Annotated in this window: 57 protein-coding genes, 1 tRNA gene and 1 pseudogene (1 of these 59 only partly in view); 16 read left to right on the top strand and 43 right to left on the bottom strand. The window is 68.9% G+C overall.

The window, feature by feature from the left end:
* Window positions 1–145 carry the final stretch of a hypothetical protein gene (locus F3H10_RS10300; RefSeq protein ID WP_149784681.1) on the top strand. It extends 323 nt beyond the left edge of the window, so 145 of the gene's 468 nt are visible here — the last part of the coding sequence; the start codon falls outside the window, past its left edge; it ends in the stop codon at window positions 143–145.
* Window positions 146–185: 40 nt separating this feature from the next.
* Here F3H10_RS10300 and F3H10_RS10295 read toward each other — a convergent pair whose 3' ends face one another.
* Entirely contained in the window at window positions 186–1,439 is a 1,254-nt protein-coding gene (locus F3H10_RS10295) for a Glu/Leu/Phe/Val family dehydrogenase (RefSeq protein ID WP_149784680.1), read from the bottom strand.
* Window positions 1,440–1,505: 66 nt separating this feature from the next.
* Window positions 1,506–2,387, bottom strand: coding sequence for an HpcH/HpaI aldolase/citrate lyase family protein (locus F3H10_RS10290; RefSeq protein WP_149784679.1), 882 nt, complete (start codon window positions 2,385–2,387; stop codon window positions 1,506–1,508).
* A 142-nt stretch (window positions 2,388–2,529) separates the two neighbouring features.
* Between F3H10_RS10290 and F3H10_RS10285 the strand changes: the two genes are divergently transcribed.
* Window positions 2,530–3,087 (top strand): MaoC family dehydratase, encoded by a 558-nt coding sequence (locus F3H10_RS10285; protein WP_149784719.1) that lies wholly within the window; start codon window positions 2,530–2,532, stop codon window positions 3,085–3,087.
* On the opposite strand, the gene cyaB is transcribed toward F3H10_RS10285, so the two are convergent.
* Window positions 3,084–3,659, bottom strand: coding sequence for a class IV adenylate cyclase (cyaB, locus tag F3H10_RS10280; protein ID WP_149784678.1), 576 nt, complete (start codon window positions 3,657–3,659; stop codon window positions 3,084–3,086). The genes F3H10_RS10285 and cyaB overlap by 4 nt on opposite strands.
* Window positions 3,660–3,749: 90 nt before the next feature.
* Between cyaB and F3H10_RS10275 the strand changes: the two genes are divergently transcribed.
* Window positions 3,750–4,709: an FKBP-type peptidyl-prolyl cis-trans isomerase gene (locus tag F3H10_RS10275; protein ID WP_149784677.1), complete on the top strand. Its 960-nt coding sequence runs from the start codon at window positions 3,750–3,752 to the stop codon at window positions 4,707–4,709.
* A 103-nt stretch (window positions 4,710–4,812) separates the two neighbouring features.
* Window positions 4,813–5,070: a hypothetical protein gene (locus F3H10_RS10270; RefSeq protein ID WP_149784676.1), complete on the top strand. Its 258-nt coding sequence runs from the start codon at window positions 4,813–4,815 to the stop codon at window positions 5,068–5,070.
* A gap of 39 nt (window positions 5,071–5,109) precedes the next feature.
* Here F3H10_RS10270 and F3H10_RS10265 read toward each other — a convergent pair whose 3' ends face one another.
* From F3H10_RS10265 to F3H10_RS10255, 3 genes are all read right to left on the bottom strand, one after another.
* Complete coding sequence (locus tag F3H10_RS10265) at window positions 5,110–5,736, bottom strand: RAD55 family ATPase (protein WP_149784675.1); 627 nt, start codon at window positions 5,734–5,736, stop codon at window positions 5,110–5,112.
* A gap of 83 nt (window positions 5,737–5,819) precedes the next feature.
* Complete coding sequence (locus tag F3H10_RS10260) at window positions 5,820–6,533, bottom strand: MinD/ParA family ATP-binding protein (RefSeq protein WP_149784674.1); 714 nt, start codon at window positions 6,531–6,533, stop codon at window positions 5,820–5,822.
* Between the two features lie 61 nt (window positions 6,534–6,594).
* Complete coding sequence (locus tag F3H10_RS10255; RefSeq protein ID WP_149784673.1) at window positions 6,595–6,969, bottom strand: YlbF family regulator; 375 nt, start codon at window positions 6,967–6,969, stop codon at window positions 6,595–6,597.
* A 114-nt stretch (window positions 6,970–7,083) separates the two neighbouring features.
* Between F3H10_RS10255 and F3H10_RS10250 the strand changes: the two genes are divergently transcribed.
* Window positions 7,084–7,899 carry an endonuclease III domain-containing protein gene (locus F3H10_RS10250; protein WP_149784672.1) on the top strand — a complete coding sequence of 272 codons (816 nt, stop codon included), beginning with the start codon at window positions 7,084–7,086 and terminating at the stop codon, window positions 7,897–7,899.
* Window positions 7,900–7,996: 97 nt separating this feature from the next.
* On the top strand, window positions 7,997–8,578 hold the full coding sequence (locus tag F3H10_RS10245; RefSeq protein ID WP_149784671.1) for a transporter: 582 nt from the start codon (window positions 7,997–7,999) through the stop codon (window positions 8,576–8,578).
* Between the two features lie 39 nt (window positions 8,579–8,617).
* On the opposite strand, the gene F3H10_RS10240 is transcribed toward F3H10_RS10245, so the two are convergent.
* Together F3H10_RS10240 and F3H10_RS10235 are read right to left on the bottom strand one after the other, a co-directional pair.
* Complete coding sequence (locus F3H10_RS10240) at window positions 8,618–9,070, bottom strand: RNA-binding domain-containing protein (protein ID WP_149784670.1); 453 nt, start codon at window positions 9,068–9,070, stop codon at window positions 8,618–8,620.
* Window positions 9,067–9,675 (bottom strand): AAA family ATPase, encoded by a 609-nt coding sequence (locus F3H10_RS10235; protein WP_149784669.1) that lies wholly within the window; start codon window positions 9,673–9,675, stop codon window positions 9,067–9,069. Before F3H10_RS10235 ends, F3H10_RS10240 begins: the two co-directional genes overlap by 4 nt.
* Before the next feature lie 111 nt (window positions 9,676–9,786).
* On the opposite strand from F3H10_RS10235, the gene F3H10_RS10230 reads away from it, so the two are divergent.
* Window positions 9,787–9,861 (top strand) — tRNA-Arg (locus F3H10_RS10230).
* Window positions 9,862–9,999: 138 nt separating this feature from the next.
* Here F3H10_RS10230 and F3H10_RS10225 read toward each other — a convergent pair.
* Window positions 10,000–11,037, bottom strand: a complete 1,038-nt coding sequence (locus tag F3H10_RS10225; RefSeq protein ID WP_149784668.1) for a hypothetical protein — start codon at window positions 11,035–11,037, stop codon at window positions 10,000–10,002.
* A 123-nt stretch (window positions 11,038–11,160) separates the two neighbouring features.
* Between F3H10_RS10225 and F3H10_RS10220 the strand changes: the two genes are divergently transcribed.
* The gene (locus tag F3H10_RS10220) at window positions 11,161–11,865 is read left to right on the top strand and encodes an SDR family oxidoreductase (protein ID WP_149784667.1); all 705 of its coding nucleotides are present in this window, start codon (window positions 11,161–11,163) and stop codon (window positions 11,863–11,865) included.
* Window positions 11,866–11,890: 25 nt separating this feature from the next.
* On the opposite strand, the gene moaA is transcribed toward F3H10_RS10220, so the two are convergent.
* From moaA to F3H10_RS10180, 8 genes are all read right to left on the bottom strand, one after another.
* Window positions 11,891–12,895, bottom strand: a complete 1,005-nt coding sequence (moaA, locus tag F3H10_RS10215; RefSeq protein ID WP_149784666.1) for a GTP 3',8-cyclase MoaA — start codon at window positions 12,893–12,895, stop codon at window positions 11,891–11,893.
* Between the two features lie 67 nt (window positions 12,896–12,962).
* A complete protein-coding gene (gene tenA / locus F3H10_RS10210; protein ID WP_149784665.1) occupies window positions 12,963–13,661 on the bottom strand; it encodes a thiaminase II in 699 nt (232 codons plus the stop codon).
* 146 nt (window positions 13,662–13,807) lie between these two features.
* Window positions 13,808–14,596 (bottom strand): MBL fold metallo-hydrolase, encoded by a 789-nt coding sequence (locus tag F3H10_RS10205; protein ID WP_149784664.1) that lies wholly within the window; start codon window positions 14,594–14,596, stop codon window positions 13,808–13,810.
* Window positions 14,597–14,645: 49 nt separating this feature from the next.
* A complete protein-coding gene (locus F3H10_RS10200; RefSeq protein WP_149784663.1) occupies window positions 14,646–15,071 on the bottom strand; it encodes a universal stress protein in 426 nt (141 codons plus the stop codon).
* Between the two features lie 68 nt (window positions 15,072–15,139).
* Window positions 15,140–15,697 (bottom strand): diadenylate cyclase, encoded by a 558-nt coding sequence (locus F3H10_RS10195; RefSeq protein WP_149784662.1) that lies wholly within the window; start codon window positions 15,695–15,697, stop codon window positions 15,140–15,142.
* A gap of 144 nt (window positions 15,698–15,841) precedes the next feature.
* Window positions 15,842–16,759: a bisanhydrobacterioruberin hydratase gene (gene cruF / locus F3H10_RS10190; RefSeq protein ID WP_149784661.1), complete on the bottom strand. Its 918-nt coding sequence runs from the start codon at window positions 16,757–16,759 to the stop codon at window positions 15,842–15,844.
* Complete coding sequence (locus tag F3H10_RS10185; RefSeq protein ID WP_149784660.1) at window positions 16,756–17,682, bottom strand: prenyltransferase; 927 nt, start codon at window positions 17,680–17,682, stop codon at window positions 16,756–16,758. Before F3H10_RS10185 ends, cruF begins: the two co-directional genes overlap by 4 nt.
* A gap of 5 nt (window positions 17,683–17,687) precedes the next feature.
* Window positions 17,688–19,187 (bottom strand): phytoene desaturase family protein, encoded by a 1,500-nt coding sequence (locus F3H10_RS10180; protein ID WP_149784659.1) that lies wholly within the window; start codon window positions 19,185–19,187, stop codon window positions 17,688–17,690.
* 88 nt (window positions 19,188–19,275) lie between these two features.
* On the opposite strand from F3H10_RS10180, the gene F3H10_RS10175 reads away from it, so the two are divergent.
* Complete coding sequence (locus tag F3H10_RS10175; RefSeq protein ID WP_149784658.1) at window positions 19,276–19,983, top strand: SDR family oxidoreductase; 708 nt, start codon at window positions 19,276–19,278, stop codon at window positions 19,981–19,983.
* A gap of 259 nt (window positions 19,984–20,242) precedes the next feature.
* Here F3H10_RS10175 and thiE read toward each other — a convergent pair whose 3' ends face one another.
* The 10 genes from thiE to F3H10_RS10125 form a co-directional block, all read right to left on the bottom strand.
* Window positions 20,243–20,878, bottom strand: a complete 636-nt coding sequence (gene thiE / locus F3H10_RS10170; RefSeq protein ID WP_149784657.1) for a thiamine phosphate synthase — start codon at window positions 20,876–20,878, stop codon at window positions 20,243–20,245.
* Window positions 20,879–20,989: 111 nt separating this feature from the next.
* On the bottom strand, window positions 20,990–21,850 hold the full coding sequence (locus F3H10_RS10165) for a mechanosensitive ion channel family protein (protein WP_149784656.1): 861 nt from the start codon (window positions 21,848–21,850) through the stop codon (window positions 20,990–20,992).
* A gap of 130 nt (window positions 21,851–21,980) precedes the next feature.
* A complete protein-coding gene (gene cofG / locus F3H10_RS10160) occupies window positions 21,981–23,153 on the bottom strand; it encodes a 7,8-didemethyl-8-hydroxy-5-deazariboflavin synthase subunit CofG (RefSeq protein ID WP_149784655.1) in 1,173 nt (390 codons plus the stop codon).
* Between the two features lie 198 nt (window positions 23,154–23,351).
* The gene (locus F3H10_RS10155; protein WP_149784654.1) at window positions 23,352–24,089 is read right to left on the bottom strand and encodes a DUF6498-containing protein; all 738 of its coding nucleotides are present in this window, start codon (window positions 24,087–24,089) and stop codon (window positions 23,352–23,354) included.
* A gap of 115 nt (window positions 24,090–24,204) precedes the next feature.
* Window positions 24,205–24,861: a 2-phospho-L-lactate guanylyltransferase gene (gene cofC, locus F3H10_RS10150; RefSeq protein WP_149784653.1), complete on the bottom strand. Its 657-nt coding sequence runs from the start codon at window positions 24,859–24,861 to the stop codon at window positions 24,205–24,207.
* An 11-nt stretch (window positions 24,862–24,872) separates the two neighbouring features.
* Entirely contained in the window at window positions 24,873–26,051 is a 1,179-nt protein-coding gene (locus F3H10_RS10145; protein ID WP_188127922.1) for a tubulin/FtsZ family protein, read from the bottom strand.
* A gap of 178 nt (window positions 26,052–26,229) precedes the next feature.
* Window positions 26,230–27,126: a complex I NDUFA9 subunit family protein gene (locus tag F3H10_RS10140; RefSeq protein WP_149784652.1), complete on the bottom strand. Its 897-nt coding sequence runs from the start codon at window positions 27,124–27,126 to the stop codon at window positions 26,230–26,232.
* Between the two features lie 105 nt (window positions 27,127–27,231).
* On the bottom strand, window positions 27,232–28,209 hold the full coding sequence (gene fen / locus F3H10_RS10135) for a flap endonuclease-1 (protein ID WP_149784651.1): 978 nt from the start codon (window positions 28,207–28,209) through the stop codon (window positions 27,232–27,234).
* 78 nt (window positions 28,210–28,287) lie between these two features.
* Window positions 28,288–29,679 (bottom strand): GTPase HflX, encoded by a 1,392-nt coding sequence (gene hflX, locus F3H10_RS10130; protein WP_223174293.1) that lies wholly within the window; start codon window positions 29,677–29,679, stop codon window positions 28,288–28,290.
* Window positions 29,676–30,026 (bottom strand): DUF2209 family protein, encoded by a 351-nt coding sequence (locus F3H10_RS10125; protein ID WP_149784717.1) that lies wholly within the window; start codon window positions 30,024–30,026, stop codon window positions 29,676–29,678. The genes hflX and F3H10_RS10125 overlap by 4 nt, the downstream gene beginning before the upstream one ends.
* A 148-nt stretch (window positions 30,027–30,174) precedes the next feature.
* Between F3H10_RS10125 and F3H10_RS10120 the strand changes: the two genes are divergently transcribed.
* A complete protein-coding gene (locus F3H10_RS10120; protein WP_149784650.1) occupies window positions 30,175–31,503 on the top strand; it encodes an MFS transporter in 1,329 nt (442 codons plus the stop codon).
* Here the strand turns inward: F3H10_RS10120 and F3H10_RS10115 are convergent.
* From F3H10_RS10115 to F3H10_RS10105, 3 genes are all read right to left on the bottom strand, one after another.
* Complete coding sequence (locus F3H10_RS10115) at window positions 31,500–32,594, bottom strand: archaeosine biosynthesis radical SAM protein RaSEA (RefSeq protein ID WP_149784649.1); 1,095 nt, start codon at window positions 32,592–32,594, stop codon at window positions 31,500–31,502. The genes F3H10_RS10120 and F3H10_RS10115 overlap by 4 nt on opposite strands.
* 93 nt (window positions 32,595–32,687) lie before the next feature.
* The gene (locus tag F3H10_RS10110) at window positions 32,688–33,146 is read right to left on the bottom strand and encodes a hypothetical protein (RefSeq protein ID WP_149784648.1); all 459 of its coding nucleotides are present in this window, start codon (window positions 33,144–33,146) and stop codon (window positions 32,688–32,690) included.
* A gap of 24 nt (window positions 33,147–33,170) precedes the next feature.
* Window positions 33,171–33,641 carry a VanZ family protein gene (locus F3H10_RS10105; RefSeq protein ID WP_188127921.1) on the bottom strand — a complete coding sequence of 157 codons (471 nt, stop codon included), beginning with the start codon at window positions 33,639–33,641 and terminating at the stop codon, window positions 33,171–33,173.
* Between the two features lie 306 nt (window positions 33,642–33,947).
* Between F3H10_RS10105 and F3H10_RS10100 the strand changes: the two genes are divergently transcribed.
* From F3H10_RS10100 to F3H10_RS10090, 3 genes are all read left to right on the top strand, one after another.
* Window positions 33,948–35,873: an aldehyde ferredoxin oxidoreductase family protein gene (locus F3H10_RS10100; protein WP_149784715.1), complete on the top strand. Its 1,926-nt coding sequence runs from the start codon at window positions 33,948–33,950 to the stop codon at window positions 35,871–35,873.
* Window positions 35,874–35,942: 69 nt separating this feature from the next.
* A complete protein-coding gene (locus F3H10_RS10095; RefSeq protein WP_149784647.1) occupies window positions 35,943–36,251 on the top strand; it encodes a CobD/CbiB family protein in 309 nt (102 codons plus the stop codon).
* Between the two features lie 50 nt (window positions 36,252–36,301).
* Window positions 36,302–36,673 carry a hypothetical protein gene (locus F3H10_RS10090; RefSeq protein WP_149784646.1) on the top strand — a complete coding sequence of 124 codons (372 nt, stop codon included), beginning with the start codon at window positions 36,302–36,304 and terminating at the stop codon, window positions 36,671–36,673.
* A gap of 33 nt (window positions 36,674–36,706) precedes the next feature.
* Here F3H10_RS10090 and F3H10_RS10085 read toward each other — a convergent pair whose 3' ends face one another.
* From F3H10_RS10085 to F3H10_RS10065, 5 genes are all read right to left on the bottom strand, one after another.
* Complete coding sequence (locus F3H10_RS10085) at window positions 36,707–37,060, bottom strand: AzlD domain-containing protein (protein WP_149784645.1); 354 nt, start codon at window positions 37,058–37,060, stop codon at window positions 36,707–36,709.
* Window positions 37,057–37,746: an AzlC family ABC transporter permease gene (locus tag F3H10_RS10080; RefSeq protein WP_149784644.1), complete on the bottom strand. Its 690-nt coding sequence runs from the start codon at window positions 37,744–37,746 to the stop codon at window positions 37,057–37,059. The genes F3H10_RS10085 and F3H10_RS10080 overlap by 4 nt, the downstream gene beginning before the upstream one ends.
* Window positions 37,747–37,751: 5 nt before the next feature.
* Complete coding sequence (locus F3H10_RS10075; RefSeq protein ID WP_149784643.1) at window positions 37,752–38,582, bottom strand: RNA methyltransferase; 831 nt, start codon at window positions 38,580–38,582, stop codon at window positions 37,752–37,754.
* Entirely contained in the window at window positions 38,579–39,172 is a 594-nt protein-coding gene (locus tag F3H10_RS10070; RefSeq protein ID WP_149784642.1) for a hypothetical protein, read from the bottom strand. The genes F3H10_RS10075 and F3H10_RS10070 overlap by 4 nt, the downstream gene beginning before the upstream one ends.
* Before the next feature lie 104 nt (window positions 39,173–39,276).
* Window positions 39,277–39,723 (bottom strand): SHOCT domain-containing protein, encoded by a 447-nt coding sequence (locus tag F3H10_RS10065; protein WP_149784641.1) that lies wholly within the window; start codon window positions 39,721–39,723, stop codon window positions 39,277–39,279.
* Window positions 39,724–40,285: 562 nt separating this feature from the next.
* On the opposite strand from F3H10_RS10065, the gene F3H10_RS10060 reads away from it, so the two are divergent.
* Together F3H10_RS10060 and F3H10_RS10055 are read left to right on the top strand one after the other, a co-directional pair.
* A complete protein-coding gene (locus F3H10_RS10060) occupies window positions 40,286–41,467 on the top strand; it encodes a dihydropteroate synthase (protein WP_149784640.1) in 1,182 nt (393 codons plus the stop codon).
* A 180-nt stretch (window positions 41,468–41,647) separates the two neighbouring features.
* Window positions 41,648–42,352 (top strand): 6-hydroxymethylpterin diphosphokinase MptE-like protein, encoded by a 705-nt coding sequence (locus F3H10_RS10055; protein WP_149784639.1) that lies wholly within the window; start codon window positions 41,648–41,650, stop codon window positions 42,350–42,352.
* A 185-nt stretch (window positions 42,353–42,537) separates the two neighbouring features.
* On the opposite strand, the gene F3H10_RS10050 is transcribed toward F3H10_RS10055, so the two are convergent.
* The 8 genes and pseudogenes from F3H10_RS10050 to F3H10_RS10015 form a co-directional block, all read right to left on the bottom strand.
* Window positions 42,538–43,614: a putative sodium/potassium/calcium exchanger gene (locus F3H10_RS10050; RefSeq protein WP_149784638.1), complete on the bottom strand. Its 1,077-nt coding sequence runs from the start codon at window positions 43,612–43,614 to the stop codon at window positions 42,538–42,540.
* Window positions 43,611–44,681 (bottom strand): signal peptidase I, encoded by a 1,071-nt coding sequence (locus F3H10_RS10045; RefSeq protein ID WP_149784637.1) that lies wholly within the window; start codon window positions 44,679–44,681, stop codon window positions 43,611–43,613. The genes F3H10_RS10050 and F3H10_RS10045 overlap by 4 nt, the downstream gene beginning before the upstream one ends.
* Window positions 44,678–46,210, bottom strand: coding sequence for a DUF7467 domain-containing protein (locus tag F3H10_RS10040; protein WP_149784636.1), 1,533 nt, complete (start codon window positions 46,208–46,210; stop codon window positions 44,678–44,680). The genes F3H10_RS10045 and F3H10_RS10040 overlap by 4 nt, the downstream gene beginning before the upstream one ends.
* A complete protein-coding gene (locus F3H10_RS10035; RefSeq protein ID WP_149784635.1) occupies window positions 46,207–47,001 on the bottom strand; it encodes a hypothetical protein in 795 nt (264 codons plus the stop codon). Before F3H10_RS10035 ends, F3H10_RS10040 begins: the two co-directional genes overlap by 4 nt.
* Before the next feature lie 302 nt (window positions 47,002–47,303).
* On the bottom strand, window positions 47,304–48,899 hold the full coding sequence (locus F3H10_RS10030) for a vWA domain-containing protein (RefSeq protein WP_149784634.1): 1,596 nt from the start codon (window positions 48,897–48,899) through the stop codon (window positions 47,304–47,306).
* A gap of 118 nt (window positions 48,900–49,017) precedes the next feature.
* Window positions 49,018–50,754 (bottom strand): vWA domain-containing protein, encoded by a 1,737-nt coding sequence (locus tag F3H10_RS16360; RefSeq protein WP_223174292.1) that lies wholly within the window; start codon window positions 50,752–50,754, stop codon window positions 49,018–49,020.
* Window positions 50,755–51,584: 830 nt separating this feature from the next.
* A pseudogene (locus F3H10_RS16580) lies at window positions 51,585–51,738 on the bottom strand (SipW-dependent-type signal peptide-containing protein); the annotation flags it as partial.
* Between the two features lie 117 nt (window positions 51,739–51,855).
* On the bottom strand, window positions 51,856–53,229 hold the full coding sequence (locus tag F3H10_RS10015) for a SipW-dependent-type signal peptide-containing protein (RefSeq protein WP_149784632.1): 1,374 nt from the start codon (window positions 53,227–53,229) through the stop codon (window positions 51,856–51,858).
* 447 nt (window positions 53,230–53,676) lie between these two features.
* Here F3H10_RS10015 and F3H10_RS10010 point away from each other — a divergent pair, with 447 nt between their 5' ends.
* Window positions 53,677–54,156 (top strand): DUF7344 domain-containing protein, encoded by a 480-nt coding sequence (locus F3H10_RS10010; protein WP_188127920.1) that lies wholly within the window; start codon window positions 53,677–53,679, stop codon window positions 54,154–54,156.
* Window positions 54,157–54,531: the final 375 nt, after the last annotated feature.

The raw sequence follows: 54,531 nt of genomic DNA, 5'->3' as shown, positions 1-54,531 counted from the left end.
CGTCGCCGAGCGCCGGACGAACGTGTTCCCGCTGGTGTACGACCTCGAGAGCGGGACGCTCCACACGCACCCGGTCCCGCGGCTCAAGGGACGGGGGATCTACCGGAGACAACGCGAGGACGCCGAACGGCTCTTCGACGTGTGAGGCTCGGAGAGGGGGCGGGTCGAGACGCGACTCCGTCCGGTCAGGGCCAGTTGCCGCCCTGTTCGTAGGCGTTCACGACCCGGCGAAGCGCGACGACGTACGCGGCGGTCCTGAGGTTCGGGAGGTCCTCGTCCTCGTAGGCCTCGACGATCCCGTCGAACGCCTCGGTGATGATGCGCTCGAGCTCCTCGTTGACGCGCGATTCGGTCCAGTGGAACCGCTGGCGGTTCTGGACCCACTCGAAGTACGACACGGTGACCCCGCCCGCGTTCGCGAACACGTCGGGGACCACCCAGACACCGCGCTCCGTGAGCACGTCGTCCGCCCCCGGCGTCAGCGGGCCGTTCGCCGCCTCGACGACCACGTCCGCCTCGAGGTCCGCCGCGAGGTCGGCGTCGACCGCGTTCTCGAGGGCGGCGGGTACGAGGAGGTCGACATCGAGCGTCAACAGCTCCTCGTTCGTGATCGACTCGGCGTCGCCGTATCCCGAGACCGCTCCCGTCTCGGTCTTGTGCTCCTTGACGTCGCGGGAGTCGAGTCCCTCGGGGTCGTGGATCCCGCCGCTCGAGTCCGAGACGGCGACGACGTCCGCGCCGAGGTCCTCGATGAGGGCGGCCGCGACCGATCCGGCGTTGCCGTACCCCTGGACGGCGACGGTCGCGTTCTCGATGTCGCGATCGAGCCAGCCGAAGGTCTCTCGGGCCGCGAGCATCGTCGACCGACCGGTGGCCTCGACGCGACCCTCGCTCCCGCCCGAATCGAGCGCCTTGCCCGTGATCACGCCGGGAGCGGTCGTGTTCTCGAGCGTCTCATAGGTGTCCTTGATCCAGTTCATCTCCCGCTGGCCGGTGTTCACGTCGGGCGCCGGAACGTCCCGGTCCTCCCCGATGAGCGGCCGGAGCTCGGTCGCGAAGCTCCGGGTGATCCGCTCCAGCTCGTCGGTCGAGTAGTCGGCCGGGTCGATGGCGATCCCGCCCTTCCCCCCGCCGTACGGAACGTCCACGACGGCGCACTTGTACACCATCCAGCCGGAGAGCGCCTTCACCTCGTCGCGGGTGACGCCGGGATGGTATCGAATGCCGCCCTTGTAGGGGCCGCGGTCCCCGTTGAACTGCGAGCGATACGCGCGAACGGTCTCCAGCGAGCCGTCGTCGCGCTCGAACGTCAGGTTCGTCTCCAACACCCGTTCCGGGTTCTTCAGTCGGGTGAGAACCCCGTCTTCGGCGTCGAGGTACGCCGCCGCGTCGTCGATCTGCTCTTTCAGGCTCTCGTAGGGGTTCGCCTCGTCGCTCATACGGGAACGTCCCCAGCCCGTGAGTTAACGGTGACGACCGCGGTCGAAATCGCGTCAGAGAACGGGTCAGCGTTCGCCGTCGTCGTCACGGAGTCCGGCTGTCTCGGCGCGCTCGAGCACGCGCTCCGCCTGCGCAACGAGCGGCGCGTCGATCATCTCGCCGTCGACCGCGAAGACGCCCCGGCCCTCCCGCTCCGCGGCGTCCCGGGCGTCGAGCACCCGCTCGGCCCACTCGACCTCGTCCGCTCCCGGCGTGAACGTCTCGTTGATCGGGTCGACCTGACTCGGGTGGATCGCCAGTTTGCCGTCGTAGCCGAACGTGGCCGCGAGCTCGGCCTCCTCGCGGAGGCCCGCCTCGTCGGTGAAGTCGGTGTGAAGGGTGTCGATCGCGTCGACGCCCGCCGCGCTGGCCGCGAGGACGACGTGCTCGCGGGCGTAGAGCACCTCGGTCCCCTCCGCGGTCCGGGTCGCGCCGAGGTCGGCGGCGAGGTCCTCCGCGCCGAAAACGAGCGCCGTCGTCGCCGTCGCGTCCGCGATCTCCCGGGCGGCGAGGACGCCCCCGGCGGTCTCGACGACCGCGAACACGACCGGATCGAGTCCGCGGTCGGCCAGGAGCTCGTCGGCTCGATCGACCGAGGCGGCCGCCTCGACCTTCGGGAGCATGACGGCGTCGAGCCGGAGGTCACCCTCCGTTTCGGACCCGTCGTCGACGAGCGCGTCGAGATCCGCCTCGGGCTCGTTCGCGGTCAGGCGCACGCACACCTCCGCGTCGGGATCGAAGGCGGGATCGGAGAGGACCGACCGCACCGCCTCGCGGGCTCGGTCCGTTCGGGCCGGCACGACCGCGTCCTCCAGGTCGAAACACAGCACGTCCGCGTTCGTTTCGGCGCCCTTTCGCATCAGTTCCGGGCGGTCGCCCGGCGAGAACAGGAGGCTCCGTCGAGGCATGTTCACGGCTCCTCGGGGCCGGGTCATAAATCGGTCGCGGGCCGTCGGACGAAGGTCGGTCGTCGCGGTCGTCGCGGCCGGCGTGATCGTCGCGGTCGTCGCGGTCGACAGCGATATGTGGACGCCCGTGGAGGGGTCCGGCATGACGGGACGCTACTACGAGGAGTTCGAGGTCGGCGAGACGATCGAACACCGACGACGACGGACGGTGAGCGAGGCCGACAACCAGCGCTTCTGTGACATGACGATGAACGGGCAGCCGCTCCACCTCGACGCGGCGTTCGCGGCCGACACGCGGTTCGGAGAACGGCTCGTCAACGGGCTCTACACCATGTCGCTCGCGGTCGGAATCTCGATCCCCGAGACGACCGACGGGACGATCGTCGCCAACCTCTCGTACGACGACGTCGAACACCCGAACCCCGTCTTTCACGGCGACACGATCCGGGCGCAGTCGACGGTGACCGAGAAACGCGAGACGAGCGACGGCGAACGCGGGATCGTCACCATGCGCGTCGAGGCCTTCAAAGTCGGAGACGGGGACGCCGACGGTGAGCCCGAAGCCGACGACGAGAGCTACGGGGAGAGAGGTGACGACGGGAGCGACGACGACGTCCTCGTCTGCTCGTTCGAGCGGACCGCCCTCTCGCTGAAGCGGCCCGAAGGGGAAGACGCCGGGGACGGCGGGTCCGGACCCTAGTCGTCCGCGAGCAACAACCCGAGGTACGACGTGCGGACCTGGTCTCCCGCGCGGAGCCCGATCGTCGCCAGCGTCTCGACCGCGGCCTCCCGGGTCGGACCGATGGCGTCCTCGGCTTCGACCTCCCGCTCGATCTCCACGAACTCGCCGACGCGGTCGACGGCGTCGAGCGCGACGGTGAACCCGTTCAGCCGCCAGTACTCGCGTCGCTTCTCGACGGTCGCGGCCGGCTCGAACCCGAGGCCGTCGAGGATCCTCGAGATCGCCTCGCCGTCGTCCACGCCCGTCTCGTGTTCCGCGCGGGTCTTCGAGTCGTCGTCCAGGAGCGGACCCTTGTAGGTGAGCCGGACCGACTCCGCATCGGTTGACGCTCCGTGGTCCGTTTCCTCCCCGCGGAGCACGGTCTCCCGTCGGACCCGGAGTGCCTCGTCGGTCTCGGCGAACTCGCGGTGGGGCGCGTCGTAGTAGACGTCGCGCTGTCGACGGGTCTCGGCGGGTTCGGCGTCGGCCTCGCGGAGCCGATCCCGGACGGCCTCGAGGTCCGCCGGGACCTTGATCTCGACCTCGTACATACGTCCGCGTCGGCGGCGGCGGTCAAAAGGGCGACGGGACGTTCCGGCCCGAACCGTGCGCCTTAAGAGTGTAACGGGTGATGTTCCGCTATGAGCGATCAGGAGCAGGCGGACGCGGCCGAGAGCGCCGAAGAGGCCGACGCCGAATCGGACGCCGAACCGGAGACCGAGGACGCCGGACTCGCCGACGGCGACTTCGTTCGACTCGCCTACACCATCCGGACGGCCGACGACGGCGACGTGATCGACACGACCGACGAGGAGGTCGCCGAGGAGGCCGAGATCGACACCGAGGAGTACGAGTTCGAGCCCCGGATCGTCGCGCTCGGTGCCGGCCACGTCTTCCCGTCCGTCGAGGAGGAGCTGATCGGGAAGTCGGTCGGCGATAAAGGTACGGTCGACGTCCCCGCCGAGGACGCCTTCGGCGAGTACGACCCCGACGAGGTCGAGACGGTCAAGGCCGACAAGATCCCCGAGGACAGCCGCTACCCCGGCGCGCAGGTCCAGATCGACAACCGGCAGGGCCACCTCGAGACGATCATCGGCGGCCGCGCCCGCGTCGACTTCAACCACCCGCTGGCCGGCGAGGACCTCGAGTACGAGTACGAGGTGCTCGAGGCCATCGAGGACCGCGAGGAGAAGGCGTCCGGCATGCTGGGAATGTACCTCCAGGACGCCCCCGAGGTCCGGATCGAGACCGTGACCGAGGAGGAGGAGACCGTCACCGAGGACGACGACGGCGAGGAAGTCGTCGAGACCGAGGAGGTCGAGAAGGACGTCCTCTACGTCACGGCCACCCAGTCGATGCAGATGAACCAGCAGTGGATGTTCCAGAAACAGCAGATCGCCCAGGACCTCATGGGCCGACTCGACCTCGACCGCGTCGTCGTCGAGGAGGTCATCGAGGGCGGCGGCATGGGCGGCCTCGGCGGCATGATGGGCGGCATGGGCGGTGCCGGTGCCGGCGACATCGAGGAGGCCCTCGAAGACATCGACGTCGACGCCGACGAGATCGCGGACGAGCTGGACGACGAGCTCGACGAGGAGTAACCGCCCGTCGTCGCCGACGACCCGGATCGTCGGGCCGTCCACAGGATCTCGAGCGTTTCTGCCGAACCGATCCTTTTGGGTACGTCCGCGTCCAGGCCCGCGTATGGAAATCGAACGCGCACGCGAGGACGTCCTCGTCGCGGCCAGTGCGGGCATTTCGACCGTCGCCGTCGCCGTCCTCTCGAGCGTCGTCCCGGGCGTCTCGGTCGGGACGCTGCCGTCGCTCGCGCCGCTCGCCGTTTACCTCGCGTACCTCTTCACGCGCAAGGGAGGACCGTACGGGTCGATCGACGCGCCGCGGAACTGGGCGACCCTCGCGGTCGTCGTCGGGGTCGTCGTGCTCGCGGCCGGGACGATCTGAGCGGTTCGGCCGTCGCGAATCGGCGACCGGCGACGCCCGTCACGCGATGTCTCGACTGGTGTCGACGGAGACGGTGTCGGTGAGTTTGAGCTTGACCGGCTCCTCGAGGGCCGCCCCGCCGCGGAACTTCGGCACCGCGAGGCGGTTCTCGATCGCGGTCCCCGTGACCACGGTTCGGAGGTCGAAGACGACGTCCGCGACCTGCTCGGTGACGAGTCGGTTTCGGGACCGCTCGTCGCCGGTCTTGAGCGCGTGGAGTATCGCCGTCGCGTCCGTCTCGTCCGTCCGAGCGACCAGGTCCGTCAGCAGGGACCGGTATCGGAGCGGATCCGCGTCCTCGAGGGGTTCCGTGGGGTCGACGATCACCGTTCCGTCGTCCGGGATCGACGGGAGCCGTTCGCGCGCGTCCTCGATCGGGTCCTCGCCGTCGACGGTCTCGACGACCGGGTCGCCGGTCTCGACGGCCGACGCGGAGAGCCCGCTTTCGACCGCCTCGACCGACCGAACGGTCGTGAGATACAGCGTTTCCCGGACGCCCGCGAAGGTGTTCAAGAAGAGTTCGGACTGGCTGGCCGGGTCGGCTTTCAACGCCACCACGCTCCCGGCGGGGAGCCCGCCGTCGAGCTCCCTGTCCAGAACCGGGATCCCGGTCGGCAGCCGCTCCATGCGCGCAACTGACTCGCGTGGACGTTTGGCTCTGTCGATGGCGGTGACGCGACGGCGACCCGACCCTCCACCCCGTCGCCGCTTCATGCGATGCGCCACCGATCGGCGCCGTACGCCTCGACGAGCGCCGTCGCCGCCCCGTCGTACGCCGCCTCGACCGCCGCGTCCGCGAGCGGCACCGGCGAACTCGGCGGGACCCGGCCGAGCACCGGACAGCCGAACAGCTCCGAAACGGCGTCCGGAACCGACCGCGAGCGCGTGACGACGACGCCGAGCGGGGGACAGCCGAGCCGTCGAGCTATCGTTGCGGTCTTGACCGCGTCGCGAAGCGCGGGACGGTGGAGCGGCGTCACCAACACGCAGCGGTCGGCCGCGCGCAGCGGGGCCGCCACGTCCGGTGAGGCGCCCGCCGGACAGTCGAGGAGGAGCGGCGTGTCCTCGGCGACGACGTCGTCGAGGTCGCTGAAGACGGTCGCCGCGTCGTGTTCTCTCGGCCGCTTCGGCGCGTCGAGCACGACCGGTGCGGAGCGGTCGACGGGGACCGTCCGCTCCCCGCGGGCGACTCGCAGGACCGTCGATCGGGCTCTCGATCCGGTCGCTTCGGGGATCGCTTCGCGGGGCGTCGCCGGCGTCGCGACCGGCTCCCCGGTCTCGTCGGCCAGCTCCACGAGGTTCGGGAGGTCCCAGTCCGCGTCCGCGGCGACGACCGGTGCGCCGCGTCGGGAGAACGCCCGCGCGAGCCCCAGGGCCGTGGTCGTCTTTCCGCTTCCACCCTTTCCGCCGGCGACGGCTATCACGCGACGGGGTGGGTCGTCATCCGGAATAAAGGAACGGTCGGGAGGGGATCGAACTCCCGGGCTAGTCGTGACAGCAGCCGCCGGCCTCGCCGCCGAAGTCGACGGCGAGCGGCTCCGATATCGCCTCGTTGACCGCCTCGAGCCGGTCGGAGAGGTCGTCCTGTGCGTCGAGGAATTCGCTCATCGCGGGCATGGAGTGAAGCTCCTCCTGGGCGTTCTGGACGCGATGGAGGTCGGATTGGGTCGCGTCGCCGGTCTGGCGCGCCTGCATGAACTCGGCGCGGATCCGCTCGAACTCGTCGATCCGTTCCTGGACGTCCTGGTCGTGCTGGACCGCCTCGCGTGCCTCCTCGAAGCGCTCGTACTCCGGCGTCGCGGCGAGCCGCTCGCCGAGTTCGCGTCCGAGCTCCTCGATGGGGGCCTGTTCGACGCTCATGGTTCCCGTTACGAGCCGATCGGTTTCAACCTGCCGGAGGGGGGTTCCCGTGCCGGTTCGGCGACGGCCGTCACGGACACGACCCTTTTGACCGATCACGCCCAACGGACGGCCATGCCCGACGAGCCGGCGGAGAACATCAGTGGCGGTCCGGACGGCGGCGGCGAGACCGACGAGTTCGCGCCCGGCGACGGCGACTCCCGCGCCGAGGCGGTCGTCGACGAACTCGGCGAGCTGTACTGGCAGAAGGCGTACGGCGGTCGCGACGGTTTCGAGTGTCTCGTCAGAACGATCCTCTCACAGAACACCTCCGACAAGGCGAGCCAGCCCGCACACGAGTCGTTGATGGAGCGGTACGGCCCCGCCGACCGGCTGGCCGAGACGCTCGCGGACGCCGACCGCGACGAGCTCGCCGAGACGATCGCCTCCGCCGGACTCTACAACCGGAAGTCGAAGGTCATCGGGGAGGCGGCCGCGTGGGCCGTCGAGGAGTTCGATTCGACGGAGGCGTTCGACCGGTACGTCGCCGAGGGGGACCCGAGCGAGGTCCGCGAGACCCTGTTGTCCGTCGACGGAGTCGGTCCGAAGACGGCCGACTGCGTCCTGCTCTTCGCCGGCGGCCGCGGCGGCGTCTTCCCCGTCGACACCCACGTCCACCGGATCGCCCGGCGGATGGGGCTGGCTCCGCCCGACGCCGACCACGAGGCGGTCCGCGAGGCGATCGAGGCCGAGGTGCCGCCGGAGAAGTGCGGCTTCGGTCACACCGCGATGATCCAGTTCGGCCGGGAGTACTGCTCGGCGCGCAAGCCCGCGTGTCTGGACGGCCCGGAGGCCTGCCCGCTGTACGACCTGTGTGACCGGGTCGGCGTCGACGAGTTCGACGGGACCGTCGTCGACCCGGGCAAGGCTGCCGCAGCCGGCGACGACTGAGGTCCCGGTCGTGACGTGGAACCGGTCGATCGGGAGATAGGCGGGACGCCGCCGCCGACCCACCAAGCACTTACCACGTCCGCGACGACCGGCGGACATGTCGACCACTGACCGTTCGGACACGACGCGTGACCTCGCCGTCGGCGCGCTCGGCGGCGTCGCGGCGTACGTCCTCGGCTACCTGATCGTGTTCGTGACCCAGCGCGGACGGGTCGGCGAGTCGCTTCGCGGGATCAACTTCGTCGCCGACCTGATCGGCGGCGATCCGATCCCGCCGTGGAAGGCTGTGGGGTGGGTGTTCTACAACGCGCACGTCGTCGCCACGGAGGTACCGACCCCGCTCGGCGGGGTCCGGGTGGTGAACTTCATCGCCGAGTCGGACGCCGGTTCGCTCGCGGCGATGTACCTCGTCCCCCCCGTCCTCCTGCTCGTCGCCGGCGTCCTCGTCGGGCGGATCGCGGGCGTCACCGAACCGATCGAGGGCGTTCGGGCGGGCGGGTTCGTCGTCGCCGGCTACCTCCCGCTCGCGCTCGTGGGAGTCCTGGTCTTCGGCTACTCGATCGGTGACGGAGCCATCACGCCGATCCTCCCGACGGCCGGCCTACTGGCGGGGATCGTCTATCCCGCCGTCTTCGGTGCGGGCGGCGGCGCGGCCGCGTCGCTCCTCGCGGACGGGTAGCGGGAATCGAGAACGGGAAGCCGTGGCCTCGGCCGTGGGTCAGTACGCCTCGTCCTCGGGGTCGAACCGGTCGCCGTACTCCCGAACCGGGTCGACCGGTCGGCCCTCGTCGGTCTCGGGCGCGACGTAGTCGATGAACGACTCGACGTCCGGCTCGCGCACCCGAACCTCGACCTCGATGTCGCCGAGTTCGTCGGGGTCGCCGACGGCGAAGTTGACGACCCCCTCGAAGGCCGCCTGCTTCTTGAGCGCGAAGTCGAACCCCTCGTCCGTCGAGTTGCGCAGGAACACGCGGCGGGCGGTGTCGAGGATCTCCTGTTCGTGGAGCACGTCGGAGAAGGCGTCGAGGGTGTGCGTCTCCGCGACCAGCCGACCGTCCTCGTGGGCCGGCTCGGCGTCGGGGAACACGTTCCGGACCGCGTCGGCGACGCGGTCCGTCACCTCGGTGTCGTTGACCGGTGCGACGATCCGGACGTCGACGCTGTAGATCACGGACGACCTCCGTCAGACTCGGGGTCGGCGTCCGGAGCGGCCGGCGCAGCGGCGTCCCCGCCGACGGCGAGTACCTTCCGGACCCGCTCGCGGAACGCCTCGAGCGTCCCGGTGTTGTCGATCTCGACGTCGGCGTGATCGAGGGTCTCGCCCAGCCCGAGGGCGATCTCGCGCTCGTCGCGCTCGCGGAGCGCCTCGAGGTCGGAGTCGGAGTCGTCGCGGCCGCGCTCGCCGAGCCGCTCGGCGCGGAGTTCGAAGGGGGCGTGGATCGCCACGAGCGTGAAGCCGTCGCCGAAGGCCTCGCGGAAGCGCTCCAACTCGACGGTCGAGCGGAGGCCGTCGACGAGGACCGTGTCCGTCTCGCCCTCTTCGGCCGCCTCGCGGATCCGCGGGATCGTTCGGGCGGCGATGGCGTCGTCGCCCTCCTCCTCGCGGAGTACTCCGGCGATTCGCCCGTGGTGTTCGGCCGGGTCCAAGCCACGAGCGCGACACTCCTCGCGGATCACGTCGCCCATGACGACGACCGGGACGCCGGCCGCCTCGGCGACGTTCGCCGCCTCGCCCTTGCCGCTGCCGGGGAGGCCGACGGTACCGATGACGTTCATTACCGTGAGCTACCGGCGTCGCGGACTTAGGCTTGCTGTTGCGGGCTCGGCACCGGCGCGGCGACCCGAACCACGACGGTTTTTACCTGCCCGTACGGATAGTCGGGGCGAGGGCACGTAGCTCAGCTAGGATAGAGCGTCGGACTTCTAATCCGATGGTCGTGGGTTCGAATCCCACCGTGCTCGTCATCTGCGAGCAACGCGAGCAGTGACGGCACAGGGATTCGAACTACGCGAGACGAACGGAGTGAGTCTCGCCATCGAGTGAGAATCCCACCGTGCCCGTTCCTCACCTCGTTCGTCTCGAGCACGTGGGGGTTCGTTCTATCCCCCGGACGAGGACGTGAACCGCAGCCGGTACTCGTAGTACTCGTCGCCGTACAGGATCGTCCCCGTTCCGTGTTCGGGGTCGTTGAAGGCGTCATTCTCGACGTCGCCGTCGAGGTAGGCGCGCTCGTGAAGCGCCGTCAACACGTTCCGGTACGCCTCGGAGTACGGATGCGTCCCGTCGTAGCCGTCCCCGCGAGCCGACCGGAGGACCTCCGACTCGTCCGTGGAGAGCGCGTCACGGTTGACCCGTGCGTCGACGAATTTTGCCCGGAGGATCGCCTCCATTCGCTCGAGACTCGTCGCGACGGGCTCGACGGTCGCGCGATGGATCGGCTCGTAAAACCGCTCTTCGGCGACCTCGACGGCGTACTCGATCTCGCGGTAGACGACGCGGTCGGGACCGTCCTCCGACAGGATCCGGCTCGTTTCGACGGCCCTCTCGGACCGATAGACGTAGCCGCCGCGTTGAACCAACCCCCACGGGACGCCGCCCTCGTCGTCGCGGGCGCGAGCGGCCATGTGCGCGATCTCGACGGCTCGTTGGTCGCTTTCGGGAAGTTCCTCGGCGACGATCGCGTCAGTGGTCGAGTCGCCGTCGGCCGATCCGTCAGCATCGTCGGTTCGCGTTCCGTCCCGAAGCCGGAGGACGGGGCGTGTCTCGGCCGCCTCGTCGACGACGACCGACCCGAGTCGGTAGTAGGTCCCGTCCTCCCTCACGTACGCGGGATCGTCGGGAGTGGAACGGAACGGCGTTCGGTACTGCGTCGTGTACGCCGAGCCCTCGAGCGTGGTCCGGAAGGCCTCCTCGGCGTCCGGCGAGCGGGCGTCGGCGATGTCGATCACGTACCGGTCCCGGAGCGAACCGTCCCGACGGGACAGGGTGAGTCGCAGGGACCGCTCGCCGGACCCGCCGGTTTCCCCGCCTCCGCTCCCGGCGGAACCGAACCGGTCCAGACAGCCCGCGGCCGCGACGGCCGCGGTCGCACAACCGGCACCCAACAACCGCCGTCTCGTCGTCGACCGCTCCGTCATACGTGAGGGAAGTCTCGATCGAGTAAAGACGTTGGTATGACTCAAACGGCGCTTTGACTCTGTGTGTGCCGGTCGGTCCGAACACGCCGGTGGTATTATTGTCGCACCCGCGGCATCGGCCGTATGGACGACAACCAGGTCGCGATCGTGACGGCGGCGGGAAGCGGCATCGGGGAGGCCTGTGCGCGGCGATTGAACGACGACGGGTACCTCCCGGTGCTGTTGTCTCCCTCCGGGAGCGCCGTCGACGTCGCGAACGACCTCGGCGGGGACGGCTACGAGGGTTCGGTCACCGAGCCCGACGACCTCCGAGCGCTCGTCGAGACGACCCACGAGCGATACGGTCGCATCGACGCCGTGGTGAACAACACCGGGCACCCGCCCTCGGGCGACCTCCTCGAGATCTCCGACGAGGAGTGGTACGAGGGGATGGACCTGGTGTTGTTGAACACGGTCCGGATGGCCCGGCTCGTCACGCCGATCATGGAGGAGCAGGAACGCGGGGCGATCGTGAACGTCTCGACGTTCTCGGCGTTCGAACCCTCACCCGACTTCCCAGTTTCGTCGGTGCTCCGGGCCGGTCTCGGGAGCTACACCAAGCTCTACGCCGACCGATACGCGGCGGCGGGGATCCGGATGAACAGCGTCCTGCCCGGCTTCGTCGACAGCTACGACGTCGACGAGGAGACGAGAGCGGAGATCCCGATGGGACGGGCCGCACGGACCGAGGAGATCGCCGACGCGGTCGCGTACCTCCTCTCGGAGGAGTCGAGTTACGTCACCGGGCAGAACCTCCGCGTCGACGGCGGGATCACGTCGTCGGTGTAGCGGGTCGACCGTTGCGGGGACGCGCTCAGTCGGCCGTCGACGGCGTCCCGAGGTACTTCTCGTTGAACTCGTACTCGCCCTCGTCGTTCTCGATCAGGTACTCGCCGTAGTAGGGGACCCGGTTCTCGACGACCGCCTCGAACGTCTCGGCGATCTCCTCGCGGGTCATCTCGCCCATCGACCGGAGGTCGTCGTTGCGGTTGAGACACCCCTTCAGGTACCCCTCGTGGGTGACGCGGACGCGGCCGCAGTTGGCACAGAACTCCTCGTTTTCCACGGGGTCGACGATCTCGACCATCCCGCCGCCCTCGCCGTCCGCGTCCTCGCCGACGAAGTACCGCTTGCGGTCGTGCATCTCGCGATGCTCGACCCGATCGGCGATGTCGGCGAGCCAGTCGTGGACCCGACCGATGTCGACGTTCCACTCCGGTTTCCCGGTCAGCTCCGGCATGTACTCGATGAGCTGGAGCTGGAGCCCCTCGTTCTCCGCGACGTGCTCGACCATCTCCTCGACGTAGCCCGCGGTGTGGGTGAACACCACCATGTTGAGCTTCACCGGGTCGAGCCCGGCATCGACGGCGGCTCTGACACCCTCGAGCACCTGCTCGTACGCGCCCGACTTGGTCACCTCGGCGAAGTCGTCGGGGTCGAGCGCGTCCTGAGAGACGTTGACGCGGTCGAGTCCCGCCGCCTTCAGGTCCTCGGCGCGACCCGGGAGGAACGTCCCGTTGGTGGTCATCGAGACCTCCATCGAGTCGGGGGTGCGCTCGATGATCTCCTCGAGGTCCTGGCGGAGCATTGGCTCGCCGCCGGTGAACTTCACCTTCCCGACGCCGTACCCCTCCACGACCTCCAGAAACCGGACCACGTCGTCGGTGCCCATCTCGTCGGGGCTCGGCTCCATCGGCCCGCGCGTGTCGCCGAGTCCCTCGTTGTGACAGTAGATACAGTCGAAGTTACACCGGTCGGTGAGCGAGACCCGAACCCCCGTCACCTCCCGTCCGAAATCGTCCGCGAGCGGCTCGGCCATACCACCAGATACCCGCACGAACGTTTAAACATCCGGGTCGATCGGGCTCCTATGTAACTTCCAACCGTTACGCTCGACCACGAGCGTCGACGGGATCGACCGACCCGCGGGTCGCCCACGTTTCACCGTCGTACGCCATCTCCCAGAACGCCAACTCGAACTCGGCGCTCGTGAGGAAGACCTCGCGCATCGCGTCGCGGTGGCCGGGATACGACTCGGCGAACCCGTCGAGGAGGTCGCGCATCGAGGCGGTCTCGGCGCGGAACGACCCGCTCGTGTACGTCTCGATGAACGGAGTGTACCGGTGGTCTCCACCGGAGAGCTCGGCCATGTGATCGGCCACGTCGAGGTACCCCTTCATACACGGGAACAGCGCGGCGACAGCGACGGGAACCGGTCGGTCGTGGGCGGTTCGCACGAGGAAGCTCGTGTACGCCTCGCAGGTCGGAGTTTTCGCCGTCCCTCGGAGGTCGCTCTCGGTCACTCCGTACTCGGCCGCGAACGACCGATGGAGGTCGAGCTCCTCGTTCAACACGGCATCCGCCCCGCCGAGCAGCGTCGCCATCGCGGCCTCCTCACGCGCCTTCGCGCCGGCGACCGCGTACGCCCTGGCGTAATCGAAGAGATAGCGGTGATCCTGCTCGAGCCACCGTCGGAACGCGGCGTCGGGGAGGTCACCCGTCGCGAGTTCGCACACGAACGGGTGCTCGAACTGTGCCGCCCAGATCTCCGACCCCGCGTCCAGAAGGGTGTCGCTGAAGGCCATGGAATCACATTCGGACGAGGTATGATAAGTCTGTGGTATTATGTGGTAATATCTAATCGACATCGCAGGTCTCCACGGGGGACGTTCCCGAAGTCCACTCATGCCGATCGTCCGGAACTCGAGGCCCGGATGCCGCGGTGGGACTGCTACTCCGGGAGGATCCGAACTTCGAGTCCGTCGGAGGCGACCCGCACGTCGCCGTCGAAGCCCGCCTCCCGGACGCTCGCTTCCATCTCCCCCTCGCGCCCGCCGGTGTGCGGATAGAGGTGTGAGAGCAGCAGCGTCCCGACGTCGACCTCGGAGAGCGACTCCCCGAGCGACGTCGGCGTCGGGTGGTTCGAGACGTCGGTCCCGTCGGGGAACGAGCAGTCGTGGACGAGGACGTCGCTGCCGTCCGCGAACCGTGCGAGCCCCGCGAACGCCTCGGAGTCGCCCGAGAGGGTGAGGGGCCCGTCCGCGGGACCGGCGCTCCGGCTCGGCGGCGAGAACCGGTACGCGAGGCCCGACATCGAGTGGCGCGTCTCGTGGCCGACGACGTCGAACCCGCCCGCGGTGAACGCCCGGCCCGCCGGTATCTCCCGGAGCGCGAGGTCGATCCGCCCGTCGAGGTAGTCGTGAACGCCGAGCAGGCCGTCGACGAGCGCCTTGGTCCCGGTCGGGCCGACGACCTCGAGGTGCTCCTCGCCCGCCAGCCACCGCGCCTTCACGAGCGGGAGCAGCGCGGCGACGTGGTCGAGGTGGTGGTGCGTCAACAGGACGGTCGAGACCCCCTCGTAGCCGGGATCGGTGTCGGCGAGGCGCTGGAGCACGCCGCTGCCGCAATCGACCAGCAACGACCGGTCGGTCTCGCCGTCGCGGTCCTCGAGGAGGTACCCCGACTGGACGCGGTCGGGGACCGGCATCGCGCTTCCGCTGCCGAGGACGGTGAGTTTCATGCCGAACCGTGCGTCGCCACGGACAAATACGTTGAGGAGTGAACGCGGCCTATTTGATCAGGAACACGGGCACCGTCGCGTCGTCGGTGACGCGGTCGGAGACGCTTCCCAGCGACCGGATCCGCTCGCGGGGAGACTTCCCCTCCGGACTCATCACGATCACGTCGATCCCGGTGTCCTCCGCGTACCCGACGATCTCGGTGTCGGGCGTCCCGTGGCGCACGTGGGTCTCGACGTCGAGTCCGGCCGCCTCGACCCGGTCCGCGACGGCCGCGACGGCCGCCTCCCCCTGCGATTCGAGGTCGGCGATGACCTCGTCGTGGAGGTCGCCCGAACTCGCGTTCGCCACCCGGCGGTCCACGACGTACAGGGCGTGGACGGTCGCGTCGTGGTCGCTCGCCAGCGGGATCGCGTGATCGAGCGCTCGGTCGACCCCCTCGCTGCCGTCGGTCGGGATCAGGACGTCGTCGTACATACGCGGCGGTTGGCGCGGGGCGGGCATAAGAATGGGGTCGGATCCTCGTTCGGTGGGGTCGCGGGCGTCTACTCCGCGCGCCAGGGACCGCCGATCTCCGACCTGGTCGTCGACTCCGCCTCGCCGTCCCGGAAGACGCTCACGCGACCGGTCTCCTCGCTCAGGGTGACCGTGGCGACGACCTCGGGCCTGACCGACGTCTCGATCGCGCTCATGTGGCGTGACCCCATCCACGGCTCGTAGGCGACGTCGTCGGCGAGGTCGTCCTCGCCGCTCCCGGTCCCGAGGTCCCGGAACCGAACCATCTGTGACTCGATCTCGCCGTCGACGGCGACGACGATCCCGCCGTCCCCCTCGAGAGCCACCGACTCCGTCGACTCGACGAACGCGTTCTCCTCGAAGACCGAGGGACAGTCGTCCCGCGGCCACCGGTTGTCGCCCATCGGGTCCACGTACGACCCGTACTCGCGGTCGGCGACGACCGCGAAGTACAGCCCCGGTCCCTTCACGTGGGGCTCCTCCCAGCCGTCGAAGTCGACGCTCACGTGTTCCGCACAGAACCGCAGCCGGTCGATCAGTTCCCGAACGCGCTCGTGGGAGCCGTACTCGATCGCGAGGCTACTCATCGATCCCCCGTTCGCGACCCGTCTCGTCGACGACGCTCGTCTCCATATCGAAGGGACGGGCGGCCCGCATATAAGGGGTTTCGAGTCGGATCCGTGGTCGGTTCTCCCGGTGCCGCCGCCCCGGCCCACTCGGCCGCCCCGGCATCACGGCCTCAACAGGCCGGCGTCGAACCGGTCCGTCGCGAGGAGTCCGAGGCCGAACGCGAGCGCGACGAGCGCGGGGAGGAAGTTGCCGAACCAGACGTTGATCCCGCCCCAGAGGATCACGAAACTCACCATGTCGTCGAGCATGAACTCACAGTCCGCCAGCCGCTCGCGGACCGCGTCCGTCTCGAACCCGCGGTCCAGCGTGACCACCGCGACGACCGCCGACAACACCCACCCCGCGTAGTTCGAGAGGGGGACCCCGTAGAACGCGCCGCCGCCGAACGTCCAGAACCCGACGGCGACCGCGCCGGGGTCCAACACCACGTCCATCGCGACGACGGCCGCGCTCACGGCGAACAGCCGGATCCAGCCGTTCGACCCGCGGCCACCGAGGAGCAACAGACAGAGCAGGTAGGCGTTGACCACGAGCGGGATGAAGAAGACCGGGAGCGCGAGCGGCACCCCGCCGACCATCGGGCCGAGGTCGATCGCGTACTCGAAGCCGCCGTACGGCCAGCCGGTCCGGACCCCGACGCTCTCGATGGCGTAGGTGTACGCGACGAGGACGCCGAGCCAGCCGGCCGCTCGTCGGTCGAAGAGCGGGAGGACCCCGACCACGAGCGGCGAGCGCATCACGCAGACGCCGAACAGCACGAACCAGGGGTTGAAGGCGAACGGCTCGGGGATCCACCCCTCCGCGCTCCCGACGAGCGTGACCGCGCCGACGGCCGGGAAGAGCACGGCGATCGTGAAGCGGTTCTCGCGGACGACCCCGTCGAGAAACGCCTCGAGACCGTCGCGAGTGTCCGGGAGCCGGTCGCGGAACGCGTCCGTCCCGGAGCCCGTGGCCGTCTCCGAGTCCGCGGCCGTCGTCGACGAACCGTCGTCGCTCACTCCCGAGCCGTCGCCGCTCATCCGAGCGCCTCCCAGACTGGGTAGATCCTCCAGAGCCCGCCCATGGTAAATAACGCCCCGACGACCGTGTTGAGCGCGGGGAACCACCAGTAGGCGCGGTCGACGGCGACGCCCGAGACCGCGACCCACGTCACGAAGACGGGATAGACGCCGAGGAGCGCGCCGAGTCGAACGTCGACCGCGGCGAACGCGACCGCGGCGGCGACCCAACAGGCGAGACAGTACGCGTACGTCCGCGACTCGCCGAGAAGCGTCGCCGTCGTCCGGATCCCGGCTTCCCGATCGGGTTCGACGTCCGGGATCGCGGAGAACGTGTGCATCCCCATCGTCCACAGCCACGCGCCCGCGAGCGCGAACGTCGGCGGAGCCGTCCCCGCGACCGTCGCGTACGCGGCGGCTCCCGGGAGGACGTAGAGCCCGTTCGAGACCGAGTCCGCGAACGGGGTCGTCTTGAACCGGACCGGCGGCACGCTGTAGCCCGCGGCGAGGACGAAGAACCCGGCGAGGAACGGCCACGCGACCGGCGGGGTGACGGCGAACGTCCCGACCCCGAGCGCGGCCGCGACGACCACCGCGAGGAGCGCGAGCCGGTTCCCCCGCCACCGCGCCTCCCGGTCGCCCTTCTTCGGGTTGTGCGCGTCGACGTCGGCGTCGAAGACGTCGTTGACGCCGTAGAGGAAGACGTTGGCCGGCACGAGGAAGTAGCCGGCGAGCGCGAGCGTCGTCGGCGTGAACAGCCCGTCCACCCCGTCGATCCCGTACGCGACGCCGACGGCGACGGGGCCGGCGAGGTAGAGCCAGAAACGCGGCCGCGAGAGCACGAGCAGGTAGCGGAGATGGTCGGCGAGGTCGGCGGCCGCCCCGTCGCCGGCGCGGTCGGCGTCGTCCCCGTCACGATCGCCCGCGGCGTCGGAACCGGTCACGGCTCTCAGATCGTGTCCGCGATCCGTTCGGCGGTCAGTCCCCCGCTTATGAGACACATCGGGACGCCGATGCCGGGCGTCGTGGTCGCGCCGGTGAAGTAGAGCCCCTTGACCGCGGTCGAGCGGTGCGGCGGGCGGAACAGCGACGTTTGCCGGAGAGTGTGCGCGAGCCCGAGCGCGCTCCCGTCGTAGCTGTTGTAGCGGTCCGCGAAGTCCGCGACGCAGAACGTCTCCTCGAAGACGATCCGGTCGCGCAGCTCCGTTCCGGTGTTCTCCGCGATGTCGTCGAGCACGAGGTCGCGGTACTCCTCGCGGAGCTCCGGGGTGTCCTCCAGCCCGGGCGCGATGGGGACGAGCGCGAAGAGGTTGCTGTGGCCCTCCGGGGCGACCGTCTCGTCGGTCTCCGAGGGCACACAGAGGTAATAGGCCGGGTCGTCGGGCCATGCGGGGTCGTCGAAGATCTGCGCGAAGTGCTCGTCCCACCGCGTCGGCAACACGAGGGTGTGGTGGGCGAGCTCCGGAACGTCGCCCTCGACCCCGAGGTACAACAGGAACGCCGAGGGCGCGAACGTCCGCGACTCCCAGTACTCCTCGGTGTACTGGCGCTTCCGCTCGGGCAACAGCTCCCGTTCGGTGTGGGCGTAGTCGGCGTTCGAGACGACGACGTCGGCGAGGTAGCGGTCGCCGCCGACGGTGTCGACCGCGAACGCGCCGTAGCGCCCCTCGATCCCCGTGACCTCCGCGTCGGTGACGAACTCGACGCCGAGCTCCTCGGCGAGTTCGACGATGCCGTCGACGACCGCGCCGAGTCCCCCGTCGGGGTAGTACACGCCCATGTTGAAATCGACGTGGCTCATCAGGTTGTACAGCGCGGGCGTGTTCGTCGGCGACCCGCCCAGGAAGACCAGCGTGTACTGCATCAGCTGCTGGAGTTTCGGGTGATCGAAGTAGCCCTCGACGTGTCCCTGCATCTTCCCGAGCAGCGAGAGGCCCCACGAGTACCGCATCACGTCGCGGTCGACGTAGTCGCGGAGGCGAGGGCGGTCCTCGTAGACGAAGTGTTCCATCCCGATCTCGTAGGTGCGTTCGGCCTCCTCGAGATAGGCGTCGAGCGCCTCGCCCGCGCCGGGCTCGTACGCCTCGAACAGCTCCCGGTTGTGCTCCATGTCGGGGAGCACGTCGACCCGGTCGCCGTCCTTCCAGAACACGCGATAGTGCGGGTCGAGGTGGGTCAGCGTGTAGTACTCCTCCGGCGAGCGGTCGAAGTGGCCGAAGAAGCGCTCGAACACGTCGGGCATGAGGTACCACGAGGGGCCCATGTCGAAGCGGAACCCGTCGGCCTCGAGGCGGCTCGCGCGCCCGCCGAGCTGTTCGTTCTTCTCGAGGAGGGTGACGTCCGCGCCGGCGTCGGCGAGGTAACAGGCCGTCGAGAGGCCGCCGAACCCGCCGCCGATCACGACGACGGACTCGTCGGCCACGGCTTCGGTGTCGGGGGCCGCGTCCATATCCGATCCTCGGACGGGAACCGTATAAATACCACCACGACGGCCGTAGTGGGTATCACTAAGTCGCCGCCGTCCGTACGGATCCCCGATGGAACGGACGGTCGCGATCACCGGCGCAACGAGCGGGATCGGGCGGTCGGTGGCGAGGGCGTTCGTCGACGCCGGCGCGTTCGTCGCCGTCTCCGGCCGCGACGGGGCCGCCGTCGACCGGACGGTCACGGACTTGAACGAAGGGACGACGGACGACGAGTCCGGAACCGCCTGGGGCGCGCGCGTCGACGTCCGCGACGAGTTCGACCTCGAGCGGTTCTTCGAGCGCGTCGCCCGCGAGGCCGGCCCCGTCGATGTCGTCCTCGCCAACGCGGCGGTCTTCCACGGCGGACCCGGCGACACGCCGACCGACGAGGTCGGCTACCGCGACTTCGACGACACCATGCGAACGAACGCGCGCGGCGTGTTCGCCACGATACGCGAGGCGATCCCACACCTCGCCGCCGACGCGCGCGTCCTCGTCCCTTCGGGATCCGTCGCCCACGAATCCAAGTCGGGGATGGGCGCGTACGCGGTCTCGAAGGCCGCCGCCGAGGCGGTCGCCCGCGGCTTCGCCGCCGACCTCGACGCGACGGTCGGCGTCGTCGACCCCGGACTCGTCGCCACCGACCTCACCGGGAAGGAGCGCGCCCGCGACCCCGACAGCGTCGCGCCGCTCTTCGTCTGGGCCGCCACCGACGCGCCCGCCGAGGAGGTCGACGGCGAGCGCGTCGGACTCCGCCAGTGGAAGCAGGCGACGCGGTAGGTCCGGGCGTCACCTCTTATCGGATGCCGGCACACCCCGTCACGTGACGCGCTCGATCGCCGCGCGGGGGAACGCGGGTGTGCGGTGTGGTCCCGCGCGGTTTCGGGAGGAGGGACACGGTCCCACGACCGACGCGCCTCCCGACTGACACGCCTCCCGACCGACACGCACCGCCCGTTCGCCACTCCCCCTTCCAGTCTCCCGGTTCCCGAGGACCGAGGGCCCGCCGCCGGACTCACCGTTCGGCGTCGGCTTAGGCTTACTCGGGAGCGACCGCTTCACGAAGCGCCTCGGTCGCCGCCCGCGGGTCCTCGGCGGCCGTGATCGCGGAGACGACCGCCACGCCGGTCGCGCCCGCCTCGACGACGCGAGCGGCGTTTTCCGCGTCGATCCCGCCGATGCCGATCACGGGAACGTCGACCGCGTCGGCGACCGCGGCGACGCGTTCGGGACCGATCCCGTCCCGGTCGCCCGAGACGTCCTTCGAGTCGGTCCCGTACACGGCCCCGACGCCGAGGTAGTCCGCGCCGGCGTCGACCGCCGCCCTCGCCTCCGCGACCGTCGACGCCGACGCGCCGACGACCGCGTCGGAGCCGAGCTGCTCGCGAGCGACCTCGATCGGGAGGTCCGACCGTCCGAGGTGGACGCCGTCGGCGTCGACCGCCGCCGCGAGGTCGACGCGGTCGTTGACCACGAGCGGGACGCCCGCCTCCGCGGTCAGTTCCCGAAGGCGAAGACCGAGGCGATACCGGGTCCGCGCGTCGGTCCCCTTCTCGCGGAGCTGGACGACGTCGACCCCGCCGGCCAGCGCGTCGGCCACGACCGCCGGCGTCTCCCGTCCCGCGGAGTGGTCCGCTCCCGTCACGAGATACGTCCGCCACGAGCCGATATTCATGGGTAGTACCTATCGATGATCGGTTAAAAACGGTCGTACTTCTACGCCCGAAGTCCGGGGATCGCCCCGTGTGATCCCGGCCGAAGGCGGTCGACGGTGGACCGTCCGCCGCTACTCGTCGTCGGCGACGTCCTCGATGACCTCGACGCTGCCGGTGAGCTGCCGGTGGACGTACGGCATGTCGATGCCGGCCTCGTCGAAGGCCTCCTTCACCGCGGTCACGTACTCCGAGCGCACCCGGACGAAGTCGCCGCGGTCGGGCTCGTCGATCCACCAGCGCGACTGGAGTCCCACGGCGGAGTCGCCGAGTTCGACCACGCGAACCGACGGTGCGGGGTCCTCGAGGATCCCCTCGTGTGCCTCCGCCTTCTCGACGATGACGTCGGTCGCCTGCGCGATGTCGTCGTCGTAGCCGATGCCGAAGACGAACTTCTGTCGGAGCGTCTCGTAGGCCACGGGGTTCGTCACCGCGTTGTTCGCGAGATCGCCGTTCGGCACCGTGATCCGCTCGTTGTCAAAGGTCCGGACCCGCGAGACGCGCAGGTCGATGTCCTCGACGCGGCCCGCGTTGCCGTTCCACTCGATCCAGTCGCCGACCTCGAACGGCTTGTCCTTCAGGATGAAGATCCCGGCGACGAAGTTCCCCAGTAAGTCCTGTGCGGCGAAGCCGACGGCGAGCGCGATCGCGCCGCCGAAGACGGCGAACGCCGAGAGGAACGCGCCGTATCCCGCGAGCGTGAACCCGATCGCGATCGCCGCGACCCAGACGACCGCGTTCGCGACGCTCGAGCCCAGGCTCTTCACCGCCTCGTCCAGCCCTCGGGACGCGATCGCCCGCTCCACGCCGGGCACGAAGACGAGCTTCCCGAGCAACAACACGCCGACGAAACCGGCGACGAACTTGAACACGGTGAACAGGAACACCGCGATCGTCGCCGCGATCCCCGACAACCCGAACTGAAGTGGTACCATCGTCGGCCCATTCGGATGGGTATTTAAAGAAGCTACTGGCAGCGCAGTTGTTTATCGGCGGTCGGCGCGTTCGTTACCGCGGTCGATCGGTGCGCTCGTTACCGCGGTCGATCGACACGAGCGGCCGATCTCAGTCGCCGCCCGCCGGGCGAGCGTCGAGCGGCCCGTCGCCGTGGGCGACCGCCCTGAGCCGCCGACCGTGGGCGTCGTCCTCGCGGGTCCGGTCGTGGACGGCGGGCGGGATCCACGCGTCGCGGCTCGTCGGGGAGGGAGCCGGCTCCACGTCGGGCGGTCGGAGGTCCGCGGGGAGGTAGCGGGCGTAGGTCGGGAGGCGTTCGCACAGCGGGATCCCGCCCGCGTCGGCGACCGCTCGGAGGCCGTCGAGGTCGGGCCACGCGTACCGGGGATTGACGTAGTCGTCGGTCACGGGCGAGACGCCGCCGAGGTCGTCGATCCCACAGTCGACGAGGTCGGCCGCCGGCGAGAGGTTGGGCGGCACTTGAACCGACACCTCCGGCGGCAGCGCGGCCCGCGCCATCGCGACGACACGCCGCATCGTCTCGAGGTCCGGCTTCGCGAAGTCCGAGCGCTCGTTCGGGACGACGTTCTGGACGATGACCTCCTGGACGTGGCCGTGCCGCTCGTGGAGTTCGCGGATCGCGAGCAGGCTCTCCGCGCGGTCCCGCCAGTCCTCGCCGATCCCCACGAGGATCCCGGTCGTGAACGGGACGCCCTGCCGGCCCGCCGCCCGGATCGTGTTGAGCCGCTGGCCGGGCGTCTTCCGGCGTCCCCCGCTGTGGGCGTCGACGTCCGCGGTCGTCTCCAGCATCACGCCCATCGAGGCGTTCACCTCGCGGAGGTCGCGGAACGTCTCCTCGGTGAGGTCGCCCGGATTCGAGTGCGGGAGCAGCCCTTCCTCCAGCGCGATCTCGCAGGCTCGATACAGGTAGTCGCGGATCGAGTCGAACCCCCACTCGTCGAGCCGCTCGTGGATCCGCGTGTAGCGGTCGTCCGGCTCGTCGCCGAAGGTGAAGAGCGCCTCCGTACATCCCGCGTCCGCGCCGACCCGACACCGCTCCCGGACCTCCTCGGGCGAGAGCAGCGACGCCTCGCCCGGCACGTCGTAGTAGGTACAGTACGTACAGGTGTACCGGCAGGCGGTCGTCAGCGGGACGAAGACGTTCCGGGCGAACGTGAGCCGGTCGGCGGGGTCGACGTCGGCGGGCGTGACCGAGAGCAGTCGCTCGACCGCGCCCTCCTCGACCGCCACGTCGACGTCGTACTCCTCGGTCCCGGCGAACACGACCGTCACTCGCGGTCGGCGTTCAAAAAGGATCGCGGTTGCGGATCCCCCGAAGATACCGGATCCGGTTACGTAACGGGCGGTCGGCGCGGTCGGACGCTTACGGAAAACACGAGGCGAGAGCCTCGCGCTTCAGCGAGCGGGGGGATGTCAAGCTTCGTCGGCACCGTCGGGGTTCGCCGGCGGCGATCGTGCGGTTCAGTTCCCGTACTGGAGCCCGATTTCGAACCGGTCGTTCCGCAGCCACACGCTCGCGGCTCCGACGGGGACGACGTACGCCAGCAGCACGATCGTGTCCCCGTACGGGAGGGCCGCGGTCGACTCGACGTCGAGCAGGAGGATCAGCGTGAACCCGAGCGCGGCGGTGATCGGTGCGATCACGTACAACGCGATGACGACCAGTCGGCCGATCGGACGGAGGGCGACCTCGATCGCGTCCCCCGGCGACCGGTCCCGGTACGACCCGTCGGCGAGGAACTGACGCCAGACGCGCATCAGCTGAGAGCCGCAGACGGCGAGTATCGCGACGCCGACCGACGTCGAGAGCAGCGACGAGAGCGTCCACTCGAAGAGCGAGAGCGCCATCGCGGCGAAGAAACAGAAGAAGAACCCGCCCCTGAACAGTTCGCTCGCGACCAGCCCGACGTTTCGCTTGTAAAGCGGCGGGAGGAACGGAGCTACCTCGAGCGGGGTCGGCTCCTCTCGCCACTTTTCGGCTTCGCCGTCGTCGACCGGCCGTGCCGCGAACAGCGCCACGGTTCCGAACAGGACGAAGGTGACGGCGACGTCGATCAGGTAGATCAGTACGACCTCGCGGAGGTCCCAGCGAAAGAACACGATTCCGACGGCGAGAAACAGGTGCGTGACGAGCACGGAGCCGTCGTCCGAAGCGACGCCGAGCCCGTTCGACAGCGTCTCCTCGACCTCCGTCGGCATGCTTCTAGCGTACGACAGGGACCTCACTCACTTGTCAGTATCGGCGGTGAACGGCGGAGACGCACGGTAAGCCCGTCCTCCGGGTTCGAGGTCGGCTTCGGTGGGGCCGGTCCGCTCACTCCCGAACGACCGCGACCCGCCCCTCCGACGCGTCGAGCGCGAATCCGGCCTCCCGGAGCCACGTCGCCGCTTGTCCCTCGCCGTGGATCAGCACCTCGGCGAGGTCGTCGGTCTCGTCGATGTCGGTACCGAGGCGATGGGAGTCGACCGCGGCGAACCCCGCCCCGACGTCCGCAGCGATCCGTCGGTGGTCGAGGTACGACGCGCCGTGGTAGTCGACGTGGAACCGCGGATGCGAGACGACGAGGGCGTTCGTGCCGCCGCCGCGGCCGGGCGCGATCGCGACGTCGGCCTCGCGGCCGGCCGCGAACAGCTCCCGGAGCGCCGCCGGGGTCGCGAGCGCGAGGTCGGCCATCACGACCGCGAGCGGGTCGCCCTCGCCGCCCGGTCGACGTTCCTCGAGGACGGCGTTGACCGCGTCTGTGAGGGGTCGGTCGTCGACGGTGACCGGCGGATCGAGGGGGACCGTCGGCTCGTCGGTCGGATCGAACCCGTCGGTCGCGAGAATTCGAGGACTGCCGCCGGCGTCGCCGATCGCCGCCAACACGTCGGCGAGCATCGTCCGGGCGAACGCGGCGCGCTCGGAGGGAGAGAGCGCGTCCGCGAGCCGCGATTTCGGACGATCGGCGGAGAACGGGACGAGGACCTCCATTCGGCGGCCGCCTAGAACAGCGACTCGAGCTCGTCGCTGTCGTCGCTGACGAGGTTGTCGAGGTTCTCGTCGCTCTCCTCGCGGATCTCGTCGAGGTTGTCCTGTGCCTCGATGGCGACCTCCTGGAGCTCCTTGATCCGGGGGACGTTCGTGACGCCCGCGAGCAGGATCACGGTGGCGACGAAGCCCGCGCCGCGGTACGGGTAGTCGCCGCCGCGGACCTCCATCGAGCCGGTCTGCTCTTCGAGCCACTTGCGGCCGCGCTCGATGCCCTTCCGGTTGAGGTACTCCGGCGGCCCCGCGAGCACGAGGAGCGCCCGTTCCGCGCCCTCGATCTCACAGGGGAGCGTGAGCCGGCCGAGCGCCGCCTTGCGGACGAGGCTCGTGATCCGGTTGGTGGTGTGTGCGCTGTCGAGCTCGTCCCCGCCGTCGTCGTTGCGGAGCCGCGAGAGGAGACCGCCCGAACTGCGCTCCTCGACCTCCTCCTCGGCGTAGCCGACCGTGGAGACGCCGCCGCCCGAGAGCGTGTTGATGATCTCCGAGGAGTCGACGACGCTCTCCGCGATCTCCTGGCCCTGCTGGATCTCTCCCGCGCCGAAGAGGATCCCGAAGCGCCGGACGATCTCCTCGTTGATCTCCTCGTAGCCGCCCTGGACGGACTCGCCCGTCTTCCGCCAGGCGTCGTTGTCGAACACCATCAGGTTGTCCACCTCGCGGACGAACGTCTGGAACGACCGCGCCGCGTTCAGGGTGTAGATGCCCCCCTCATCGCTGCCGGGAAGCACGCCGAGCCCGTAGACGGGTTCGGTGTAGATCCGCTTGAGGTGTTTGGCCAACACCGGCGCGCCCCCGGAGCCGGTGCCGCCGCCGAGTCCAGCCACGACGAGGAACGCGTCCACCTCGTGGACCGGGATCGAGTCGATCGCTCCCTGTACCTCGTCGATGTCCTCCTCGGCGATCTCCGCGCCGAGCTCGTTGTCCGCGCCGACGCCGTGTCCCTTCACCCGGGACTGCCCGATGAGCACGCGCTGGCTCTCGGGGACGTGTTCGAGCCCCATGAGGTCGGCCTTGGCCGTGTTCACCGCCGCGGCGGCGCGCACGATCTCCGAACCGGTCCGTTTGTCGTACTCCAGGAACTTGTCGACGACTTTCCCACCCGCCTGTCCGAATCCGATCATTGCCAGTTTCATATTGAACTCCCTCCGCCTTTGAAACGACCAGAGTGGGATCTGGACCATAAGGCTTCTGATGGCGTTACCAGTCCTGAGATCCACACGCACGTCGACCCGGCGGTCGCCCCAGTCGAGTCGGGCGATCTCCGCGAGATCGGCCCCGTACCGGCGGCGACGCTCCGTGCTCGGTCGACGGTCATTCGACCCCCAGATACGCCGCGAGCGTGGTCATCTCCGACTCGTCGACCCCGAACGCGCCCACGTCGTTGTCGGCGGTCGTGTTGTCGAACTTCAACGACCGATACTGGTCTCCGCCCATCGGGAACCCCGGAACGGCCCCCAACACCGCCAGCCCGATCCGCGCCAGCGGCATCGGCAGCGGGACGATCCGCACGCCCTTGCGCTCGGCCTCGTAGACGAGGTTCGTCACCTCCCGGAGCGTCAGCGTCTCGGGGCCGCCCACCTCGTAGACCGTCCCGACGTGCTCGTCCGACCCCAAGGCGGAGACGAGCATCGGGACGAGGTCCTCGACGTGGATCGGCTGGAACCGCGTCTTCCCGCCGCCGGGAAGCGGGTACAGGGGCACGCCCGGCGCGAACATGCCCTTGAGTCGCTTCGTGAACGAGACGAACTCGCCGCCCTCGCCGAAGACGACCGAGGGGCGGAACACCGTCCAGTCGAGGTCGCTCTCCCGAACGATCTCCTCCGCCTCTCCCTTCGAGCGGATGTAGGCCGTGTCGCCGTCGGGGTCGGCCCCGAGCGCGCTCATCTGAAGGAACCGATCGGCGCCGGCCTCCTCGGCCGCCCGGACGAGGTTCTCCGTCCCGGCGCGGTGGATCCGGTCGTGCATGACGTTGCCGCCCTTCGGCTCGAAGAGCGGCGAGAGCGCGACCAGGTTCACCACCGCGTCGTGGCCCTCGACCGCGGACGCGACGGAGTCGTACGCCGTGACGTCGCCGACGGCGGAGTCGACCCCATCGGGGGTCTCCGCCGGCGACCGCGACATCGCGGTCACCTCGTGGCCGTCCTCGGCGAGCGCGCGACAGAGGTACGACCCGATGAAACCGGTGCCGCCGGCTACCAGGACCTTCATACCACTCACGTTGGCGAGGAATCACCGTAAACCTACCGCGGCGTCAGACGAGTGACTGACACGAGTGAACGAATGTCACGGGCGTCGATCCGGTTCCGGCCGGACTCACGTCCAGCGGTCCAGTCCCGTCTGGACCTGCGACTCGCGGATGCGCTCGAAGCCGCGGGCGACCTCGTCGGCGTCGACGCCCCACTCGTCGACCACGTAGGCCCGGGCGGCCTCGACGTCCGGCTCGATCGTCGCGTCGAAGTCGGCGTCCGAGACCGGCGGGTCGAGGAAGAACTCGCGGACCGCCTCCGCGTTCGGGATCGACGCGTCGCGCGACGCGAGAACGCCCCACAGGTCGCCGTGTTCGCGCACCGCCGACACCGCCGTCTTCGGACCCACGCCGCGGATCCCCTCGTTGAAGTCGGTGCCACACAGCATGGCGACGTCGACGAGCCCCTCGCGGTCGAGTCCGAGGTCCTCGAGCGTCGCCTCCAGGTCCATCAGCTCCGGGTTCCCCTTGCTCGTCAGCTGTCGGAGCGTCGTCGGCGCGCCGAACAGTAGGGTGTCGTAGTCCTCGCTGCCGGCGTGGTCGACGCTCCCCGTTGCGGCCATGTGGGCGCACTGGGCTTCCCCCTCGGCCGGAGCCTCGACGACCGGCACGTCGAGGAGCGCGAACAGTTCCCGGGTCGTCTCCTGGATCGTGTCGGTGAGCCGCTGGGTCCGCGCCGAGAGCCGGGCGGCCTCGACGGCGTCGCCGCGCTCCGCGGCGGCGGCCTGCCGCTTCTCCGCGCGTTCGCGTTTCTCCCGGCGTTCCGCCACCTCGTCGGCCTTCATCTCGGTCATCTCCCCGTCGAACACCATCACCGGGATCAGGTCGTGTTCGAAGAACTTCGGGAGCCCCTGGACGACCCCGATCAGGTTCGCGACCTCGGTGCCGTCGGCGGTCGTGTAGGCGTCGTCCCCCGTCCACTTCACCGTCGTCGTGAGGTAGCGATACAGCCAGTTGTGCGCGTCGACGGCGACGACGCTCCCCTCCAGTTCCTCGAAGGCGACCTCACGTATCGACGCGAGGTCGCGCAGGTCCGCGTTTCCCATTATCTCCCCGAACGCCGCCCGACGTATTAAACGGTCGAGACGCCGGCGGGCTGCCGACAGCCGAAGGGAACGGGCCGACTACGTCGAGCTCGCGGGGACCAGCTCCGCCGCCTTCGAGCGCGCTCGGGAGACGATCGACGGCTTGGCCTCGAAGGCGAGCGTGACCTGGTCCTCCGCGTACGTCTCCTCGTCGACGTGCGCGTGGTCGTGGATCCACGAGACGAGGCTCATCGCGTCATCGGAGACGGGCAACATCAGTCGCTCGCGCTCCCACTCCGGAAGCTCGTCCTCCACCCGGTCGCGGAGCTCCGCGACGCCCGCCCCCGTCCGCGCCGAGACGGCGACCGGGTCCGGCGCGAGCCCCGAGAGCGCGGCGCGTTTGTCCGCGAGCTCGCCGGGGTCGAGCCGGTCGACCTTGTTGAAGACGGTGACGATGGGGGCCTCGTTGCGCTCGTACAGGGTGTCGTGGCTCGTCACGAGCTTCTCGCGCATCTCCGGGACCGGCTCGCTCGCGTCCACCACGAGCAACACGAGGTCCGCGCGGTACACCGAGTCCAGCGTCGACTCGAACGACTCGACGAGCCAGTGGGGGAGATCCGCGATGAACCCGACCGTGTCCGTGAGCAGAACGTCCCGCTTCTCCATCTCCGCCCGGCGGGTCGTCGTGCCGAGCGTGGTGAACAGCATGTCCTCGGACTCGGCGGTCCGTGCGAGGTCCGGGTGGCGGTCCTCGTTCTCGTCGACGTCGAGCTCGGCGGCCAGCTGCCGCATCAGCGTCGACTTGCCCGCGTTGGTGTAGCCCGCGAGCGCGACGAGGTCGAACCCGGAGTCGCGGCGCTGCTCGCGGCGGGCCTGCTCCTTCTCCGCGATCGACTCCAGCTCGTCGCGGATCTCGGAGATCTGGCGTTTGATGTCGCGCTCGACGCTCTCGTCGTACTCGCCGAGCCCCATGAATCCGGGGCGTTCGTCGCGTTTCGCCAGGCTGGCTTTCGCCTCCGCGCGCGGCAGCTCGTACCGCAGCTCGGCGAGTTCGACCTGGAGCTGGGCCTTCCGCGTGTTCGCGCGCTGGCCGAAGATCTCGAGGATGAGCGTGAACCGGTCGATCACCTCGACCCCCTCCGGGAGCTTCCCGCCGATGTTGAACGTCTGGTACGGCCCGACGTCGTTGTCTATCACGACGCAGCCGGCGTCGCGTTCGCGGACGAGGTCACGAAGCTCCGCGACCTTCCCCTCCCCGAACATGAACGCGGCGTCCTCGGTTCGGGTCTGGGTGAGCCCGCCGACGACCTCGTAGCCCGCGGCCTCCGCGAGCCGGGTGATCTCGGTCAGGTCGGCGTCGCCGGCGTCGACGCGCTTGGCGACGACCGCCCGGCGATCGCCGGTTCCCTCGCCGCCGGCTCTCCGATCCCCGCCTTCGGCTCCTCGCTCCGGTCGGCCCGTCGAGGCCCCCCGGTCGGCACTCCCCGTCACAGGAGCAGCCTCCGAGCGGCGTACGCGGCGTGATGTGCGGCCTGCACTGTTTCGCGTTCGCCTATGCTCTCGACGTATTTAAACTCGGGCTGGAAGCTCAACCCGATCCGGTCGGCGGGCTCCTCGTAGAACTCGCCGTGCTCCGAGACGATCGGACACCCCGGCGGCTCCGGGAGGTTCCCCACCGCCTCGACGACGAGGTCGACCGTCGCCTCGAGGGTCGGCCCCTCCCGCACGCTCGCGAACCCGATGCCCTCGACCGACCGGATCCGGCTGGAGTCGACGCTGGCGTGGACCGCGGCCGCGACCATCAGGTACTCGCCCTCCTCCTCGTGGCGGCCGCTGATGTCGACGCCGACGACCTCAGGGACGGGAGCCGTCCACCTCGGTCGTGGCGACTCCGCCCGCCCGCGCTCGAACCATGCTCCCAGTAGGTCCCCCCTCGGCTTGAATTTCCCGCCCGTATTATGTGCCCTCGACCGCGTCGTGGACCGTATGTCGAAGTCGTGGCTGTACGCGTGGGGGCTCGCGTCGATCGCTTTCGGGGGCGCGTCGCTCGTCGTGCCGCTGTACGTCGTCGATCTCGGCGGCTCGCCGGCCACGCTGGGGACCCTCGCGGCGGTCGCGTCGGCGGTCGGCGTTCCCGGCGCGCTCGTCTTCGGACGGCTCGCGGACCGGACGGGGCGGCGTCGGTGGTTCGTCCTCGCCGCGATCGGCCTCCTCGCGGCCACGCTCGCGGTCCTCCCCGCGCTGGAGTCGATCCCGGCCGTGATCGTCGCCAACGGCGTGGTCTGGTTCGCGTTCGCGTCAGCGACGCCCGTCGTCACGCTGCTCGCGGTCGCCGGCGCGCCGGAGGACGCCTGGAGCGAACGGATCGGCGAACTGAACGAGTACCAGGGGATCGGGTGGGCGCTCGGACTGCTGCTCGGGACGGTGTGGATCGGGATCGCGGTTCGCCTCGGCGACGCGAGCGGGATCCGGAGCTTCCTCTCCGCGCTCGCGGTCCTCGCCGCGGCCGGGCTCGTCGCCTCGGTCCGGTGGCTCCCGGCGGACGCCGAGTCCGCCGAGGTGTCGCCCCGCCGGCTCCGGCGCGCCCTTCGCCGGGCGAACCGGTTCAGCGTCCGGGCGGCGACGTTCCCCTTCGCCGTGGGGCGGGCCGACTACCGGCGGCTCCATCCCGAACGGAGCGCGGAGCGGTTCACGCCGACGCTCGCGCTCTACTTCGTCGCGGTGACGCTGTTTTTCACCGGCTTCTCCGCCTTCTTCGCCCCGCTCCCGGCGTACCTCACGGACGTGGGGGTCGGGTCGGAGGGCGTGTTCGCGCTGTACCTCGTCAGCAGCGTCGCCTCGGCGGTCCTCTTCGAGCGAGCGGGGGAGCTCTCGGGGCGACGCGACCCGATGTCGCTCCAGGTCGCGGGGCTCGCCGTTCGGGGCGTCGCGTTCCCGCTCGTCGCCGTCGTCGGCGCGGTCCTCGGTGCGTCCGTACTCGGGCTCGTCGCCGCGGGCGTCGTGTTCGGGGTCATCGGGTTCACGTGGGCGGTGATCGCCGTCACCGCGGGGACGCTCGTGACCCGGCTCTCGCCGACCTCGATCCGCGGCGAGGCCCTCGGCGTGTACGCCGCGCTCAGCGCGCTCGCCGGGGCCGGGGGCAGCGTGATCGGCGGAGCACTCGCCGCGACGAGCTACGAGTTGGGGTTCGGCGTCGCCGGCGGGCTGGTGCTCGTCGGCGCGGCGGGGGTTCTCCGGCTTCGGCGGCGGGTCCGCCGGGAGGACGAGGCAGGCCGTCGGGACGAGGAGAGCCGCCGGGACGAGAACCGGGTCTAGCGGGCCAGCGGCATGTTGTAGCTCGTCTCCTCCGCCATGACGACCTCCCACGTGTCCTCACACGCACAGGAGACCTGCTCGAAGACGCTCGGGTCCTGCCGCTTGTCGAAGTCCTTGATCGCGGTCTGGACCCGGTCGTCGCACTCGCCACAGTTGTGTGCGCCCCGGTCCGAGCCGTGTCCGACCGGGTCGGAGACGACGATGGCGTCGGCGTCGGCGGTCTCCTCGAGGACGTGCGCGACCGTCCAGAGCCACGGCGGGCGGTAGCCTCCCTCGAAGAACAGTTCGTCGACCATGGTGTACCGCTGGACGTTGGTCGGGTTCATCGAGACGGTGTGACAGCCCTCGACGGCGGCACAGCGGCGGATCGAGTCGACCATGTCCGCGGCGGCCTCGGGCTCCGCGAGGAAGGGCGGCTTCAGGAGGAGGTACGCCTTCACGCCCACGTCGGCCTCGAAGGCGTCGTCCGCGGCGGCCGCCTCCGCGCAGGCGTCCTCGAAGTCGGCGAAGTCGAAGTACTTGTTCACGCAGTCGCGCCGGACCCGGTCGGTCGCGGTCTCCAGCCCGACGGCCACGTCCGTCGCGATCCCGTGTTCGGCGAAGTCGCCGACCTTCTCGCGGTCGACGAAGTCCGGCAGCGACTCGACGACGATCCGCTCGCGGTCGGCGAACGTCTCGGCGATCGCCCGCCGGGTCTCGGCGGGGACCTCGCGCTCGTCGAGGAAGGAGCCGGAGGTGTAGATCTTGATCAGTTCGGCGGGTTCGTCGGCGTTCTCGCGCTCGTGGTCGAGACACGCCTCGATCTGGGTCGTGAGGTCCTCGTGGCTCACGCTGCCGCCCTCGACGGACTCGGCGACGTACCCGCACATGGTACAGCCGCCGGCGCGGGCCCAGCGGCAGCCGCCGGTGTTCAGGATGATCGTGAGCGAGTTCACCACCCCGTCGGGGGTGTTGTCCTCGTCGATCCAGACCCGCGTCGGCTCCGTCGGGTCGTACGTCTCGGACCGCTCCGCGCGGATGTCGCGCATGACCGCGTTGTGCGCGTCCATGCCGCGCCCCTGCTCGTACGCCTCGGGGCTCGGTTGACTCATTGTCGGGGAGAGCGGCCGAGCGCGTAAAGCCGTGTCGTCACGGCGAGGACCGTCGAGGGCGCTCGTCGCTCGCGGCCGTGACGCCGCGCGGTATCACGTCGGCAGGTTGGCGAACATGATCCCGAGCGCGAACGCGAGGAAGGTCGCCGACGCGACGACGGCGTACCAGCCCACGCCGACCGCGAGCGCGATCCGTCCGTCGAGTCCGGATCGTGAGTCGGGCGACCAGACGCCGCGAGCGGGGAGGAGCCGCAGGCAGGCGACCGCGGCCGCGCCCGGAACGAGGAGGTTCGCGACGACGACGCCGGCGACGATCCCGGCCGCCTCACCGCCCGTGACCGAACCCGTCCCGGCGACGAGGAGGACCACGCCGAAGTACGACAGGACCTGAACCACGGCCACGACCGCACCGACGACGAGGTAGTTCGCGAGGAGGGTTCGGGTCGGCCACGTGAACAGCGCGCGGAGCCGTTCGACCGCCAGAAGCGGCGACCAGGCGAACAACACGACGGCGGCGAACGCGGAGACGACGGTCAGCTCGGAGGGGACCATGTCTCGGCGTCTCGTCGGCGCGGGTCAAATATCCTCCCCACGGTGACGGACATCCGTCTCACGGTGACGGAGCCATCCCGCGACGACGCCGGTCGTCGCGCCGATCGCGTTGACGAGCGAGTCCCGCCACGCGAACGTCCGCCAGGGGATCGTCGTCTGGACGACCTCCACGCCGAACCCGAAGGCGACCGCGACCGCCGCGGCGACGACCGACCCCCGGACGCCGCGGCCCGTCCCGCGCGCCGACAGGGCGGCGAGCACCGCGTAGCCGACGAGGTGGAACGGGTCCGTCGGCGAGACGACCGCGGAGACGGCCTCGAGGACGCCGTCGCCGACCCCGACTCCACCGCCGGTCCCCCCTCCCGGAACCGGGACGACGGACGCGACGAGCACGACCGCGGCGAAGGCGATCGCCGGGCGCCAGCGCTCCCGGGGAGTCCCGCGTGACGGCTCCCGGTGCGTGCCGGAGGATCCGTCGCGATTCGAGTCGCTCACGGCCCCCCTTCGGCCGGGGGTCGGATAGGTCTTCGCGGGGTCCGTGACCGGCTCGGCCCGGCCGGAGCGCGGCTACGCCCGTCGTGGCCCCCGTGAGATCGTCGCGAAACCACCCGTGTGAACGTCCGTGCGTCGGGAACGTTCCCGGAGCGTCTCCGGTCCGAAACGGGAGATGGGTTCGTGTCGACGCGTCCGTTCCTTCCGTCGGAGCGGGCCGAATCGCCGGGACCGATGTAACCGATATCAGTTTCCAACAGACGTGAAGACCTAACACTCTGTGGGCCGTCTATAATGAACGAGCATTACATGACTGAAATGGGTGGCTACAGGGACCGAGTTGCACAGGTCGATCTCGGCGAGGGAGCGGTCGAGTACCGCGGGATCGACGACGAGGACGCCGAGAAGTACATCGGCGCGCGCGGGCTGGGCGTCAAGTACGTCTTCGACGCCGGCCCCGACGTCGACCCGATGGGGCCGGACAACCGGCTGGCGTTCATGACCGGGCCGCTCACGGGCACGCAGACCGTGATGAGCGGGCGGATCGCCTTAGTGACGAAGTCCCCGCTCACGGGGACCGTCACCGACTCACACCACGGCGGCTGGTCGGGCGCGCGGCTCAAGTGGGCCGGGCTCGACGGCATCCTGCTCGACGGCGCGAGCGACGACCCAGTCTACCTCGTCGTCGAGGACGGCGACGTGGAGGTCCGCGACGCCTCCCACGTCTGGGGCAAGGGCGTCCACGACACCATCGACGAGCTCGGCGAGGAGGTCGAGGGGTCGGTCGGCAAGAACCTCTCCGTGATGGCGATCGGACAGGGCGGCGAGAACGGCGTCCGGTACGCCTGCGTGATGAACGAGGACGACCGCGCCTCGGGCCGCGGCGGCACCGGCGCGGTGATGGGCTCGAAGAAGGTGAAGGCGGTCGTCGTCAAGAGCGGCACCGACATGCCGAAGCCGGCGGACCCCGAGACGTTCAAGGAGGGGTACCAGCAGGCGATGGAGGTCATCCGGGAGTCGGACGTCACCGCGCCCAACGAGGGAGGGCTCTCGATGTACGGCACGAACGTCCTGATGAACGCGACCGAGGAGATGGACGGGCTGCCGACGAAGAACGCGAAGTACACCTCCACGGAGGCGTACAACGGGACCGAGGGGATCGACGTCGACGCCGAGCGCGTCTCCGGCGAGAACGTCCGCGAGAACATCCTCGTCGACGAGCCGACGTGTCACTCCTGTCCGGTCGCCTGTAAGAAGGAGGTCGAGGTACAACTCCACCACAAGGGCCAGGACATGAACGTCCGTACGGAGTCCTACGAGTACGAGTCCGCGTGGGCGCTCGGCCCCAACTCCGGGCACACCGACCGCGACGAGGTCGCCCTGATGATCGAGCGCTGTAACGACGTTGGCGTCGACACCATCGAGGTCGGCAACACGATGGCGATGGCGATGGAGATGACCGAGGAGGGCAAACTCGACGTCGGCATCGACTGGGGCGACTCCGATCGGATGATCGACCTCATCGACGAGATCGGCAACCGCTCGACCGAACTGGGCGACCTCCTCGCGGAGGGTCCCGACCGGGTCGGCGAGCGCAAGGACGCACACGACAACAAGCTCTCGGTCAAGGGCCAGAGCATCGCGGCGTACGACCCGCGCTGTATGAAGGGGATGGCGATCGCCTTCGCCACCTCGAACCGCGGCGCGTGTCACCTTCGCGGGTACACGCCCGCGGCGGAGATCCTCGGGATCCCCGAGAAGGTCGATCCCTACGAGTGGGAGGGGAAGGGCGAACTCACCGCCACCTTCCAGGACCTCCACGCGATCTCCGACTCCTTCGACATCTGTAAGTTCAACGCGTTCGCGGAGGGGATCGAGGAGTACGTCCTCCAGTACAGCGGCATGACCGGCCGCGAGGTCACCGAGGACGAGCTGTTCGAGGCCGGCGAGCGGATCTACAACCTCGAGCGCTACTTCAACAACCTCGCGGGCTTCGACGGCGAGGACGACAGCCTCCCCGGCCGGTTCGTGGAGGGTCACCCCGACGCGATCCCCGGACAGGGCGCGAGCGAGGGCGAGCTCGCGGAGCTCGACCTCATGAAGGAGGAGTACTACGAGCACCGCGGCTGGGTCGACGGCGTCGTCCCCGACGAGAAGCTCGACGAGCTCGGGATCGACATCGGCCCCGGAACCGGCGTCTCCGCCGGCGATTCGGCGGCGCCCGCCGACGACTGAACGCTCCGCCCGATCGACCGGGCCATCCCACCTTCAGTTTTTAAGTGACCGGCCGCGGTAGCCGCCGGTATGGTCCACGACCCGCTCTCCCCTCGCGAGGCCCTCCGAACGCGAATCGGGGCCGTTCTCGCCGCCGTGAGCCTCCTCGCGCTCGTGTACGGGGTCTTGATCGTCGCCGAACTGCTCCTCGGCGTCCTCGTCGCCGGATCCCTGTCGGTCGGCGCGTACCTCTGGTATCGGACGTTCGCCGTCCTCGATTCCGTCGCCGACGCCGCCCAGCGGATCGCCGACGCGAAGGAACGCGAGTCGGGTGAAACCGCCGACCGCGACGAGTCGGGGGCGACGCGTTCGAACCGGCTCACGGAGCGCGAGCGGTAGTCGTCCCTCCGGCGGATCTCTTTATATACGATCACGGCGAACCCGACGGTATGACCGGTCGATTCGTCGCGACGTTAGGGATCGCGCTGACGACGTTCCTCGTCGTCGCCGCGCTTCTCACGGAGTTGCTCTCCGCCCGGATCGCCTTCTCCGCGCTCGTCGGGCTGCCGATCGGGATCGTCGCCGGCGCGGTCGCGGGGATCGCGACGTGGGTCCGCCTCTGGAGTCGACCCGCCCTCCGTCCCGTCCTCCTCGGCGGCTCGGCGGTCGGCTACGCGGTGCTCGCCGCGGCCGCGGTGTCGTATTCGGTCCCACCGGCTCGCGGGTTCGTGAGTACGAGGGGTACGCTCGGGTTCGCGGTCGTCTGCGGCGTCGCCGTCCTCCTGCTCGTCCGACGGTATCCGGACCGTGTCTCGGAGTGAAACGGAAGCGGAAACGAAACGAAACGGGACGAATCACGCGAAGACGACGAACCGGAACAGCCAGAGGACGACCATCCCGACGGTGATCGTCGCGAACACGTTCTCGGTGCGCCAGGCGACCGCGCCGGCGGCGACGCCGGCGATCAGTCGCTCGTCCGCGAGCGTCGCGACGACGCCGGGCCGGATCGTCACCAGGTCCGGGAACACGAGCGCCGCGAGCACCGCCGGCGGCACGTATTTCAGGGGCCTACCGATCCGTTCCGGGACCTCGTCGATCCGCCCGAAGAGGTGGATGAAGGAGAGCCGGAACGAGTACGTGGCGATCCCGATGACGACGATCGCGATCCAGACGCGCGGCGATCCAACGAACCCCGGGAGTCCCGTCATCGTCCCATCGCCTCCGTCAGCAGGCCGACGACGATCCCCGAGACGGCCCCGACGAGGAGCCCGAGGTTGAGCGGGAGTCCGGCGGCGACGACCGCGACCGTCCCCCCGACGATCCCCGCGATCGTCGTCGGGCGGTCCTTCATCGCGGGGACCAACAGCGCGAGGAAGACGAGCGGGACCGCGAAGGTGAGCCCCCACGCGTCGGGGACGCCGGCTCCGACGACGACGCCGACGACCGTCCCGATCTGCCAGACCACCCACAGCGACGCCGCCGCGCCGAGGTAGTAGCGCCACCGGCTGCGGTCGTCGTTCCGTTGGTACTCCGCGACCGAGAGCGCGTACGCCTGGTCGGTGAGCAGGTACGCGAGCGCGGCGCGCGTCCGGCGAGCGTAGTCGGCGAAGTACGGCGCGATCGACGCGGAGTACATCACCATCCGGAGGTTGATCACGGCCGCGGTGCCGATCACGACCGCGAGCGGCGCGTTCGACCCGAGGAGGTCGATCGCGGCGAGCTGGGACGCGCCCGCGAACACGATCACCGATAGCCCGACCGCCTCCGCCAACGTGAGCCCCGCGTCGACGGCGGCGATCCCGGCGACGAGCGCGAACGGGACGATCCCGAGCATGAGGGGCGTCACGTCGCGCATGCCGGCGATCAGGTCCTCGTCGAGGACGCCCCCGTTCATGCCGGTCATTCGCGGGGGTAGGCCGGCTCGTCGTGTTTGGCGGCGAGGTAGTCGGCGTGTTCCAGCTTCGTCGTCGCCTTCCGCACGGTGCCGAGAAGCGAGTGGACCTCCCGCTCGGTCGGGTGCGCGCGGCCGAGCAGCCGGCGCAACAACAGCGCGTTCTTCTCGCGGCGGTGTTCGCGCTGGCCGGTCGCCTCGAGGAAGTCGCCGAAGAGGTCGTGGAGCCGCTCCACGTCGGCCTCCGGCGCGCGGGTGACCGCGGTGTCGGGGAGCTGCGTCTCCTCGACGGTGAGGTCCCGGAGCTCGTATAAGAGCACCGTCGCCGCCTGCCCGAGGTTGAGGACGGGGTAGTCGTCGGCGGCGGGGATCGAACACACCTCGTCGAGCCGCGAGAGCTCGTCGTTGTTGAGCCCGCGGCCCTCACGGCCGAAGACGATCGCGGTCGGCGCGTCGACCGTCGCGAGCGACTCCCGAAGCTCGACGGGCGTCTTGAAGGGCCACCGCTCGTGGCTCCGGTCGTCCTCGCCGGTGATCGCGGTGGTGCCGACGGTGTGGTAGTTCTCGACGACCTCCTCGAAGGTCACCTCGTCGGCGTTCGGGAGCACGTCCTCGCGGGCGTGCCCGGCGAAGCCGTACGCCTCGCCGTCCTCGTCGAGTTCCGGCGGGTCGACCAACTTGAGATCGGAGAGCCCGAAGTTCTTCATCGCCCGCGCGATGGTGCCGACGTTACCCGGCGTCTCCGGCTCCACGACGACCACGACCGGCTTTCGGCGCGTCGACGAGTTCTCGATCGCCTCGTCGGCGCGCTCCGCGTCTCCCGCGTCTCCCTCGCTCATCGGTTCGATGGGTACTCCGTCGAGAGGTCGACGTCGGAGTCGGCCAGCTCCTCCTCGCTGAGGCGGTCGTCCTCGTCGTCGGACTTCTCGCCGGCAAGCGCGCGGATGTCGATGCGGTCGCCCTCGAAGTTCTCCTCGAGGCGCTTCTGGATCTCGTTCTGGTCGGGGAGCTCGGGAAGTCCGTCGGGGTCCTCCTCGACGTGCTCGACGGAGGCGTATCCGTCGGGGGCCTCGTTGCCGGCGGCGACCCACTCGTGGAAGCGGTCGCCGAACTCACGTTGTCCCTTGTATTCGCTGCCGCCGGCCTCGCGGAACCAGTAGATCAGGTCGGGTTCGTGTTCCGGACAGAGCAGGACCTCGCCGCCCGGCTCGCCGTACACGATCTCCGCCTGCTTACAGCGGTGAACCTCGGCGTCGCCGTACTCGAGATAACAGACGTCACACGGCTCCTCGTGGATCCCCACGAGCCTGACGAGCCGCTCTCTGGGCTCCTCGGGGATCTCGTCGAGGGGACGCAACTCGCCGTCCTCGGAGATGATCTCCTCCTCGTCGAACCGCCAGCCGCGGAGGCCGATGCTCACTTTCGCCATGCGCGGGGCTTGTCGCGGCGCGGATAAAAGCGCGTCCTTCCGGGCCTGCGGTGCCGGTACTCGACGGATCCGAGGTAGACCGGGGGAGAGGAGGCGTGGAACGGTCAGGACCGGTCGCGTTCGAGGGGCCGGTCCCGCTCCCGTTCGCGTTCCCGCCACTCCTCCGCGTCCTCGGGCGTCTCGGTCTCCAGCAGCCTGTCGAGTTTGCGTTCGAACTGCTCGTCCGTCAGGTCGCCCTCGGCGTATCGGGTTCTGAGCCGGTCGATCGCGTCCGCGTTGCCCTCGGTAACGCCGTCCTCGTCGGTCCCTCGAGCCCCCGTGTCCTCGCGTGCGGTTTCGGCGTCGGTCTCCGGCGATCCGTCAGCCTCGCCTTCCTCCTCCCCGAAGAGCATCGAGACGACCGGCACGACCACGACGTAGCCGAACAGCATGAGCGGGAGCCACCACTCGAGATCGAGGAAAAGGGCGGCCAACCAGACGCCCGTGACCACGGTCGAGGCGATCTCGGTTGCGTTCTCCTTCGCGCGATCGAGCGGGGACGAGTCGGTCATACCGTCGCGTTTCGCTGGAGCCGTACAAAACGGTGCCGTCGGTACCAGAAGGACGATCCCGTTTCTGTCGCTGTATCCTCGTTCACGACCTCTACCGCTCGGCTGTACGACACGGGAACCGTGACCGCGGTGAACACGTCCAAAGCCCCAGCCGCGAGGACTCGCGCGGCTCGCTGCGCGCTTCAGTCGCTCGTTTCACTCGTTCCTTCCAGTGTCGCCGGCGGCGTTGCCGCCGGCTGCCCGTGGCGCGGAGCGCCACGCTGCTTACGTCGCCGTGCTTCGCCCTCGCGACTGCCCCTTTGAGTCCCACCCGACCGCACAGCCCCGCACCTCACGCCTCCCCAGCCTCGCGGTTCGCGCTTTCCGAGCGCTCACCGCGTCCAGCGAGAATCGAAGATTCTCTGGCAGCCGGCGGCTCCGCCGCCGGCGACCTCGCGGGCTCCTCGCGCCCGTTCGGGCGCTCGGAGGCGCGCCACCGCACGACGGATCGTTGCGGTGGATCGTCCGTCTCCTCGCCCGCCGGTTCCGGGCCCGCTTTAAGAGTCGCGACCCTCGATCGGGTATGCGAAACGTGGACGCCGCGGGCCTCGGGATCGGCGACGACCACCCACCCCGGATCATGGGCGTGTTGAACGTCTCCGCGGAGTCGCCGTACGACCCGAGCGTGTACGACGACCCGGGCGAGGCGGCGGAGTACGTCGACGAGGAACTGATCGGGGAGGGCGCGGACGTCGTCGACGTGGGACTCGAATCGGCCAACAAGGACCTCGACGTGCTCACGGCCGAGGACGAGCTGGAGCGGCTCGAAACCGCGATCGAGACGCTCGAGTCGACCTCCGGTGACGCCGTCTGGTCGATCGAGACGCGCTACCACGAGGTCGCCGACGCGGCCCTCTCGCGCGGGTTCGACATGGTCAACGACGTCTGCGGGTTCGCCGACCCGGAGATGCCGCGGGTGTGCGCCGAACACGACGCCGCCGTCTCGAAGATGGCCTCGCCGCCGGACCTCGAGCGACCGGGCGCGATCGAGGAGGTCGACGAGATATACGACGCGCTCTCGCGGAACGGCTTCACGGAGAAGACGATCCTCGACCCCGCCTTCGGCGGCTGGTCGGAGGCGAAGACGCTCGCGGACGACCGCGAGACGTTCCGCCGGCTGCGGGAGTTCCGGGGATACGGCCGGCCGCTTCTCGTCTCCATCAACCGGAAGAACTTCCTCCGCGACCTCGCGGGTCGGAGCACCGAGGCCGCCCTCCCGGTGTCGCTCGCGGCCACTTCCATGGCAGTCGAGCGCGGCGCACACGTGATCCGCACCCACGACGTGGCCGAGACCCGGGACGCGGCCCTCATCGGCGAGGCGTTCTCCCGGAAGCGCGTCCGCCACGACGACGAGATCGACGTCGAGGAGCTGGACGTGACCACGGTCCGCGAGGCCGAGCGTCACCTCGACCGCCTCGATGCCGCCCGCGAGATCGCCGAGGAAACGGTCGTCCGCACCTACGAGCTGTCGGGGCTGTCGACGGAGGCCGTCGCCGCGCTCCGGGCGGCCACCGACGAGGGGGACGCCGCCTTCGCGGTCGGGCGGAGCGCCGACGGCGACGACGGGGGTCGGGACGGGACCCACGGGGACCGGACGCGTGGAGTTCTCGTCGGCACCGCCGACGGCCTCTCGTCGGTCGTCTCGGCCGTTTCGGGCGTTTCCGACGCGCTCGATGCCGCACTCCGGACGATCGACGACACCTAGAAGTAAGAGAAAGTTTATGCCGCCGTGTGGACAACGCTTCAACCGGACGCCGGAGGGGCACGCGGGTAGGGGTACTCTGTGCCACTCCGGCCCACACCATATTCATCACCGTGAGCGACGGCACCGTTCGACGGACCGGACCGACTGCCGGGTTGCTCGACGCGGTGTGGGGGTGATCCCGTGAACTTCGAGACGTTCGAACCGACGTACGAGGCGATACTGGCCGACCTCGGGTTCGACCGCGACGACGACGAGCGAGCCCGCGACGTCGCCGCCGAGCTGTCGACGCCGTTCGACCTGTCACGGTTCGACGACTGGGAGGAACGAACCGTCGCCGTGGCGGGGGGTGCGCCGTGTCTCCACGAGGACTCGGAGGTCCGGATCGCCCGCGAGGCCGACGTGGTCGTCGCCGCGTCGACGGCGGCGGACGTCCTCTCCGAGGCGGGCGTCGCCGTCGATTGTCTGGTGACCGATCTCGACAAGAACCCCGAGACCGCGGTCGAGTTGACCGGTCGCGGCGTGCCGGTCGCGGCGCACGCCCACGGCGACAACGTCCCGGCCGTCCGCGAGTGGCTCCCGCGGTTCGACCCCGATCACACCCTGACGACCACCCAGGCGGCTCCCGTCGGCCCGGTCCGCAACGTCGGCGGATTCACCGACGGCGACCGCGCCGCGTTCCTCGCGGACCACGTCGGAGCCGGACGGTTGACCTTCCCGGGCTGGAACTTCGACGACCCGGACGTGGGTCCGATGAAGGCACGAAAACTCGAGTGGGCCGGCCGGCTACTGGGCTGGCTTGAACGGCGACGCGGCGAGCGGTTCGCCGTCCTCGACGACCGTCGCGAGCGGATCGGCCGGGAACTCGACGCGCTCCTCGGGACGTGACGACGCCTCAGACTCGAGGAAGCAGTCCGTAGCCGAACAGCACCAGCAACGCGGCGGACAACGCGAGGAGCACGCGACGTTTGGTGATCCACGGTCGCGAGGCGAGCGGTGGCAGGGAGTCGGAGCGATGGCCGTTCCGCCGTCCCACGCCCCGACGTTTCGGGACACAACGACCCTCGCGTCGATCACTCATCACCGTCCCCGTCGTCGATGGCATCATCACCCACGGTATCGTCGTCCGTGGCGTCACTTGTGGTATCGTCACTCACGGTGGCGTCGGCGGCCTCATCACTCCCGACAGCCGTATCACCGTCGTCGCTCACGTCACCGGTCTCCTCGCCGTTTCCGCCATCGGACGTGTCATCTCCGCCATCGGACGTGTCATCCCCGTCAGCTCCACCACCCGATCCGTCGTCCTCCTCGTCTTCGACGTCCGATCCGTCGTCTTCGGCGGTTCCCTCGGACGGCTCGTCACCGCCGTCTCCGGTCGTTTCGGTGTCCGGTTCGGCATCCTCGGAACCGGTTTCGTCGGATCCCGTGGTTTCGTCGTCGAGGACGTCGTCCTCGTCGGTCGAGTCCCCATCGGTCGCGTCCTCGTCGCCGTCGTTCCCATCCGCCACGCCGTCTTCATCGACCGGTTTCTCGTCGTTCTCGGCGGAACCCGACGTGTCCGCTTTCGTCGATGCGTTCTCGTCGCCTTCGTCGGTCGACGGCTCCTCGGCGTCGGTGGCCGGTGACTTCTCCGGCGTCGGAGTCGGATCGGTTCCGTTCTTCGGTTCGTCGTCCGGCTCTCCCGACCCGGTGTCGTTCTCCGGTGTGTCGTTCTCCGGCGTGTCGTCGAGGCTCCCATTGGCCGTCTCCCCGAGGGCGTCCGTGCTCGGACCCGTACCGTTCCCGTCGCTCGTTTCGGGCTCGCCGGACGGACCGACACCGCTTCCGTTGCCGAACGGCGGATCGCCGGACTTCCGGCTCCGCTCTCCACCCTCCGACTCCTTCGTCGTCGATTCGTTCGCCTTGGAACCGTTCGCCGCGGAACCGTTGGACGCCGAACCGTTGGACGCCGACGTGTTCGTCGTCGACTCGTTCGTCTCGGTGCCGTTCGGATCCGCCGAGGTCTCGAACGAGGTCAGGTCGTCCGTGGCCGTGAGGTTCCCCTGAACGGTGACCTCGTCGGAGAACACCGCGAGCGTCCCGAATCCGCTCCCGAACCCGGCAACGAGCACGAGAACCGCGACGAGCATCACCGACGCGGTTCGAGTCATCGCTCCACCTCATCGGCCTCCTCGTGAGTGCGCTCGGTTCCGCCGTCCATGACGGGGGCGACCTCAGGCGCCTCGAAGATCCCCATCGGATCTCGGTCGGTCGATGCGGGCCGCTCGTTCGGTTCGATCCGCTCGTCCGACGCGGGCCGCCCGTCGCGGTCAGTCGGGGCGTCATCGTCGCCGTCGGCGGTGGTCGGTTCGGCATCCTCGCCGCCCGTAAGGAGGAGAACGGCCGCCATCAGCAGCGTCGTCGCGGTGCCGACCGCGACCGCGACGGCGAGGGCCGTCTGGAGCGTGTAGGCGACGTACGCCGCGTACGGGACGAATCCCAGGAGAACCACGACGGCTCCCTCGACGGTCCGGTTCGTCACCACGAAGCCGGACTCGGCGGACGGTTCGACGGCCGATTCGGCGGGCGGCTCTGCGACCGCGTTCGCCTCGATCGCGACTCCGTCGGGTTCGGAACCTACGGACTCGGAGTCCACGGATCCGGAATCCGCGGATTCGTGGCGATCGTTCGCGAGATCGTCGGTTTCCGTCGCCGCGTCTCCGCCGGTCGGGGTACGGGCGCGGTAGAGGCTCCAGACCTCCGAGAACACGAGTAGCGCGAACGGGAGGATCACGAGGAGAGTGAACCCCGTCGGCGAGTCGGTGAACTGGATCACGTACCCGATGTACGGGATCGAGAACGCCACCGCGCCGAGGACGTTCGCGGCCGGAACCGGCGCCGAATCGGGGTCCTCGTTGGCGTCGCCCTTCGTCTCGAAGGCGATCCCTCCGCCCGCCTCCGTCACGCCGACCACGCGGTGGGTCACCGGGACCTCGCTCTCGCCGCGGACGAACGTGATCACGTCGCCCTCGGCGATGGCCGCCGGGTCGCGCTCGTCGACGACCACCACGTCACCGGGGGCGATCGCGGGCGTCATGCTCGCCGTCAACACGACGAAGCTGTACTCCGCCCCGACGACCGCCGGCACCGCGTACACCACGAAGGGCGCGACGACCGCGATCAGCAGGGCGATCCCGAGCAGGTTGGCAAAGCGTTTGAGCGTGATAGGTGAGTTCATTGTAGGTCCTCCGAGCCGCAGAGCGCGTTTTCGTCGGTGAACGTCCCGCCGACGAGTTCATAGAGCGTTCCTCCCGATCCGTCCGAGCCGAACGCGTCCCCGATCGTGAGGACCGCCGAACAGCTGGTGTGGATCTCGACGGTCTCCGTGGCGCCGTCGTCGCCGCCGTCGACGATCTCGATCGTCGTGTTCTGTCCGAGGCTCGTTCCGACGTTGCCCCACGCTTGAGGGACGTCATTCCCGTCGGCGGTGAACGTTCCTCCGGGTGCGATCGTCGTCTCCTCGAACACGACTTCGTTTCCACCGCCCGTCTGCTGGGTGGTGACCCGGATCGTGGCGTCGGATCCGCCGTCGTAGCGGAACGTCAGATCACGGTAGCGGACGTTTCCGCCGCACTCGCAGTCGCCCGAGTCGTCGTGGTCGTCCCCATCGTCTTCTCCGGTCGGATCGCCACAGATCCGTCCCTTTCCGAATATCTCTCCGGCGACGATTTGATATCGTGGGGCGCCGTCGATATCGAACTCCTGGCCGACGTAGAGGTCCTCCGAGCAACTCGTGTGGACCTTCACTCCGGGTGGACGTCCGTTTCCGTTCTGGAGTTGGCCGTCGCTCCCATCGTCGAGATACAGGTTGGCACCCAGTGCGCCCGAGTTGCCACCGACGTTCGCGCCGTCGGCGACGAACGTCTCGCCGGGATCGATGTCCCCCTCGAAGGCGATCTCACCGTTCGTTCCCTTTCCTTGGGTTCCGGCGGTGATATACGCCGTCTCGTTCCCGAGGTACTCGAACTCGAGGAGCGAGTAGACGTCCTCGTCTTCCCCGTCACAGACTACACACTCCGGTTCCGGCTCGTCACACTCGATCCCCGCGTAGGGGTTCGATCCGGCCTCGGCCTCGTCCTCGGAGACGTGCCGGCACTGTTCGGTGTAGAGCCGGAACTCGAACCCGGTCGTCTCTCCCGCCACCGCGGCGGGCGCGTCCTCGGGAAGCTCCCAGACGAGTTCGATCTCGAGGGCGTCTGCCCCGGGATCGAGACACGGGTCGCCGTCGCGGTCGTCGACCCGGAGTCCGCCCGCGAACTCGCGGCGGAGATCCGAGAGCGATCCGGACGGGAACACCCAGTCGTCTCCGACCTTGAGCGACACGTCGAGTGCGTCGCCGAGCGGATCCCGAACCCGCGGACAGGTCGTCGCGAACCAGAGCCGTGCGGGGTTGCTCCGCACCGAGACGTCGAACGTCACGTCACCCCAGTCGCCGCGGTCGATCGGCTCTTCGGGCGTGAAGCTCACGGTCCCGTTCGAGACGGCACAGTCGCCGTCCACGCTCGAACCGGAGCACGACACCTCGAGTTCGACCTCCCCCGCACCGATCTCGTTGCGGCGGAACGCCTCCTCGTCCGAGAGGTACGCGAACGTGCCCGCGCCGCTCGCGGCCCCCATCGCGCCGAGCCCGCCGAGCCCGGCGAGGAGCCGGCGACGGCTGAGGCCGGCCAGTCCGGAGGCCCCCCGTCCGCTCCCGTCGGCGGTCATTCCGACACCTCCGAGCCCTCCGATTCCTCGTGATCCGGCACCGGCTCCGCGAACGGATTGCCGGTCCACGCACAGTCGACCGCGTAGAACTTCACGTCGAAGTCGACGGAGCCGCCCTTCCCGGCGTTGCCGCCATCGCCGATCGGGAACTCCCAGTTGAACGCGAGACAGCGGCTCTCCTCGGTAGTCAGACAGCCGTTGTCGAGGATCCCGGGATCGACCTCGATCCCCTCCGTCAGATCGTCGGCGTCGAGCTCCGCGAGGGTGCCCGAGAAGATCCCGTCACCGAAGCTCGGGAGGTCGTCGACGTTCTCCGCGCCGGCACAGCCGCCGACGCCGAGGAATCCCGTGTCGTAGCGAACCGAGACATCGATCCGCTCCGCGAGCGCCTGGCTCGCGGCGTCGGAGCCGATCTCCGGGTCGATCTTCATCCACACCCGGACGCCGTCCGGGACGTTCTCGCCCGGATCGTCGATCCGGAGACCGACGCTCGTCGAGCCCGTGTCCATCGGCAGGACGTTCTCCTGGTCGATGAGTCGGACCGTCTCGGCGAGCTCGTCGACCTCCGCGACTTCGTCGGTCGGGCTCTCGCCCACGAGCTGACCGTTGTATCTGCTGCGCCAGCCGACCAAGAGCTGCGTCGGGACGTCCGACTGCGCGTAGGTGTAGCTCGTGTATCGGTCCCAGCTGCCCGTCGACCGCCCTCCGGCCATTCCGGCGGTCGCGAAGCCGACGGCTCCGATGCCCGCGAGGGCCTGCCGCCGCGTTAGGTGTGTGTCTGGTTTCGTCATTCGTGTCCTCGTCGTCGGCTCCGAACGGCCGGATCGTCGGTGTGTCTCACGTCACCTCGGTACGTATGTATGGGCCTCCTACCCGAACGGTTCGGACTCCGAACCGCGTTGATTGACCGGTTGAACGACCGACAGGGTGTGCCTGTCGTGCGGATCTGGCCCTCGAGTCCCGTTCTCGATCGCGTGTTTTCGCGTCCCGAATCGGGAATCCCACCGGCGGGATCGAACCGCCGTCTCGACCGTTCCAAACGAGGAATTCGAGTGGGTGGGGGAACCGGGTCCGGGGGCCCGTGAGCGAACGACTACGCTTGTGTCACGTTCCCGCCATCCGTCGTGTTCCCGCCGGCGTCGATCGCGTACGGGTTCGTTTCGCCGTCGTTGTGGCGGCACTGTTCCGCGGCGAAGCCGATCGCGAACTCGACGGAGTCGGTCTGGACCTCGTTTCCGACGGTGGTGGGAAGCTCCCACTCGAAGCCGAAACACCGGGTCACGGAGTTGGTGAAACAGACCCGGTCCTCCGTCTGGACGTTCGCGTCCAGTTCGATTCCCTCTTCAAGCGCGCCCATGACCTCGCGTAGCGTGCCTTCGGCGATGACCTCCTCGCCGGTGAGGATGACCGAGGAGATCTGCGAGTAGATGTCGTCGAGATCCGTGCCGGTCGGCGAGTCGTAGTAGAGTGTGGTTCCGTTGCTCGAACTCGCCATGTCTATGAGCGTGTTCTGGGCGGTGCTTCCGTTACTGACACCCAACCCGATCGTGAACACGGTGATTCCGTCGTTTTTCGCGTCCGTTGCCGCGTCCTTCGCGTTCTGGACGTGGTCGGAACCGGCACGATCCGACTCGTTCGGCTCGCCGTCGCCGAGCAGAATGATGACCTCGTCGACGCCACTTCGACCGTTGTCGTTGAGCTCGTCGGCCGCCAGATCGATACCGGCGTCCATCATGGTGCGTCCGGCATCGGAGATCCCGGCGGGCTCGGGCTGGAGATACGTTTCGACGTTCGAGTGGGTACTCGTGAGGCCCTGTCGGAGCTGCCCGGTCGATTCGAACGTCACGAGGCCGACTCGGTCGTTGGGGCCGAGGTTCTCGACGAAGTCCAGCGCCGCCGCCTTCGCCTGTTCCATCTTGCTCCCGGGACCGCCTCCCATGGAGCCGGAGTTGTCGATCGAGAGCATCACGTCGACGCCCTCGCTCTCCTCGTCGCGCTCTCCCTGGTGGACGTTGTCGCAGTTGTCGTCGTACCAGATCTTCGCCCGGATCGAGTCGGCGAGCTGCCCGTCACCGTCGGGGTCGTCCGTGGGATCCCCCATCTCCTCGAGCGCCTCGATTTCGGGTTCGGTGTAGCCGTTCTGGTTCTCGTCCGTGAGCATCCCGCCCATCCACATGTAACCGGGATTGTCGTACAGGTGTGTGCTGAAGGTGACCTCGCCGTAGTCGCCGGGTTTCACGTCCCCGATACGGATGAGTGCGTCCTCGAGGTCACCCGCGTCGATCAGCTCGTCGCGTTGGAACCCCTCACCTTCGCCCGTCTCGGGGTCATAGACGCCGTTCGCGCCGATGACCCAGTCCTCGGCTCCGGGGTACTCCGATCGGTTGGGGACCTGATCGAGGAGGTACACGCCGGTGTCGTCGTCGGTCGGCTCCATGTCCTCGTCGACGAACGTGGCGTTCGGGTAGTTCTCCTGGAGCTCCGCGAGCCGTCCGGGGCCACCCCGGTAGGTCATCCGGTAGTCCATCTTCAGATCCAACTCACCGGCGGTGAGCGTGTTGCCTTCGAACGACTCGTCGTCGCTGAAGTAGGCGGTCGTTCCGAGTCCAGCTCCCGCGGACGCGACGCCCACGGCCCCGAGGCCGGCGAGCATCTTGCGCCGCGAGAGTCCGATTCCTTCGTCTGTCATGATTGGTCCCCCGAAGGGGAACGCCCACCGGCGGATTCGAACCGCCGTCTCGACCGCCCTACGGGGCTTCGAGTGGGAGGCGAGCAGCCGACCTGCCCGCAGGTCTCATTCGGCGAGACTACGCGGGACCGGCCGTCTCGTCGGCGAACGGGTTGTACGTGCCGTCGTTGTGGCGGCACTGCTCGGCGTAGAAGTCCAGATCGAAGACGACGGAGTCGCCCTGGATCTCGTTGCCGACCTCGTAGGGGAGGTGCCATTCGAGCGCGATACAGCGCGTGTCGGAGTTGGGGTAACACTGCCGACCCTCGCGGTTGCGGTCCGAGTCGAGCGGGTAGCCGCCCGCGATGCCGTCGACCACGTACTCGTCGAGGAACCCGTCCGAGGTGACGTTGGGGCTCTCCGTGAGGAGGTCGTACAGCGATCCCTCGAAGATCGGCTGTTCGCCGCCCGCGGTGAAGCCGATCTCCTCGGCGACGCTCGTGCTCGGGTTCGTGTTCGGGTCGGTCGGGCCGTTGATGGCCGCATCGATGTCGGTGTCGAGCACGAGCATGAACCGGTGGTTCCCGGGAAGCGTGCTGATCTCCTCGAGAACGTCGACGGAGTTCGGTGGCGTCCCGAACCCGACGATCAGGTATCTGTCGACCTCCCCGCCCTCCGATCGGAGATTGTCGCTGGCCGCGGCGAGGAACTGGCTCGTATCGACGTTGATCCCGTTCGTGATCAGGACCATTACCCGTTCATCGTCCTCGGGGCACTCACCGAGCACATCGGCTCCCGCCTGGATCGCGTTCGGCAGGTCGGTGCCACCCAGGATCTCGTCCTGGTAGTCGATCGTCTGGAGGCCCGTGGAGTCGTTGTAACTTCCACCGTCGGTACCGATGACGTCGTTCACGTCGCTCGTCGGCAGGAGGACGGTATCCGCGGTCGTCGTCCAGTTGGTGAGTCCGACGCTGAACGGGGCAGTGTCACCGTCGCTGCTTTCGGCTCCGTTTCCGGTGTCGAGTCGGTCGACGTACGTTTCGAGCGCCTCGATCAGGAGCTTGTCCTTGTAATCGGTGGTCGATCCCATGGGTGCCGAACTTCCCATCGAGTCTGTGTTGTCGACGACGAACTGGATACAGACGTCGCTCCCCTCGTCGAAGAAGTTGTCACAGTCGTCGTCGTACCAGAGCGTGGTCTCGATCTCCTTCGCGAGCTGTGCCTCCGCCTCCGCCAGCGCGATCAGGTCGTCGTCGGTGAACTCCTCGCCGAGTTCCTCGGCGTACCGCTCGACGAGCGCCTCGCGTTTGGGGTCGTTCATTTCGCCGACGGTGTGTTCGAAGCCGCTCGCGTTGAGCCAGAGGTACGCCGGGTTGTCGAAGACGTGTTTGCTGATCGTGATCTCGCCGCGGTCGCCGGGCTTGACGTCGTCCAAGTCGATGACGGGACCCACGAACTCGTGGTTCCCGCTCCCGTCGGTGTCCTCGAAGCTCGCGAACTGGCCGCGGTAGGCCTCCTCGATCGCGTCCTCGTCGGCATTGGCCGGAAGTCCGACCAGCGTCGGGTCCTCCTCGAGCTGGAATCGCGTGTAGATCGGGTCCTGGCGGTCGTCGCCGTCCAGGTCGGGGTAGGCGTTGACCGGCTCCCACGTCGTGTGGTCTTCGGGGTCTTGCCCCTCCAGCCCCATGTAGTAACTCTGTTGCCAGTCCATCCGGAGCTCGACCGCTCCGGCCTCTATCGTGTTGTCGGTGAAACCCTCCTCGTCGCTGAAGAACGCGGTGGTGCCGAGGCCCGCACCGGCGCTCGCGACGCCGATGGCTCCGAGACCGCCGAGCAGCGTGCGGCGGGAGAGTCCTGTAGTTTTCTTGTCCGTCATGTGTGTGTGATATGGTAGGGGAGATTCCCCCGTCGGTCAGGTCTTCGTTCAGTTCTCGCCGCCGTCGAGGGCGGTCGCGTTGCCGCCGTCATCGCCGGAGACGTCGCTCTCGTTGGCCGGGTCGTCGCTCTCCGCTTCCTCCGCGAACGGGTCGTCGTTGTGGCGGCACTGCTCGGCCGCGAAGTGGACGTCGCCGCTGAAAGAAGCGCCCTGAACGAGGTTGCCGGGAGACATCTGTTCCGTGATGTCGAAGGTGGTTCCGTCGACGGCGACCTCCTCGCCGATGTCCCCGTGCGAGGGTAAGTAGAGGTAGACGCAGACCTCGACGGAGTCCTCCGCTAGCTCCGCGCCCTCTACGTCGGACTCGCAGGGGAGGTGACAGTACTCGACGACCGGCTCGTCGTTTTCGACGCCGGCGTACGCGTGGATCAGTCCACCCTCGTCCCACTCGTCGATGAGTTCGCCGAGGGTGCCCTGGAAGACGATGTCCTCGTCGTCGCCCGCCTGCTGGTCGTCGATCGTGACGACCGCGAGCATGTACTCGCTGAGCAGCCCGGAGGCGTCGACGTGGTCCACGCCGTTGTCGTTGCCCGTCGACTCGTCGCCGTCGAGCGTGATCTGGACGTAGCCGGGGTTGTGTTTCACACAGACGTCCCAGCAGTACTTGTAGGAGTCGCCGGGCTTCGCGTCCGTGATGTCGAGGAAGCCGTCGACGACCTCGATCGTCTGGTCCTCCTCCTGCGCCTCGGCCAGCATCGAGTCGAACGTCTGTTCGTCCGGTCCGATCCCGTCCTGGTCGACGACGTGGGTCGACTGCGTGACCTCGAGCTCGAACTGCCCGGCCGTGATCGTGTTGTTCTCGAAGCTCTCCTCGTCGCTGAAGTACGCCGTGGTTCCGAGTCCCGCACCCGCGGAGGCGACGCCCATCGCTCCGAGCCCGACCAGCACCTTGCGCCGCGAGAGTCCGATTCTGTCGTTTTCCATGATGTGTCATCCCCATTGGGGAAATCCCACCGACGGAGTCGAACCGTCGTATGCGCCCGCGTGGGAGGTAGATCGGAGATCCTCGGTGATCCGATCACCGAGGAGAGTTACGCGAGACTACTGGAGCGTCGCACTCTGGCCGTTCTCGCTGCTGGTGAAGTTGGCCGTGCTGGAGTACGGGCCACCCACCGGGATCCCGACAGATGGCTGTTCTCCGCCGGCACTCGCACCGAATCCGAAGACGTAGCTGTTCCCGCCGGCGGCGAGATCAGCACGCGGAACGGCGATGACCGCCTGGTTTCCGAACTTAACCGCAGTGATCGCTGCCGGGACCGCGGACCAGCCGGTGGAGGTGTCCTTCTCCCAGTTCGGGCCACTCTCGACCGCGGAGTAGCGGAACTCGTCGCTGCCCAGTGCGTTCCATGCGACCTGGTAGTCGTAGGCGCCGTCGTCGTCGCCATCGAATGGCATCGAGAAGTTCGCGCTCGCGAAGTTCGGGTCGGCGAGGCTGTACTGGCTGCCGGCGGGTTCGTCGAACGTGATACCGTAGACGACCTGATCGTCGCCGTAGGTGACGTCCACTCGCGCGACACCGTCGGGGATCGGCTGAGCGATGCCCTCGGGGTTGACGTAGTCGGCCTCGTAGGACTCGTCCGCACACGGGTTGGTCGTCCCGTCGTTGTGGCGGGCCTGTTCCGCGTAGAACTCGAAGTCGAAGGTGACGGAGTCGGACTGGATCTCGTTGCCGACCTCCTCGCCCGGAACCTCCCACGTGAAGCAGACGCACTGCTCGTCGATCTGGGGTACGTCCTCCTCGTCGAACGCTGCGTCGACGCCATCGAACGCGGGGCGGTTCGCTACCGGAGCATCCGAATCCCCGTCGCTGTTCAGCGGGACACCCGCCTGAAGCGCGGCCATGACCTCACGGAGCGAACCCGAGACGATGTCGTCGCCGACATCCGACTCGCCCTCCTCGTCGCGGGTACAGTACGACACCGTCACCTCCATCGCGTCGGCGAGCTCGCCGTCGCCATCGAGATCGTCGGTCGTCTGTGAATTGTTCTCGTCCTCGGAGTCCGCCTCCGGCTCCGTGACGGTGTTCTCGTCGTTGGAGGTCAGTTCCCCGCACATCCACAGGTACGCGGGGTTGTCGACGATGGAGAAACAGAACTCGCCCTCGCCGGAGTCGCCGGGCTTCAGGTCCTCGACTTCGATCTGGAGGGTTTCACCCTCGCTACCGCCAACGACGTTGCCGTCGATGTACGTTCCATCCGGGGTCTGATAGCTGCCGTAACTGCCCTGGTCCTCGGAGTAGTCCACGTGGACGAAGAGGTCGAGCGAACCCGCGGTGAGGGTGTTGTCCTCGAAGCTCTCCTCGTCGCTGAAGTAGGCAGTCGTCCCGAGTCCCGCACCCGCGGAGGCCACGCCGATCATGCCGAGGCCGCCGAGCATCTTGCGCCGCGAGAGTCCGAAGTTGTTGTTGTCGTCCATTGAGTATCCCTGGCGTCTTCGGCCAGTACCCCTCCCTTAGCGGAAGGGGGGATAGTTACGACTCGACACGTCGGATCCGAACGCCGCCATCGACCGGCCGAACCCGACCATCGACCGATATAACCGTTCGTTCGACCGAAATCGGCCGATTCAGCGGTTTTAGAGGAGCAGTCGGAACGAACGGATCGAGGGTCATACCGGACGCATCGAGGTGCCTACCGGCTCCGTCCGCGTCCCCTACCGCCCCCACTGTCACCTCCTACCGTATCTCGTGGGACTACCTACCGCGGATCGGGGCGGATCGGCAGTATTCGGTTGGTAGCATGTGACACACCAGTACGCGGCACATACATATCCCCCCAGTCGTCCTTCACCTTCTCAGACGAGGTGTTTCCCATTTCCCTACGGATCCGATCCGACTCGCTCCCGGAGACCGTCATCCACGACGTGCTCTCGAACAGCCGCCGAAAGAACGCCCTCCGAGAGCTCCGGACGCGCGGCGGGGCCGTCTCGGTCAGGGAGCTCTCGGAGGCGATCGCCGCCGACGAGACGGGCGAGTGGCCCGCCCCGCGTTGCGTGCGCGAGAGCGTGTACGCCTCCCTCCACCAGACGCACCTGCCGCGACTCCACGACCTCGGCGTCGTCGAGTACGACCGAACGCGCAAGGAGGTGCGCGCGTGCCGGGGCGCACGCGACGTGGAGCGGTACATGACCGTCGTTGCCGGCTACGGGTTCACGTGGACGGAACTGTACCAGCTGCTCGGCGTCGTGACGCTCTGTGTCGTGCTCGCGGCCCAACTCGGCGCGCCGGTGGTCGGCGCGGTCGATCCGCTGCTCTGGACGAGCGGCGCGCTCGCGACGTTCGCGGTCGTGACCGTCGCCCAACTCTGGGCGGCCTACCGGCTCTCGATGCCGCTCTCACGGTGACCTCCGGGGTTCGAGACGTTCCGATCCCGTAGAAAGGCTGATTCCCTGATGAGTCTTCGTCTGAAACAGCCGTCATATCTCGAGCGCTTATAGGACGGGTGTTTCGTGAGAGATCGAGATGAGAAGAAAGAAGTAGTTGCTGGCGCGGTGACCATTCCCAAAGCCCCAGTCGCGAGGACTCGGGGGCCTCGCGGCAGCGAGGCGCTCCGCGCCTCTGGCAGCCGGCGGCGGAGCCGCCGGCGACTGCCCCTTTGTGTCCCACCCCGCCCCGCACAGCCCCGCACCTCACGCCTCCCCAGCCTCGCCGCTCCCTTCGGTCGCGGCGTCCCTCGCGGGCTCCTCGCGCCCTCCGGGCGCTCGCAGGCGCGCCACCGC

This window comes from Halorubrum aquaticum, from assembly GCF_900113615.1.
Lineage (GTDB): Archaea > Halobacteriota > Halobacteria > Halobacteriales > Haloferacaceae > Halorubrum > Halorubrum aquaticum.
This window is presented reverse-complemented; position numbering and strand designations above follow the sequence as displayed.

Excerpts from the sequence above, each read along its gene's own strand:
- F3H10_RS10110 (WP_149784648.1), bottom strand. The coding sequence starts at position 33,146 with ATGGTCCCCTCCGAGCTGACCGTCGTCTCCGCGTTCGCCGCCGTCGTG.
- F3H10_RS10050 (WP_149784638.1), bottom strand. The coding sequence starts at position 43,614 with ATGACTCGAACCGCGTCGGTGATGCTCGTCGCGGTTCTCGTGCTCGTT.
- F3H10_RS10175 (WP_149784658.1), top strand. The coding sequence starts at position 19,276 with ATGGAACGGACGGTCGCGATCACCGGCGCAACGAGCGGGATCGGGCGG.
- F3H10_RS10145 (WP_188127922.1), bottom strand. The coding sequence starts at position 26,051 with ATGAAACTGGCAATGATCGGATTCGGACAGGCGGGTGGGAAAGTCGTC.
- F3H10_RS10065 (WP_149784641.1), bottom strand. The coding sequence starts at position 39,723 with ATGACCGACTCGTCCCCGCTCGATCGCGCGAAGGAGAACGCAACCGAG.
- F3H10_RS10205 (WP_149784664.1), bottom strand. The coding sequence starts at position 14,596 with ATGAAACTCACCGTCCTCGGCAGCGGAAGCGCGATGCCGGTCCCCGAC.
- F3H10_RS10030 (WP_149784634.1), bottom strand. The coding sequence starts at position 48,899 with ATGACAGACGAAGGAATCGGACTCTCGCGGCGCAAGATGCTCGCCGGC.
- tenA (WP_149784665.1), bottom strand. The coding sequence starts at position 13,661 with ATGGCCTTCAGCGACACCCTTCTGGACGCGGGGTCGGAGATCTGGGCG.
- F3H10_RS10250 (WP_149784672.1), top strand. The coding sequence starts at position 7,084 with ATGCCCGACGAGCCGGCGGAGAACATCAGTGGCGGTCCGGACGGCGGC.
- cofC (WP_149784653.1), bottom strand. The coding sequence starts at position 24,861 with ATGGAGGTCCTCGTCCCGTTCTCCGCCGATCGTCCGAAATCGCGGCTC.
- F3H10_RS10060 (WP_149784640.1), top strand. The coding sequence starts at position 40,286 with ATGCGAAACGTGGACGCCGCGGGCCTCGGGATCGGCGACGACCACCCA.
- F3H10_RS16360 (WP_223174292.1), bottom strand. The coding sequence starts at position 50,754 with ATGACGGACAAGAAAACTACAGGACTCTCCCGCCGCACGCTGCTCGGC.
- F3H10_RS10075 (WP_149784643.1), bottom strand. The coding sequence starts at position 38,582 with ATGAGCGAGGGAGACGCGGGAGACGCGGAGCGCGCCGACGAGGCGATC.
- F3H10_RS10040 (WP_149784636.1), bottom strand. The coding sequence starts at position 46,210 with ATGACCGCCGACGGGAGCGGACGGGGGGCCTCCGGACTGGCCGGCCTC.
- F3H10_RS10085 (WP_149784645.1), bottom strand. The coding sequence starts at position 37,060 with ATGACGGGACTCCCGGGGTTCGTTGGATCGCCGCGCGTCTGGATCGCG.
- F3H10_RS10035 (WP_149784635.1), bottom strand. The coding sequence starts at position 47,001 with ATGACGAAACCAGACACACACCTAACGCGGCGGCAGGCCCTCGCGGGC.
- thiE (WP_149784657.1), bottom strand. The coding sequence starts at position 20,878 with ATGAATATCGGCTCGTGGCGGACGTATCTCGTGACGGGAGCGGACCAC.
- F3H10_RS10100 (WP_149784715.1), top strand. The coding sequence starts at position 33,948 with ATGACTGAAATGGGTGGCTACAGGGACCGAGTTGCACAGGTCGATCTC.
- F3H10_RS10115 (WP_149784649.1), bottom strand. The coding sequence starts at position 32,594 with ATGAGTCAACCGAGCCCCGAGGCGTACGAGCAGGGGCGCGGCATGGAC.
- F3H10_RS10225 (WP_149784668.1), bottom strand. The coding sequence starts at position 11,037 with ATGACGGAGCGGTCGACGACGAGACGGCGGTTGTTGGGTGCCGGTTGT.
- F3H10_RS10080 (WP_149784644.1), bottom strand. The coding sequence starts at position 37,746 with ATGAACGGGGGCGTCCTCGACGAGGACCTGATCGCCGGCATGCGCGAC.
- F3H10_RS10200 (WP_149784663.1), bottom strand. The coding sequence starts at position 15,071 with ATGTACGACGACGTCCTGATCCCGACCGACGGCAGCGAGGGGGTCGAC.
- F3H10_RS10120 (WP_149784650.1), top strand. The coding sequence starts at position 30,175 with ATGTCGAAGTCGTGGCTGTACGCGTGGGGGCTCGCGTCGATCGCTTTC.
- F3H10_RS10270 (WP_149784676.1), top strand. The coding sequence starts at position 4,813 with ATGGAAATCGAACGCGCACGCGAGGACGTCCTCGTCGCGGCCAGTGCG.
- F3H10_RS10265 (WP_149784675.1), bottom strand. The coding sequence starts at position 5,736 with ATGGAGCGGCTGCCGACCGGGATCCCGGTTCTGGACAGGGAGCTCGAC.
- F3H10_RS10045 (WP_149784637.1), bottom strand. The coding sequence starts at position 44,681 with ATGAACTCACCTATCACGCTCAAACGCTTTGCCAACCTGCTCGGGATC.
- moaA (WP_149784666.1), bottom strand. The coding sequence starts at position 12,895 with ATGGCCGAGCCGCTCGCGGACGATTTCGGACGGGAGGTGACGGGGGTT.
- F3H10_RS10095 (WP_149784647.1), top strand. The coding sequence starts at position 35,943 with ATGGTCCACGACCCGCTCTCCCCTCGCGAGGCCCTCCGAACGCGAATC.
- F3H10_RS10275 (WP_149784677.1), top strand. The coding sequence starts at position 3,750 with ATGAGCGATCAGGAGCAGGCGGACGCGGCCGAGAGCGCCGAAGAGGCC.
- F3H10_RS10140 (WP_149784652.1), bottom strand. The coding sequence starts at position 27,126 with ATGAAGGTCCTGGTAGCCGGCGGCACCGGTTTCATCGGGTCGTACCTC.
- F3H10_RS10245 (WP_149784671.1), top strand. The coding sequence starts at position 7,997 with ATGTCGACCACTGACCGTTCGGACACGACGCGTGACCTCGCCGTCGGC.
- F3H10_RS10235 (WP_149784669.1), bottom strand. The coding sequence starts at position 9,675 with ATGAACGTCATCGGTACCGTCGGCCTCCCCGGCAGCGGCAAGGGCGAG.
- cyaB (WP_149784678.1), bottom strand. The coding sequence starts at position 3,659 with ATGTACGAGGTCGAGATCAAGGTCCCGGCGGACCTCGAGGCCGTCCGG.
- F3H10_RS10195 (WP_149784662.1), bottom strand. The coding sequence starts at position 15,697 with ATGAGTAGCCTCGCGATCGAGTACGGCTCCCACGAGCGCGTTCGGGAA.
- F3H10_RS10090 (WP_149784646.1), top strand. The coding sequence starts at position 36,302 with ATGACCGGTCGATTCGTCGCGACGTTAGGGATCGCGCTGACGACGTTC.
- F3H10_RS10155 (WP_149784654.1), bottom strand. The coding sequence starts at position 24,089 with ATGCCGACGGAGGTCGAGGAGACGCTGTCGAACGGGCTCGGCGTCGCT.
- F3H10_RS10070 (WP_149784642.1), bottom strand. The coding sequence starts at position 39,172 with ATGGCGAAAGTGAGCATCGGCCTCCGCGGCTGGCGGTTCGACGAGGAG.
- F3H10_RS10220 (WP_149784667.1), top strand. The coding sequence starts at position 11,161 with ATGGACGACAACCAGGTCGCGATCGTGACGGCGGCGGGAAGCGGCATC.
- F3H10_RS10295 (WP_149784680.1), bottom strand. The coding sequence starts at position 1,439 with ATGAGCGACGAGGCGAACCCCTACGAGAGCCTGAAAGAGCAGATCGAC.
- F3H10_RS10015 (WP_149784632.1), bottom strand. The coding sequence starts at position 53,229 with ATGGACGACAACAACAACTTCGGACTCTCGCGGCGCAAGATGCTCGGC.
- F3H10_RS10165 (WP_149784656.1), bottom strand. The coding sequence starts at position 21,850 with ATGGTACCACTTCAGTTCGGGTTGTCGGGGATCGCGGCGACGATCGCG.
- F3H10_RS10180 (WP_149784659.1), bottom strand. The coding sequence starts at position 19,187 with ATGGACGCGGCCCCCGACACCGAAGCCGTGGCCGACGAGTCCGTCGTC.
- F3H10_RS10255 (WP_149784673.1), bottom strand. The coding sequence starts at position 6,969 with ATGAGCGTCGAACAGGCCCCCATCGAGGAGCTCGGACGCGAACTCGGC.
- fen (WP_149784651.1), bottom strand. The coding sequence starts at position 28,209 with ATGGGAAACGCGGACCTGCGCGACCTCGCGTCGATACGTGAGGTCGCC.
- F3H10_RS10285 (WP_149784719.1), top strand. The coding sequence starts at position 2,530 with ATGACGGGACGCTACTACGAGGAGTTCGAGGTCGGCGAGACGATCGAA.
- F3H10_RS10290 (WP_149784679.1), bottom strand. The coding sequence starts at position 2,387 with ATGCCTCGACGGAGCCTCCTGTTCTCGCCGGGCGACCGCCCGGAACTG.
- cruF (WP_149784661.1), bottom strand. The coding sequence starts at position 16,759 with ATGAGCGGCGACGGCTCGGGAGTGAGCGACGACGGTTCGTCGACGACG.